This window comes from Microcoleus sp. T3_A4, from assembly GCF_036700465.1.
Taxonomy (GTDB): domain Bacteria; phylum Cyanobacteriota; class Cyanobacteriia; order Cyanobacteriales; family Microcoleaceae; genus Microcoleus.
Window position 1 is genome coordinate 1 of record NZ_JAUBOY010000054.1, and the last position, 42,973, is coordinate 42,973.

General features: G+C 45.8%; 35 protein-coding genes and 2 pseudogenes. 17 read left to right on the top strand and 20 right to left on the bottom strand.

Going from position 1 to position 42,973, the window contains the following annotated elements; translation table 11 throughout:
* Window positions 1–480: 480 nt before the first annotated feature.
* Both QUA07_RS24830 and QUA07_RS24835 read right to left on the bottom strand, forming a co-directional pair.
* Entirely contained in the window at window positions 481–621 is a 141-nt protein-coding gene (locus QUA07_RS24830; protein WP_333330484.1) for a hypothetical protein, read from the bottom strand.
* A 25-nt stretch (window positions 622–646) separates the two neighbouring features.
* Complete coding sequence (locus tag QUA07_RS24835) at window positions 647–1,366, bottom strand: hypothetical protein (protein WP_333081497.1); 720 nt, start codon at window positions 1,364–1,366, stop codon at window positions 647–649.
* A 568-nt stretch (window positions 1,367–1,934) separates the two neighbouring features.
* Between QUA07_RS24835 and QUA07_RS24840 the strand changes: the two genes are divergently transcribed.
* From QUA07_RS24840 to QUA07_RS24850, 3 genes are all read left to right on the top strand, one after another.
* The gene (locus QUA07_RS24840) at window positions 1,935–2,144 is read left to right on the top strand and encodes a hypothetical protein (RefSeq protein ID WP_333330487.1); all 210 of its coding nucleotides are present in this window, start codon (window positions 1,935–1,937) and stop codon (window positions 2,142–2,144) included.
* A gap of 96 nt (window positions 2,145–2,240) precedes the next feature.
* Window positions 2,241–2,408, top strand: coding sequence for a hypothetical protein (locus tag QUA07_RS24845; protein ID WP_333330490.1), 168 nt, complete (start codon window positions 2,241–2,243; stop codon window positions 2,406–2,408).
* Between the two features lie 29 nt (window positions 2,409–2,437).
* Window positions 2,438–2,662 carry a response regulator transcription factor gene (locus tag QUA07_RS24850; protein ID WP_083888111.1) on the top strand — a complete coding sequence of 75 codons (225 nt, stop codon included), beginning with the start codon at window positions 2,438–2,440 and terminating at the stop codon, window positions 2,660–2,662.
* A gap of 117 nt (window positions 2,663–2,779) precedes the next feature.
* Here QUA07_RS24850 and QUA07_RS24855 read toward each other — a convergent pair whose 3' ends face one another.
* The 3 genes from QUA07_RS24855 to QUA07_RS24865 all read right to left on the bottom strand — a co-directional run bounded on the left by QUA07_RS24855 (window position 2,780) and on the right by QUA07_RS24865 (window position 5,755).
* Complete coding sequence (locus QUA07_RS24855; RefSeq protein WP_333330493.1) at window positions 2,780–3,676, bottom strand: alpha/beta hydrolase; 897 nt, start codon at window positions 3,674–3,676, stop codon at window positions 2,780–2,782.
* A 228-nt stretch (window positions 3,677–3,904) separates the two neighbouring features.
* Complete coding sequence (gene dacB / locus QUA07_RS24860) at window positions 3,905–5,347, bottom strand: D-alanyl-D-alanine carboxypeptidase/D-alanyl-D-alanine endopeptidase (RefSeq protein WP_445305912.1); 1,443 nt, start codon at window positions 5,345–5,347, stop codon at window positions 3,905–3,907.
* Between the two features lie 81 nt (window positions 5,348–5,428).
* Entirely contained in the window at window positions 5,429–5,755 is a 327-nt protein-coding gene (locus QUA07_RS24865) for a (2Fe-2S) ferredoxin domain-containing protein (RefSeq protein ID WP_333330500.1), read from the bottom strand.
* Window positions 5,756–5,999: 244 nt separating this feature from the next.
* Here QUA07_RS24865 and QUA07_RS24870 point away from each other — a divergent pair, with 244 nt between their 5' ends.
* A complete protein-coding gene (locus QUA07_RS24870) occupies window positions 6,000–6,461 on the top strand; it encodes a CBS domain-containing protein (protein WP_172191735.1) in 462 nt (153 codons plus the stop codon).
* A 145-nt stretch (window positions 6,462–6,606) separates the two neighbouring features.
* A complete protein-coding gene (gene nblB / locus QUA07_RS24875) occupies window positions 6,607–7,281 on the top strand; it encodes a phycobilisome degradation protein NblB (RefSeq protein ID WP_333217864.1) in 675 nt (224 codons plus the stop codon).
* 231 nt (window positions 7,282–7,512) lie between these two features.
* Here the strand turns inward: nblB and QUA07_RS24880 are convergent, their stop codons facing one another.
* Window positions 7,513–7,686 carry a hypothetical protein gene (locus QUA07_RS24880; protein ID WP_333330503.1) on the bottom strand — a complete coding sequence of 58 codons (174 nt, stop codon included), beginning with the start codon at window positions 7,684–7,686 and terminating at the stop codon, window positions 7,513–7,515.
* Between the two features lie 103 nt (window positions 7,687–7,789).
* Here QUA07_RS24880 and QUA07_RS24885 point away from each other — a divergent pair, with 103 nt between their 5' ends.
* From QUA07_RS24885 to QUA07_RS24900, 4 genes are all read left to right on the top strand, one after another.
* Window positions 7,790–9,070 (top strand): CAP domain-containing protein, encoded by a 1,281-nt coding sequence (locus tag QUA07_RS24885; RefSeq protein ID WP_333330506.1) that lies wholly within the window; start codon window positions 7,790–7,792, stop codon window positions 9,068–9,070.
* Between the two features lie 171 nt (window positions 9,071–9,241).
* Complete coding sequence (locus tag QUA07_RS24890) at window positions 9,242–9,772, top strand: adenylate kinase (protein ID WP_333330509.1); 531 nt, start codon at window positions 9,242–9,244, stop codon at window positions 9,770–9,772.
* Window positions 9,773–10,194: 422 nt separating this feature from the next.
* Window positions 10,195–11,007, top strand: coding sequence for a thiamine pyrophosphate-binding protein (locus QUA07_RS24895; protein ID WP_333330512.1), 813 nt, complete (start codon window positions 10,195–10,197; stop codon window positions 11,005–11,007).
* A gap of 332 nt (window positions 11,008–11,339) precedes the next feature.
* Window positions 11,340–12,041 carry a thiamine pyrophosphate-dependent enzyme gene (locus QUA07_RS24900; RefSeq protein ID WP_333330515.1) on the top strand — a complete coding sequence of 234 codons (702 nt, stop codon included), beginning with the start codon at window positions 11,340–11,342 and terminating at the stop codon, window positions 12,039–12,041.
* A gap of 497 nt (window positions 12,042–12,538) precedes the next feature.
* Here the strand turns inward: QUA07_RS24900 and QUA07_RS24905 are convergent, their stop codons facing one another.
* The 6 genes from QUA07_RS24905 to QUA07_RS24930 form a co-directional block, all read right to left on the bottom strand.
* Window positions 12,539–13,546, bottom strand: coding sequence for a 3-oxoacyl-[acyl-carrier-protein] synthase III C-terminal domain-containing protein (locus QUA07_RS24905; protein WP_333330518.1), 1,008 nt, complete (start codon window positions 13,544–13,546; stop codon window positions 12,539–12,541).
* A 3-nt stretch (window positions 13,547–13,549) separates the two neighbouring features.
* Window positions 13,550–14,524, bottom strand: coding sequence for an FAD-dependent oxidoreductase (locus QUA07_RS24910; RefSeq protein WP_333330566.1), 975 nt, complete (start codon window positions 14,522–14,524; stop codon window positions 13,550–13,552).
* Between the two features lie 57 nt (window positions 14,525–14,581).
* Window positions 14,582–15,187: an NAD(P)-binding protein gene (locus tag QUA07_RS24915; protein ID WP_333330521.1), complete on the bottom strand. Its 606-nt coding sequence runs from the start codon at window positions 15,185–15,187 to the stop codon at window positions 14,582–14,584.
* Window positions 15,188–15,302: 115 nt separating this feature from the next.
* Window positions 15,303–20,657, bottom strand: a complete 5,355-nt coding sequence (locus tag QUA07_RS24920) for an AAA family ATPase (RefSeq protein WP_333330524.1) — start codon at window positions 20,655–20,657, stop codon at window positions 15,303–15,305.
* A gap of 67 nt (window positions 20,658–20,724) precedes the next feature.
* Complete coding sequence (murQ, locus tag QUA07_RS24925) at window positions 20,725–21,639, bottom strand: N-acetylmuramic acid 6-phosphate etherase (protein WP_333330527.1); 915 nt, start codon at window positions 21,637–21,639, stop codon at window positions 20,725–20,727.
* Window positions 21,640–21,828: 189 nt separating this feature from the next.
* On the bottom strand, window positions 21,829–22,203 hold the full coding sequence (locus QUA07_RS24930; RefSeq protein WP_333330530.1) for a DUF3110 domain-containing protein: 375 nt from the start codon (window positions 22,201–22,203) through the stop codon (window positions 21,829–21,831).
* 458 nt (window positions 22,204–22,661) lie between these two features.
* Between QUA07_RS24930 and QUA07_RS24935 the strand changes: the two genes are divergently transcribed.
* The 3 genes and pseudogenes from QUA07_RS24935 to QUA07_RS24945 all read left to right on the top strand — a co-directional run bounded on the left by QUA07_RS24935 (window position 22,662) and on the right by QUA07_RS24945 (window position 30,944).
* The gene (locus QUA07_RS24935) at window positions 22,662–29,315 is read left to right on the top strand and encodes a translocation/assembly module TamB domain-containing protein (protein WP_333330533.1); all 6,654 of its coding nucleotides are present in this window, start codon (window positions 22,662–22,664) and stop codon (window positions 29,313–29,315) included.
* A gap of 173 nt (window positions 29,316–29,488) precedes the next feature.
* Complete coding sequence (locus tag QUA07_RS24940; RefSeq protein ID WP_333330536.1) at window positions 29,489–29,854, top strand: hypothetical protein; 366 nt, start codon at window positions 29,489–29,491, stop codon at window positions 29,852–29,854.
* A gap of 142 nt (window positions 29,855–29,996) precedes the next feature.
* Window positions 29,997–30,944, top strand: a pseudogene (locus QUA07_RS24945) (Rpn family recombination-promoting nuclease/putative transposase).
* Window positions 30,945–31,015: 71 nt separating this feature from the next.
* Here the strand turns inward: QUA07_RS24945 and QUA07_RS24950 are convergent.
* The 5 genes and pseudogenes from QUA07_RS24950 to QUA07_RS24970 all read right to left on the bottom strand — a co-directional run bounded on the left by QUA07_RS24950 (window position 31,016) and on the right by QUA07_RS24970 (window position 33,457).
* Window positions 31,016–31,519, bottom strand: coding sequence for a DUF2243 domain-containing protein (locus tag QUA07_RS24950; RefSeq protein WP_333330539.1), 504 nt, complete (start codon window positions 31,517–31,519; stop codon window positions 31,016–31,018).
* Between the two features lie 221 nt (window positions 31,520–31,740).
* Complete coding sequence (locus tag QUA07_RS24955; RefSeq protein ID WP_333330542.1) at window positions 31,741–31,983, bottom strand: YgiT-type zinc finger protein; 243 nt, start codon at window positions 31,981–31,983, stop codon at window positions 31,741–31,743.
* Between the two features lie 12 nt (window positions 31,984–31,995).
* Window positions 31,996–32,220 carry a hypothetical protein gene (locus tag QUA07_RS24960; RefSeq protein WP_293157603.1) on the bottom strand — a complete coding sequence of 75 codons (225 nt, stop codon included), beginning with the start codon at window positions 32,218–32,220 and terminating at the stop codon, window positions 31,996–31,998.
* Between the two features lie 8 nt (window positions 32,221–32,228).
* A complete protein-coding gene (locus QUA07_RS24965) occupies window positions 32,229–32,459 on the bottom strand; it encodes a hypothetical protein (protein WP_333330545.1) in 231 nt (76 codons plus the stop codon).
* A gap of 158 nt (window positions 32,460–32,617) precedes the next feature.
* Window positions 32,618–33,457 (bottom strand): annotated as a pseudogene (locus tag QUA07_RS24970) (GUN4 domain-containing protein).
* Between the two features lie 197 nt (window positions 33,458–33,654).
* On the opposite strand from QUA07_RS24970, the gene QUA07_RS24975 reads away from it, so the two are divergent.
* Entirely contained in the window at window positions 33,655–34,491 is an 837-nt protein-coding gene (locus QUA07_RS24975) for an IS5 family transposase (RefSeq protein ID WP_445305910.1), read from the top strand.
* Here the strand turns inward: QUA07_RS24975 and QUA07_RS24980 are convergent.
* Complete coding sequence (locus tag QUA07_RS24980) at window positions 34,388–35,008, bottom strand: serine/threonine protein kinase (protein ID WP_445305911.1); 621 nt, start codon at window positions 35,006–35,008, stop codon at window positions 34,388–34,390. The genes QUA07_RS24975 and QUA07_RS24980 overlap by 104 nt on opposite strands.
* Before the next feature lie 74 nt (window positions 35,009–35,082).
* Window positions 35,083–35,262 (bottom strand): hypothetical protein, encoded by a 180-nt coding sequence (locus tag QUA07_RS24985; RefSeq protein WP_333330547.1) that lies wholly within the window; start codon window positions 35,260–35,262, stop codon window positions 35,083–35,085.
* 40 nt (window positions 35,263–35,302) lie between these two features.
* Here QUA07_RS24985 and ispG point away from each other — a divergent pair, with 40 nt between their 5' ends.
* Together ispG and ctpC are read left to right on the top strand one after the other, a co-directional pair.
* Window positions 35,303–36,523: a (E)-4-hydroxy-3-methylbut-2-enyl-diphosphate synthase gene (gene ispG / locus QUA07_RS24990; RefSeq protein WP_333330550.1), complete on the top strand. Its 1,221-nt coding sequence runs from the start codon at window positions 35,303–35,305 to the stop codon at window positions 36,521–36,523.
* 336 nt (window positions 36,524–36,859) lie between these two features.
* Window positions 36,860–38,215, top strand: coding sequence for a carboxyl-terminal processing protease CtpC (gene ctpC, locus QUA07_RS24995; protein ID WP_333330553.1), 1,356 nt, complete (start codon window positions 36,860–36,862; stop codon window positions 38,213–38,215).
* A gap of 230 nt (window positions 38,216–38,445) precedes the next feature.
* Here the strand turns inward: ctpC and QUA07_RS25000 are convergent, their stop codons facing one another.
* Window positions 38,446–38,652, bottom strand: a complete 207-nt coding sequence (locus tag QUA07_RS25000) for a DDE transposase family protein (RefSeq protein ID WP_190741122.1) — start codon at window positions 38,650–38,652, stop codon at window positions 38,446–38,448.
* Between the two features lie 196 nt (window positions 38,653–38,848).
* Here QUA07_RS25000 and QUA07_RS25005 point away from each other — a divergent pair, with 196 nt between their 5' ends.
* Together QUA07_RS25005 and QUA07_RS25010 are read left to right on the top strand one after the other, a co-directional pair.
* Window positions 38,849–41,365 carry a TIGR03032 family protein gene (locus tag QUA07_RS25005; protein ID WP_333330557.1) on the top strand — a complete coding sequence of 839 codons (2,517 nt, stop codon included), beginning with the start codon at window positions 38,849–38,851 and terminating at the stop codon, window positions 41,363–41,365.
* Between the two features lie 77 nt (window positions 41,366–41,442).
* On the top strand, window positions 41,443–42,973 hold a 1,531-nt coding region (locus tag QUA07_RS25010), incomplete at its 3' end, for an FG-GAP-like repeat-containing protein (protein WP_333330560.1).

The window sequence follows — 42,973 nt, forward strand, 5'->3', positions numbered from 1 at the left end:
AAACTTATATTTAACTCTGCTTGAATATATCGTGAGCTCCTGTTCTTAGTTTGCGATCGATTATTCAGCAAACCCTAATTAAGACATGATTATTTTCGCCGATTTTGCCCAACAATAGCTCAAAACCTCTGCCCTAGTATTTCTGAGTATTTATACTCATCGCAAAAGTGACACGCTCCCTAGCGAGTTTCTATTTAACGGGCGAGCGTAACTTTTGCCACGCTATGTAACTTTTGCAGGATAAACAGGGATGAGAGGGTACTCCTTTGCATGGCAATTGTTATGCAGTGATCGATTGTTTAGCAGTGAAGCCACAAAATAACGCGGACTTTTTATTTAAATTGCATATTCGAGGCGGGCGGGACGCCCACCCCACTCATTGTTTTATTGTTTTTTGACATACAATTTAAATCCACAACAGCTTATCCCAACAGAATTGTTTTCAAAATACTCCTTCTAAACTGGATTCATGTCTTTTGGTCAGCCGCGTGGCTCTGACAGCGGAACTGGGAGCCTCTCATATTTGTAAAAATACTTCTTCTGGCTCCTTCCTTCTGCCTTCTGCCTTCTGCCTTCTGCCTCTGGCCTCAAAACTCCAATTTTGGGCTTGGCTGCTTTCATTGAGATGCTCCCTACTTACGATCACTTATTCAGGCATAGAAACTGGCTGAATGTATTGAGAATTAGCGCGCACATAACAGCCTTGTCTTGTGAGCAACCAGGGTTGACCGTTCGCCATCGTAATAGCATTTGCTCCCCTGAGTTCAGCAGCAACTGTATCTTTATCCGCGCGGTAAACTTGTTGAATTGCTCCGTTTGCGGTCTTGCGACAGTTGAGTTGTCCATCTCGCGAGGTGACTCGCCAAGCAGGCCAAGTTACAAAACCATTTGTTGGACTCGACCAAGTATTAGCATTGCTAGAAGTATAGTCGCCACTTGCATTAGGACGCGGTAAAGCTTCAACTAAATTTACTTTAAATGTCTGGCCAATAGAAGGACAATTTTCTCCTGCTTTCACCTTCCAAGTAACTTCGGCTCCCAATTGGCTGCTTCTTCCAACTTGACGCCTGACAATGGCAATATCTCCAGAACAAACAATTTTTCGGCCAGGGCCGGTCGCACTGTCTTTGAAAGTCCCATTGTAATAGTAAGAGCCTGCTGCTCCTTCGGAACGGGTAATTTGAATATTGCCCAAAAATTCCCGATTGCCTACTTTGGTCAAGTAAAAACCGCTGCGATTGTTTCCTTTTTCTGACAAGTTTAAAGTAGTTTTACCGTTAGGATTAACATAAGTGGTAGCGCTAGCAGCAGCGCACCAAATTAATGACACAACTCCTGTGGATAACAAAATGGAAAGTTTTTTCACCGCAACACCTTGTATGATATGAATCTCTACTTTATTTATAGCTGTTGGTGAAAATACTTGACCAGTCGCTCAAATGAGTGACACTCATTTGAGCGACAGCGCACTCGTCTGACCCTGCGTGCCGACTATCCCCGGCATCAACTCTGCATAACTTCACCTTGCTTCAGCTCTCTTCCACTCTCTTCACTTGTATGCACTTGCATCACGATGCCTACAAGCTTCAACTTCTGACTCATTGCAGGTTCCAATAATTAGCAGCAGAATAAATTTATATACGTAAGTAAGGGGGTTCCAATCACCGCTAAATACTGTGGATTTTACGGCTACTCCCCGGTGGGTCAAGTTGCGATTACAAACACTAGGGCGATTTTTACAGGTAGCAGATTTCCAATCTAAGAATACTTGTAAAGAAATGTAAAAGCTCCTGATCGCCGATTGGTTTGACAGAAAGTACGATTTTTAAGCGGAGTCGGTAAAAAAAGTAGTCTTGATTCAGCGCAAAAATGAACTTGACCAACACAAATTAATTTGCTCGAAACTTAAATCATTGTTGAATGGATAATAAATTATGGCTGACGGTCAATTAGGAGTTATATTAAAGATGGCTCAAACCATTAATCCTCAAATTGAGAGCGCTCGACACTTTGAAATAGACTTGGCAAAATTGCGCCAACTGCCAGCAGGAACATTAGGGTGCGAAGTGGCGCGATTTCTAGACGAACAAGGCTTTGAGCCGATCGCATCGGGAGACTGGATTCAGCGAAACCACGACGTTTAACGGGTTCTGACTGGTCTTTCAGCTTCAACAGAAGATGAATTTATACTTCAAGCGTTTACTCGTGATCAAGTATTTCTTCCTTCTTGTGCGATTTTAGTGTTAGTTGGACTGATCAGCGGCAAATGCGTGATCGGACAAATTATCAAAGGCTTAAAACACGGAAAATTAGCCACTCGGTTAATTAATTGGGACGTTGCATCTGATTGGGAAACTCCTTTATATGAAGTTCGAGAAAAACTCGGAATTCTACCCTTAATTGATTAGATTTTCACTCATTACCTCATTACAAAAGTATGCAAAGCACAAGTTACAAACCGGAAATTAGCCTGAGTCCGCGGGAAAGAGCGATCGCGCAATTAGTAGCCCAAGGCCTGCCCAACAAATGTATTGCCAAAAATTTAAATATCAGTCACTGGACGGTTGCTACTTACGTGAGGAGGATTTTTATCAAACTCGGTGTTTGTTCCAGAACTGCGATGATTGCACTGCTGATCCAAGAAAATTTGCTCTGGGACTAATAAATAAGTAGGGTGCGTCAGATATTAAGAACGGGCAAGATACCCGTTCCACAAAAATTCAATCTTCTTGTGGAACGGGCAAGATGCCCGTTCTTATGTGCAAGCGTTAATTTTTTTCTATGCCGAAGCCACAGAAGGAGAAGAATTTCTCAGAAAACTCAGCAATTCTCGATTCACCGTTTGCGGCGCTTCCTGCTGAATCCAGTGACCACAGTGAGGAACTAATTTTAACTTAAACGGAGCCGTAATTAATCTGTCTAAACCTTCTACAAGTTTGTGGCTCAAAAACGCATCTTCTTCTCCCCAAAGTACCAAAGTAGGCACTGTCACAGGTTCTAATTTCTGCCCCAAATTCCAAAGCCTCTGCGGGTGAAACATCTGCCGATAATAATTGATAGCGGCGGCTAATACTCCCGGCTTTTCTAAAGCAGTCTGATAAATCTTAGTTTCCTCAGCGCTAAAAGATCCTTTGCGAACAGCTTGTCCTTGAAAAACATTGTGAACAAAATCTTTCAAGTTTTGCCGGATCAACAATTCGGGAAGGCCGGGAACCTGAAATGCCAAAACGTACCAACTGCGGCGGATTTGATCTAAATTGCTCGCCATTTCCTGCACGAATCGCTGCGGGTGCGGAGCGTTTAAAATTGCCAAGCGGTTGAGTTGTTCAGGGAATTTTTGAGCTAAGTGCCACGCAATCGCCCCTCCCCAATCATGACCTACAACGTGAGCTTTTGTATAACCGAGGCTCGAAATCAAACCGCGAATATCCGCGCTCAGCGTATCTAAATCATAGCCGCTTTCCGGCTTGTCGGAATCGTTGTAGCCCCGCAAATCCGGCACCACAACCTTGAAATGACGCGCTAAAGCAGGGATTTGATGACGCCAAGAGTACCAAAACTCTGGAAACCCATGCAGGAGGAGAACGAGCTCGCCTTCTCCTTGAGAAACGCAGTGCAGGCGGATGTTATTGGTTTCGACAAAGATGTGTTGCTGTTCGGAATCTAAAGAATTCATAGTTGGAAAGTTAGACTTATTTTCGGGAAGTACAGAACCCGCCGACTGGTAGCAGGCTAAAACTTCCCAATGGTGTTAATTTTTCTACTTTTATTGTAGCTGCTTTTCGGTTCCCGTCGGTGCAATCTAATGAAACTTAAAACTTGTAGGGTTTTTGGGTGCCCTGTATTTTAGGTGTAACTTAGGTGTAACTACTGAGGTTAACTTTCTCACCTTAAATCTGTTGTTTTAACAGCGGCGCAAGCGATTCAATAATAGCACAATTTCGTCCGTTGCCGATCGCATTTTTGCAGTCGATAGGTCAGATTGATTGACGATAATGCTAAACACCAGCGGCTCGTAATTCGGAACTTCGATATATCCCGATAGCGCCGAAACTCCGCTCATAGTTCCTGTTTTAGCTTGCAAAATTACGCGGTTTGGTGTAATATTAAAGCGATTTTTCAAAGTGCCGCTCTCGCCAGCGATCGACAGTGACTGGCGGTAAATCGATGCAGCAGGTGAATTAGCCATCAATCTCAAAGTTTCCACCAAGGCTTCTGGAGTAATTAAATTGTGCCGAGACAAGCCGGAACCGTCGGCCAATATGTAGCTGTTTGGATTTACTCCTAATTGAGTTAAAACTGTCTTTAGCTCTTTCAAACCGCTTTCACCTGTATTCTCTTGTGGCACAGGCATCTTGCCTGTAACTTTTCCCAGCAATCTCAATAAAACTTCTGCATAAAGATTGTTGCTTTCGCGATTAGTTTCTCTCACCAATTCAGCCAGCGGCGGCGATTTAACGGTTGCTAATTCTTGATTTAAATTGCGAGCAGCCGATGCAACTAAAGCCTGTTTAACAGGAATTCCCTCAGTCGCCAGGGCTTGTTGAAAATACTGCAAAAAATTATTAGCGGGGTTGACAACGGCGACATAAGCTGATTCAGGTTCGCCACCAACTTTCAACTGTCCACTAACTCGAATTATAGGTCGATCGAACTCCCGGCCAACTTCAATAAACTCGGGTTCGTTTTGGGCGACAGTTACTGAATTGTTCTGAAGTTGCCACTGATTTGCCAGCTTTGCTTCGGCAAAAGTAACTTTCAGAGGTTGCCCAAGAGCCTGCGGGGACAATAGAAGGTTGATCGCATTTTGATTGAAAATTAAACTGTTAATTGGCGCTCCGTAGCCTGCTTGCGCGTCTTCCCATTCCCAATTTGGATTAACTGCACTGCCTTGAAAATAGCTGTCATCGCCAATCAACTGGTTAACTTGACTGATTCCTCGCTGCTTCAACTGCTGCGCCAAGGATTTCAACTGAGCCTCAGCAATGCTCGGATCTCCCCTGCCGGCAACGTACAAACTGCCATTTTCGCCGCTGTAAACTGATGTCTTAATCCGAAAATCTGCACCGAGTTTCTGCAAAGCAGCGGCTGTAGTTAGCAGCTTGGCATTTGATGCCGGAATAAAATATTTTTGGCTGTCGCGGCTGTAAAGAGTAGTAGTAGAAGATAGAGGTTGAATCAAAATGCCCCAGCGCGATCGACTAAATTCGGGACGGTTGGCGATCGCATCTACTTGCGCTCCCAATTCCCCAGGACAAATATCCCCAGCAACCGCCGACGTTTGAGCAGCAACCGCCGACGGTCGCCCCAGAATTAGGACTAACAAACTAAGCGCAATTCCTTGGATTTTCAAAGTGCCAGTTCCTTAACAATAACTATTCAAATTAGATGCGCCAGAGCTTGGAAGTTTCACCGAATCCAGTCAATATTAATAATAATAACGCGCATGAATTCTCGGATTGAATAGCGCCTCTACAGGTTTTCCCCCTTTGAGGTGTTCTTCCACAATTAACGGTACATCACTCGGTTTAACTCGACAATACCAAATTTCGTCCGGGGTAACTCGCACCGTCGGGCCAGTCGTGCACTGTCCCTGACAGCTAGTAGCCTCAACTTTCACCCCGGCCACTTGTTGAGCTTCAAAAGCAGCTAGCACTGCTGCTGAACCATTTTTCAGGCAAGATTGATACTGGCAAACCAATACACAGTGCGCTTCTGGTTGGGAGTCTGGTTCTGGGGCTGGAGATTCTGGCATTGGTAAGGATTTATCCGGTCTTTAATATATCTTAACAATCTTGTCAGGTCGATCGCCCGCTGGAGTCCGGCAAACGACAGAATTTTATAGTGCGATCGACAAAAACAGCAAAATTCTGGCATTCAAACTTTTTCCTTCCTTCTACCTTCTAACGAATCCCTTCAGCAGAGCTGCCTTTCTTCAGTCTGTGTCACGCTTTGCCTATATGATCGATTTAGAGCAACAACTCAATCAACCGCTAATCATGCCAAAAACAGTAGCCGATGTAATGAGCCGCGAGCCGATTTTGGCGCGACCCGAAATGCCCTTGAACGAAGCGATTAAAATTTTAGCCGATCGACGCATTAGCGGTCTTCCCGTCGTAGATGAGAATGACTTGTTGGTAGGAGTCATCTCCGAAACCGATTTGATGTGGCGGGAAACCGGCGTAACTCCCCCCGCTTATATCATGGTGCTTGACAGCGTGATTTATTTGGAAAATCCATCTCGTTACGAGCGAGAACTCCACAAGGCTTTAGGACAAACAGTAGGAGAAGCGATGAGTACAGAGCCAGTTACCATCGAACCCGACAAATCTCTGCAAGAAGCTGCCAAACTGATGCACGATCGCAGCATCCACCGATTGCCAGTGCTTGATACTGCGGGCAAAGTAATCGGCATCCTCACTAGGGGAGATATTATCCGAGCGATGGCTGCCGAATCTTAAATTAACTGTTGCAGTTCCAGGACTGTATCAGAAAATAAGTCGTGAAGCGAAGCTATCCCGTAGGGAATCGCTCCTTAAATCTCGCTCGCTTTTGGCAATTACCAATTACCAAATCTAAAATCTAAAATCTAAAATCTCAAATCCGATGAGCATTACCCCTGAGTCTGTCGAACAATTGCTGAATTCCGAGGATTTTGGCGAAAGACTGCGAGCAGTCAACCAACTGCGGCAACTAGAACCCGCGATCGCCTATAAACTGATTCAAATTGCGATCGGCGACAAAAACGTCCGGGTTCGCTACGCAGCAGTCAGCCAATTATCAACCCTCGGCACGCAGAATCTGGCGAACGCTTTAGAGGTACTGCGAAACAGCTTGAACAACGACCCCGAACCCGACGTGCAAGCAGCAGCAGCCGATGCTTTGGGCGCATTGAAATTAACCGATGCTTTAGAAGATTTGCAGCAAGTTTATAGCAGTACCTCTGAATGGCTGGTGCAACTGAGCATCGTCGCGGCTTTGGGAGAAATGGGAGATCCGAAAGCCTTTCCGATGTTAGAAAATGCCCTGAATTCTGAAAACGAATTGATCCAAACCATTGCCATCAGCGCATTAGGTGAATTGGGAGATAAACGGGCGCTGCCGCTGCTGCTTCCCTACGCTTCCAATGCAGATTGGCAGATCCGTTACAGAGTCGCCCAAGCTTTGGGGCGGTTGGGCGGTGCAGAAGCACAGACAGCTTTGGAAATTCTCGCCAAAGATGAGGTTGAACAAGTTGCTCAGGAGGCTAAAGCCGGACAAGAAAATAGTTTGAAATCTTGAGATTGCTTTGGCGATCGCGAACAACCCTGCACGCTTGTGAATTTTGAATTAATTTAGAATTTTTTGTGAAGATTCTACTAAAAAGTCTGTTCGCGATCGCACACATATTTCAGAAACCCGGTTTCTTCCTATATTTCTTGTTCCTATCTGCAAAACTCGTAGAAACCGGGTTTCTAGCCAGCCAGCCAGCGGGCTGGTTGCGTAGCGTAAACCTTACTAATCAGGAAAAATCTAAAATCTAAAATCTAAAATTGTATTGATGCCACGGGCGATCGCACATTCCTTGAAAACTCTCCTCAAAGTCGATCGCACTCTTCCCAATCCAAACCAGAGTCTGCCTCTTGACATCCCCACTTTGACAAAAGCTATAATTAAAATAAATACAGTAGCGGCAGGGATTAACACAATTCTTAAATTGTGTCCAGCCAGCTAGCGATCGGGGAAACTATCGTTAAGACGGTAAGCCATCTACCAGCAAAGCCAAGTCTTAAAACTCTTGATCATCCCCATGCTTGAACAACTACAAAATTCAGGTTCTCAGTCCTCGGACATTTTACCAGGAGAGCGATCTGCCTCTCAAGTCGCACCAACTCCAACCAATCAAAACTTTATTTATAGAGTTTTAGAACTTACAAACATCGAACGCAGCAAATTGAGTTTATCACCGCTAACCTTAAATACTCAGTTACTAAATGCGGCGGAAAATCACAGCCAAAACATGGCACTGCAAGACTTCTTTTCGCATACCGGAAAAGATGGTTCGTCATTCACCAGTCGCATTACTACAACGGGCTATAAGTTCTCAGCGGCAGCAGAAAATATTGCTGCTGGATCTTCTACACCCGAACAAGTTGTATCATCGTGGATGAACAGCAGCGGCCATCGCACTAACATTCTAAACCCGAATCTCAAAGAAATTGGGATTGGTTACTATTTCTTAGCCGACGATACTGGCACAGAAAATTTCAATCACTATTGGACGCAAGTTTTTGCGACTTCTCTTGACGGTAGTGTCAATCCCGCACCGACACCCACACCTACTCCCACACCTACTCCCAACACATTGGTATCGATTACTTCGCCAATACCCAATGCTATAGGGGACGGCAGCCCGACGACAGCACCCAAAAATACAGCCAGCGACGGCAATTATTTCCTCTCAGATAGTGCCGATAGTCAAATACCGACAAATGCTGCGGGATTGCCAATTTTTGCCCTTTCCGGCAAAGACAATATCACGGGGGGAGAAGGTGCTGATAGCATTAATGGAATGCAAGGTGCGGATACAATTAATGGCGCAGGCGGCAATGACAGCTTATCGGGTGGCAAAGAATCGGATTCAATTGATGGCGGTGTTGGCAATGATTTTATCAGCGGCAACAACGATAACGATCGACTAATCGGATCTGACGGTAACGATACTATTCGCGGCGGCAAAGAAGATGATATCTTAATTGGCGGTAACGGATCCGATTTGTTAGCGGGCGATCGCGGTCAAGATATGCTGACCGGCGGTGCTGGAAATGATACGTTTATCTTGGCAGGAGGTTTGTCTGCGGCGGCTACTTTAATAAGTGCAGATGTAATCGTCGATTTTGGGGCTGGGGATAACATTGGTTTGACGGACGGTATCGGGTTTGCCAACTTGACTTTTGAAGCTGTGAGTTTGCAGTTGGATGGAGGTGCAAGTGTCGCTTCTACGGCGATTAAGTCTGGCAGTAATTATTTGGGCATCGTGCAGGGTGTAAGTCAAAGTCAGCTTACATCGAGCGTTTTTGTGAATGGGTAACGGGGAATCGGTAGTGTAAAATTTCACTTAGGCAGCTTGTAAGGTGCGTCAGTTCGTAGGGATTGGATGGGTAGCCCAGATTGTCGAAGCTGACGCACCCTACTACTTCAGTTGTTATAGCAATTCTCCACAGTGTTGCTACAATTTGCATCATTACTAAGAGGGGTAACTATGAAAAAAGTAGCCGTGTTTGGCAACGCTGGAGGCGGTAAATCAACTCTCAGCAAGAGATTATCAGAAATCACTGGTTTGCCACTTTACCCTTTGGATAAGATTAAATATCAATCTGGGGGCGCTGAGGTTCCCAATGAAGAATATAAGCAGATCCATGAGAAAATTTTGGCTACTGACCGATGGATTATAGACGGTTTTGGTTGTATGGAAACCGTCTGGCTTCGACTCAACGAGGCAGATAGTCTGGTTTTTGTCGATCTGCCCTTATACGTGCATTTCTGGTGGGTGACTAAACGGCTGATTACAGGTAAGTTTATACCGCCAGAAGGCTGGCCGGAAAAGAGTCCTATCTTGAAGGGTTCAATTAATAGTTACCGCGTTCTTTGGTTGTGTCACAAGTATTTGACTCCCAGATATCGCGAGTATGTCGATCGCGCTCAAAAAACCAAAAGTGTTTATCACATCAGATCCACTGAAGAGATTTCACAATTTTTTGAATCGATATTGCAAAGGACTAATGACTGTTGACTGTTGACAGCCAGGGGAGATGCCCCAAGGATGAGTATAGGTTAAGGTTAGGCTTTAGTTTCATAGGACTCGGTTTGAAAATTCAAAGTTGGTAGGCTATCCAGCAGTCTGGTACTAGGTGCGTTGGCTTCTGAAACGGCTTTCCTAACTAATGAGCGATCGCCAAACAACAAATCTATATACTGACTCTAATCGCCTTTCTCAAAAACGTCAACGAGCGCGCCAAAAATCACCGAAATTTACTTTTTTGAAAGCTACAAATTCGCTCTGTCTTCAGCTTTTAGTCCGCTACTGATTTAATAACCATTTCTTCTTCGAGAAATAATCTATGTAGCAAGGCCGAAGCAGTGATGTAAAATATATTTTACTGTATGTATAATTTATACGCAGTTAGGTATATCGCATCGGGAGAGGACACGCTTGTGATTCAAAATCAGACTACATACTACACAACTGTACAAGACAAAACTGTTGCCCAGCTTCTGCTCAAGTACCTCGAACTTGAGCAAGTAAATAAACTATTCGGTCTTCCAGGCGGCGCACTCACGCACCTATTAGACGAACTAAGCGAGCAACAAGATAAATTTGAGTATATCATTTGTCGCCACGAAACTGGGGCGGCTTTTATCGCTGATGGTTATGCACGGGTAACGGGAAACTTAGGGGTGGTTTTGGTAACTTCTGGCCCTGGTGCCACCAATGCTTTGACGGGAACGGTGAACGCTCACAATAGTAACTCGGCGCTGTTGACTATTACTGGGGAAGTGCCAGAAGTTTATTTTGGTAAAGGTTATCTTCAAGAAGGAATTGATGCCAATCTAGACATTGATAATATTTATCGCAGCGCCTCGCAGTACAGTGCTGTAATTACTAATGCGACCAATTTCCAAACGCTGTTTTCCCAAGCTTTACGGGATGCGCTTTCAATTCCTAACCGCGCCGCTCACATTAGCCTTCCCGACGATGTTGCTGGGAGTACGGTTAGCAATGTCCAAATTCCCAATAGCCCTGATAATTATCGCGCCATTCCCGATGCTTTTAGCCCAGGGAAAATAGAGCAAGCTTTTAAGTTGCTGTTGTCAGCGCAACTGCCGTTATTTTTCTTGGGAAATGGCTGTCGCCGCGCTTTGCAAGATGGCGATCGCCTGCGAAAATTTGTAGAGTTTGTTAACAAATTTGCCATTCCGGTGAGGACAACTCCCGACGCAAAGAGCATTTTTCCAGAAAATATTTAGTTATCGCTGCGAAATTACGGTTTGGCGGGTTGCGAGTGGCCTAAGTATTATTTAAACCCACAACTTCTTAACCCTCTTTTGTCACTTTCGGGAAAAAATAATCAGGAACGCTTAGAGCATAAGACTTTTACCAAAAATCCTGATTTCAGCTATTCTGTTAGAAAATAAACGCTCAAATGCTCGCTATATCTACAGTTAAAAATTTGGCTCTTATTTTTATTTTCCCAGAGTTACCGAAGAGGGTTAATCCTAAATTACCATCACACTACGATGCACTGATGGTTTGGGGATCGAGTTTGGGTCAACTGGCTACTTCCAAATAGGACTCGATTTTGATTCCCAACGGGCCTTTTATTCAAGTTGACTTGAATCAAAATGCGATCGCCCGTTCTTTTCCGATTGAATTGGGAATTGTGTCGGAAGTTGGCCGCGCGATCGACTACTTGTGCGAGTTAGGTCAGCAAGTAAAAGCTGATGAAAAAGGAATTGATTTCCGCAGGCGGTTGATCGACGAAATTAAAAGTACAAAATCTCCGTTCCGCAACCCCGAAAAACGAGACTCGGAAGCTTCCCCTATTTTTCCTCAAGCGTTGATGAAGTGCATCAATGAGATGATGCCAGAAGACGGACATTTGTTTATAGATTGTGCTAACTGCGTTGGTTGGTCGGTGCATTATATTGTTGCCAATCCGCCTTTGCAAATGCACAATTCGCTGGCAATGGGGTCGATGGGTTTTGGTACTGCTGCGGTAATCGGCGGTAAAATGGGAGCGCCGTATAAAACCTGCGTTGCGATTGTTGGCGATGGTGCGTTTATGATGCACGGAAACGAAATTTCAACAGCCGCGCAATACGGCGTTGGCGCAATTTGGGTGGTCATGGACAATAACGACTTGGGGATGATTAGCCAGTACATGAACCAGTTTTGTCCTAAACCTGGAAATCCGGGATTTTGGAAAGATTATTATAAAAATGGTAATCCCAATTTGGCGCAGTTTGCCGCAGCTTTGGGTGCTGATGCTTTTGATATTTAGAGTCCTACTGAGCTGAGAGAAGTATTTCCCAGAGCCATGAAAAATGCACTAGAAAATAAAAAACCGCAGGTAATAGTTGCTCACATTAATAACTATGAGGTGCCACATTATTATCCACCTTCACAAAGCTGAGTGATAGGAAGATCTGGTTGTAAGTTCCCCAATTTACAGCAGATTCCACGTTTATGAAGTACACTGCGATCGCTCGCGATCCTAGTAGTAGGGACACTCCCATTGGTGTCAACTTAAGACTAAAACCCTTGAAAAATCTCGCTCATACCCGAGTTTAGATCCCCCTAAATCCCCCTTAAGAAGGGGGACTTTGAGAAGGCTCTTGTCCCCCCCTTCTTAAGGGGGGCTAGGGGGGATCTAAGTTTAATGGTCAAACAGCATTCTGTGACTGGGCTTGAAGTTAAGTTGGCACCTATGGGCTCTTGGAGTGTCCTTACCTCTGCTTTAATTATGTGTAGTAAAAATTCAAAAACCCGCCCCGTCTACTACTTGCGCTTCAGCAATAGTGCGGCTGTCTTGAGTTCAGTTCCTAAACCCAGCAATACTAGGTACTCCGTTTTAATCTCGCGATAGAAATAGGCAAGATTTACTGGAATGCTTGCCAGTGTCATGTTGGCAAAAGTTTCTAAGGTTTGCAAATATTGAGCAGGCGCGATCGCACTCGCCCAAGCATCCATGAGTACAGTGGAAGCTTGATGGGTAATTAAAGCAATGTCAGCACCCCGAAGGCCGTGACGTTCTAACAGCCGATGAGTCAATATCGGCGGTTCTTTTTCTATAAATTCTACAAACGCTTGCTGACCCTGCGGTGTAATGTGAAAGTATGGTCTGGTGTAAATTTGTTCGAGGTTGTTTTGAAAATCCAAAGCATCAGGCGCGATCGCATCTGGTTGCATATACATACAGCCATATACTTTTGTATACACCGAGTTTTCAGCGTCCACTAAAGTAAATTGCGATGGATCTCTGAGCTCACCCACCACTGCCGCCCCCGCTCCATCTGAGGCACTAATACTTTGGGGGGTATGATAGCTCACATAGCGAGTCCAGTTGCAGCCACATACAACCAGTGCGTTTCTCACTTGCCTCGCCCGTACTAGGGCATTTGCCATCAACAGCCCTGTATTAAAATTCGTGTATTCATCGTTAATCGGAAATATCCAAGTTGTGGGCGACAAACCCAGTTGTTGGTGAACTTTAGCTAGTCCATTGGGTGTGAGATACTCAGAAACCGAATCATAGCCTAGTAGCGCGTCAATCTCGCCGATGTTCAATCTTGCATCCTTTATAGCTACCAAGGCAGCCTTTACCATAAGATCCGTCACACTTTCCCCTGAGGACAAGACACGGCGCTCCTTGTAGCCTTTAAACAAATCCTGATCCAGTACAGGATGTTGTTTGAGCCAGTCAAATATCGGGTCATCATTAGTCCGAATCTGTGACGGTACCGCATAGCCTGTGCCGATGATAGCAATGCCATCATAGTTAGCCATAGTTCAACCCTCCTCTGTCACCCAATCGGGCGGTTGCAGGCCGAAGTGGTCTTGCAGTAAAATTTCGGCTGTAGATAGCGCTCCTTCCACCCACCCCTGACCATCTGAATAAGCTTCACCGCAAATATACACCGGGACATTCTCTTGCGGGTGGACGATTTGGGGGATAACTTCCCAACTTTTGGCGTGGATATTCCAGAAATTAACTGCACCGCCATAGGGATCGTCGCCCCAGTCCATATAGACAGCGCTGTAAGGTTCTGGAACCCCACTTAATCCGTGCATTTCTTGTAGCTGGCGCTGGATCTCTCTCACCATTGCGGCTGGTGCTTTGTAATGATGCCAGTCGGGGGAACCGGAGTAGTCTGAGCCATAGTAACCTGCTTTCGTCTCAAAGGGCGGTTCTTCTTTTTTGTCCCGCAGTCCTTCCCAAAAAGTGACATTGAGGGTATCGTCGTAACTTGCCAACAGCACTGAATTCTGGTTTTGTCGATCGGCTTTGAGCTGTTCTCCTTCTGTGCCCGAATAGTAACATTGCCGCACTGGTAGGTCGGTAACAGATCGCCCTTTCGTGACTTCAACCTTTTCCCACCAAGGTGTGTGGTAGGAGACAAACATTTTAAACATAGGCACTGGTGTCACCGTGCGGATCAGTGTTTGAACTTTACGGTTTCGTGGATCTAAAACCTCGCCTGTCGGATCTAGTAGTTCCAGGGAGCGTCGTGGCATCGCTAAGATTAAGGCGCGAGCGAAGATTTCTATGGTTTCACCTGGTTGATTTTGCGAGATGAGACTCATTTTGACACCGCTGCTACCATCGGGCAACTCTGCTGCTGCAAAGGATTTGAGTCGGTGTTCCAGATAAACTTCTCCGCCTGATTGGACGAATTGTTGGCAGATTTCTAAAGGTATTTGTTCGTAACCTTTAACTATCGCTTTGTAAGTTACATCCGGTGTGAAGTCGCAGTTTAATAAGATGGTGTCGGCGGCGTTCCAGTTTAAGACGGTGGTATCGTAGCCGCCTGCTTGGTAGGCTCAGGTGTAAGCTTCGTGGGAGAGCGATCGTGCCAACAAATTCCAGAAGCCCCAATTGTAGAGATGTTTGCCCTCAAATTTATGAGTTCTCACAAAATGCCGCAATTCTTCCCCATGTAGTTTGCTAATTCCGGGCATAAGCTGTTCGAGGGCAAAACCAATAAAATTGCTGGGATCTATCCCTTGTTCGGCACTTTTGAGGGCATAGGGCACCAATTTCGGATCGGTAAGTTGAGAAAGGCGTAGGTGTTGGCCTCGCAAATAAGCGATGTTTTCAGGTTCGCTGACGTATAAAGGGCGGGTTTCTAGTTTAAGTTTATTTTCAACTAGCGATCTCACCAGTTTTTGCGATGACATATAACGCATCCCGCCCAATTCGCAGCGGGTGTTTGGTATTCCCGGCGGAGTTACCGATAGCAATCGCCCACCGATGCGGTGGCTACCTTCAAACACAGCAATTTTCAGCCGATCTTCTCCTCGCTTTGAGAGCATTTGTTCGAGTCGTTCGGATTTTTGAGTTTGGCTAGTCATTAGTCGCCAAGCGCTGTAAACTCCTGATACACCGCCGCCAACGATCGCCACGTCGAGTATTTCGTCTTTCAACATTACATTTACTCTTTTTCTTCCTGGATATTTATAGTTTGTAGGGCAGAGGCTCAAAAATTTCCAAAGATTATTTTTTATTTATAATTAACCCTAAACGTAAACAACTTACCGATCGCTACTTCTGTTTAATCACGACTATGGTGATATCATCGTAAACCTTTTGCTTGCCAATATGTCGCCGCACATCTGCGATCGCAGCTTCTTTAATAGCTTCCGCCGATTCTTCCCTACACTCGCAGACAACTTCAATAAGTCGTTCTAAACCGTATTGTTCGCGATCCATATCAAACGCTTCTGTAATCCCATCGGTATAGAGAACCACAACATCTCCTGAATGCAACTCAATATCTGTCGAACTCACAAAATCAGCTATATCCGGTTCTAACGCAATTATAAATCCCAAATCCATTGTATCAATTTGCTCCACTTCGCCATCAGCGCGCACGATAATTACTTCCTCATGCTGTCCACTCAAACGCAGGATATTATCTTGATAATCCAGCAAAGCTAGCGTCATATTTTTCTCACAATTCATCCGAGTTGCGTTGTCAAAAAGCGTCCGATTCACAATATTTAAAAAAATCACAGGATCGGCTTCATTATTAGTTAATAAAGTACGGATAGCCGTTTGTGCCATAATCATTAACACGCCACTTTCTAAGCCGTGTCCCGTTACGTCACCAATGCCAATTTTGACGCTACCATTGTGTTGCAGCACGTCATAATAATCGCCTCCTACTTCATCGGCTGGTTCCATAAAACCAGCAATTTCTAACCCTTCAACTTGGCTGAGTTCCTGTTCCCTTGGCAACAGCATTTTCTGTAGGCGGCGCGTCACGTCTAGTTCTGCACTCATGCGAATATTATCTGCTTTCAGTCGTTCGTTGAGTACAGTAATTTCCTGATTGGCTTCCGCAAGGTGAGAGTTAGCTTCAGCTAATTGAGCCGTGCGTTCCTCTACTTTTTGTTCCAAAGTTTGATAAAGTAGTGCATTTTCCAGAGAAATAGCAGCTTGGGAAGAAATGATCTTCAAAACTTCTAACCTGTCTGTAGTAAAAGCACTTGTTGCTAGATTATTTTCTAAATATAGAATGCCGATTAATTTACCTTGATTGAGGATCGCATTGCACGAAATTGACTTGGGGCTATTTTCTAATACATAAGAATCTTTCGTAAATAATCCCTCATTAACAGCATCATTTAAAACCACATCTAACTGAGTTCTAGTCACATAGTTGACTACAGTTATTGGCAACAAATTACTATGGCTAATTGGCACAGATTGCAGGACGCTAACTTCATTGTTTGCAATTTCTAAAGCCGCTTCTATTTTTAATTCACCGCGATCGAACAATAAAAGAAAACCTTTTTGCGCGCCGGCATTTTCAATGGCAAGTTTAATCAGCTTTGATAGCAACTTTTCCAGGACAATTTCACCAGAAATGGCTTGAGCAGCCCTCATTACTGTGGCAAAATCTAATACCTGAGAACTGTTGCTGCCACTGGTAGTGCGGCTAGATAAAGTAGTTCTCGTTGTTGATTCAGAGGTTCTTGGCTGCAAGTACGGGTAAGCTTTCTCTAAATGTTGAAGCTTGTGTTTAGCGCCCCATAGTTGATAGCAATAATGAGCTTTTTTCATATAAATTTCACCAATATCTTCTCTTCCTAAAGCCAGATAAAATTCTGCGGCTCGTTCGTAAGAGATTGCTTCTTCCTGGGTGTATAATCCTTTTCTAGCTCCTTTAATAGCGCAGTCATAATCTGCCATCGCTTTAGAAATATCTCCTGTAACTCGCGCTTGTTCTGCTGCTACTAGATCGTATTTATGCTGAAAATTCATCGGGGCATTATCTGCCCATACTTTCATTTTTTCTTGATTCCTAACTACTTTTTCGAGGTACTGCTCTTTTTCTGCATTAGCGGCGACAGGATAAAGTGATAGGCGGTTTAAAGAGTCGTAAAAATAAAAAATTGGTACGGAAAAAATTCCCGTTAAACCATCTAAATAAGGTTCACCTTTGATCGCATTCTCTAAAGCTTGCGGGTAATCTTTAAATATATAGCATAGAATAAGTTGCATAATATAGACATAAGCAGTACCAGCGCGGTCGCCCATTTCTAAACATTCAGCAAGAAATGCTTCCTCGTTGCAAACTTCACCATCTAACCTACAGGGATTGTCACAGGGAGAAAGCAAGTTAAGCACCGCTTGCCAAGTCATGCGATTATATTTAATAGATGTTTTTTGCTTGATGTCTGCCATTGCTTTGTCATAGATAGCTATCTCCCTTTCTACAGATACTAATTCCATGCCACTCAAATATAAGTATTGACATCTAACATTAGCAGCTTCACCTGCAAAAGAAAAATCTCCCATGACAATCCCGCTTTGATATCCCGCTAAGAAAATATCAAAACATTCCCTGATGTGAGCTTTTACGTGAATGGTGAATCCTGCTACCAAATGAAATGTTTTAGCTTTAACTTCCACAAAATTTAACTGCTGTAATACACGCATAGCCAGTTGACCATATTGATAGGAACTCTCCATATCTTGGAACCCACCGTTTAAGATTACGCCTAAGCCAGCGTAGCCAAAAGGAGAGTTAGTTGTGTTGCCATACTTAATAGATAAATTTACCATTTCGCAGGCTATTAAGGGCAGCAGCGCCGGAGCAACTTGATAAGAAGGGGCGAAGAGAGATGATAATATCCGCATGGCTGCTTGCGGAGCAGGTTCTACCATCAAAGGTAGGTCAATTAAATCTTCTATTTTTCGTCCGCTTAAGGCAGCATTTGTAGTCGCCATTGCTTGCTGAATGTCGGATAAATTAGGAGCTTCTGGTAAATCAACTCCTAAAAGTTTCAGGACATCAATACCGAGTTTAACTAATTCTACTCGTCTTGATTGTGTCGTGAGTGCCGCAATTTGTGTTTCATAGATTCCGGCACTATCTAGGAGGGTTTTAGCTTGTTGCAAGGCCACCGCAGCTAAGTTTTCCATGCGGTCAAATTCGCCAACTAGCTGTGCAGCTTTTGCCGCTTCTGCATACAATTTTACTGTCAGATTATAGTCGGTTTGCCAACTTGCTTCGGCTAACAGTTCAATGCCAAAGGTTAAATATTTGAAAGCTGATTCGTAGGCGGCTGATGCTAAGGCTTTTTGACCTGCGATCGCATTTAACTCGGCTAGTTCATTTTTTTCTGATTGGTTATCAATTAATTGAGGATCGAAGTTGAGTTGATTGACGATATCAAAAATTTTTTCTTCTCTTTGAGAAAAAGGGGTATTTTGTAATAAACTTCGTCCTACTTGTTGGTGAACGAGGGATTTTTGCCGATCGGGAATTAAGGAATAAGCTGCTTGTTGAACTCGGTCGTGAATAAATTTGTATTCCACAATTAACTCTGCGTTTAAATCTAAAGGTGTCACCTCTAATTCTACTGACTTGTAGGTATCGCTCAGAGGTACAATTAGCCCTTCGACCGTGGCATTCCGCAAAGATAAGGCCACTTCTGTTAGGGAATTTTCAATGCTGTTAGCTAAAATCTTGAGGTCAAATTGGTTGCCAATGCAAGCAGCTACTTTCAAAACTTCTTGGGTTGCTTCCGGTAATTTTGTAATTTTTCCTGCCATCAATTCAACAACGTTATCGGTAAAACCTCGCTCTTTAATTTGTTCTAAGTTCCATTGCGAACTAACTTGTTGGATATTAAATGTCAATAATTTTTCAGCATACATAGACTTCAAAAATTCATTAACAAAAAAGGGATTTCCCTGGGTTTTGGCAATCACTAATTCAGTCAGGGGTAGGCTGCGCTCGCGCTCGCATTTAAGAGTATCAACAATTAATTGATTGATATGAACTTCTTTCAATGCCGAGATCCTGATAGAATTAACTGTCGTACCGCTTTTCCTAATTTCATCAATAGTTATCATTAATGGGTGACTCGGACTAACTTCATTATCCCGATAAGCTCCTAAAAAAAATAGATATTCGCTTTCTGCTGCTGTCATTAAAAGCTGCATAAGTTTTAGGGAAGCCCCATCAGCCCACTGCAAATCATCAATGAACATTACTAGGGGATGCTCTTTTTGAGCAAACACTCGGATGAATTTTTGAAAGACAAAATTGAAGCGATTTTGGGCTTCAGCAGGGGGCAAGGATACTACTTCAGGTTGCTTGCCTGCAATCAATTCTACTTCGGGAATAACTTCGACAATAATGCCGCCATTTTCCCCTAAAGCTGCGTTGATTTTTTCTCTCCACTGTTCCAGTTGAGATTCCGTTTCAGTTAATAGTTGCCGCACTAATTCCTGAAAGGCTTTGATCGGAGCCCAGTAGGGAATATTGCGCTGGTATTGATCGAATTTACCAGAAATAAAATAACCCTTTTGTCTAGTAATTGGTTTATAAATTTCTTGCACTAGAGATGACTTGCCGATACCGGAATAACCCGCTACGAGCATCATTTCCACCGCCCCTTTTCCTGAAGTCGCGACCTCAATATTTTCTCCGGCTACGCGCTCAAAAGCTGCTAGTAAGGTTTCAATTTCTCGTTCTCTGCCGTAGAGTTTTTGGGGAATTTGAAATTTATCTAAAATATCTTGACAAGCTAAAGGAAATTCTGATATCCTACTAAAAGATTGTAATTGCCTGAGACATTCTTCTAAATCGGCTTTAATTCCCCAAGCACTTTGGTATCTTTGCTCCGCAGTTTTGGCTAACAATTTCATTACGAGCTCTGAGACAAGTTTAGGTATTTCTGGATTAATTTGATGGGGTGGAGTTGGCTGTTTGGCAATGTGGTAGTGAACTAATTCTAGTGCATCTGTGCTCTCAAATGGCAGTTGATGGGTAAGGAGTTCGTAGAAGGTTGCACCGAGGGAATAAAAGTCTGTCCGGTAATCTAAACTGCGGTTCATTCTGCCAGTTTGTTCTGGTGACATATAGGCAAGAGTGCCTTCTAAGACATTGGGATTTTTCAGGGTGGTGCTTTCGCGGGTTAAAACTGTTGATAGACCAAAATCTATGATTTTGACTTGCCCCGTTTCTGGGTTAAGAACAATATTAGAGGGGTTGATGTCTTTATGAATAATATTGGTCGCATGGATTTCACCTAAAATAGCGGTGATATTGACTGCCATTTTCAAAAATTGAAGCAGGGAAAATTTATGTTCATTGATTAATATACTGAGTGACGATCCGCCAAAATCTTCTAAACTCATTACCCGGGTATTCTGATAATTTTCTAAACTGTAAACTTTGGCGACTCCATCAATATTTAAGCTGCGGTTGATTTCATATTCTTGTTTGTAACGAGTGAGTTGGGCTGGGGTGGGATAGTCAGCTTTGAGAACCTTAAGGATAACTGGTGTCTCACCCTCAAGCTGAATTCCCCGATAAACAAGGGAGTTAAAGCTTTCATGGATTTGGGCGGTGATTTTGTAGTTTGTTAGGGTAATCATAGGGGGAATGGGGAATGGGGAATGGGGAATAACCAATAACCAATAACCAATAACAACTGACTAATGACTACTGACGAATTGATGCTACAGCCGATCGCAAATTCCCTTGAAACTCGCCCAAAATTCGATCGCACTCTTCCTTCTCCAAATTAGTCCAGTGCATCATCAAAGCTAATTTAACCGACTTGCCGCTTTTTTCGAGCAAAAAACCCGCCTCATCCCGGTTTAAATCAGTCAAATCCTGCAACATCCGCACAGCCCGATCGCGCAATTTCTTATTAGTTACTGCCACATCAACCATCCGATTGCCGTAAACCTTCCCCAGCTTCACCATTACCCCAGTCGAAATGATATTTAAAGCCATTTTTGTGACTGTACCGGCTTTCAAGCGCGTCGAACCCGCCACTACCTCCGGGCCAACCAACAACCGAATATCAACATCAGCCTCAAAATTCACTTGTTCGACGGGTACGCAGGCCATAAACACAGTCTTCGCCCCCCGCTGGCGCGCCCCCTGCAAAGCGCCCGCGACAAACGGCGTCGTACCTCCAGCCGTAATCCCGACAACCACGTCTAAGTTGGTAATGTGACGGTGGGCGATCGCCTCAGCCCCATCCTCAGCCCGATCCTCCAAATCCTCCGAACTCCGCACCAGAGCCCCCGCACCCCCGGCAATTATGCCCTGTACGAGTTCTGGTGGCGTGCAGAAGGTGGGGGGACACTCGGCGGCATCGAGCACCCCCAAACGCCCGGAAGTACCCGCACCGACGTAAAACAGGCGACCTCCTTGACGTAGAGACTCGGCTGCAATGTCGATCGCTTGGGCTAACTGTTCGCGGGCACGGGCGATCGCGCTTAAGGTTTGGGCGTCTTCCCGGTTGAACAAGTCCACTAATTCGATCGAACTGAGTTGGTCTAAATTCTCGCTGTTGGCATTCACCTGTTCAGTCAGCAGATGGCCCCGTTCTTCCAAATTCTTCATTTTTTGTTAGTTGTTAATTGTCAGTTGTCGGCTAGTCCGTGGAGGGGGTAGGCACGGGGACACTACCCCTACAAAACGATGATTTCCCTGAGAATGAAACTGCCCTGCCTTCTTCCCTTTTCCGTCTTCACCTCGAATCTCAATATCAATCCGTTAAATCCCGTACACTACTCGTTGCCGAACTTCCTATTACAAAAGTCCTTCGAGTCGGCGGCGAATAGAATCCAGTTCGTTTTGGGAAACCTCAGAATCAGGTTCGGGTTCGGGATCGGACTCCGGCTGCCACTGAGTCTGTGTTACATTATCTTCTGGCGGAATAGCCAGCGCGCCCGCGGGCACAAGTTCCCAATCATAATCAACACTGTCACAGAACTCCTTAATTTCCTCCTCGTCGATCGCCTCGACAGTGGGCTCGGGGAAATCCTGAGCTTCCAACATCACGCCAAAGCGGGTGGCGTCGTCTTCTGACTCAAACATCAGAACTTTATTGCGATCGCCGAGTTGAATGGTATGAATTCCCTCATTCTCGGTGCGGGCATTGAAGAGTAAGACGAACACTCGCATAAGTTTTAAAGACCTTCTTAACCACCGTTTTTTTATCTTAGAAGCGATCGGGCAACCGATTTTAAATTTTATATTTTAGATTTTAGATTGACCACCGATCCTGCACCGGCGGGATCGAAAGGAGTTGGGGCATTTGGACTACTTGGTTTGATATTTTAGATTTTAGCTTGACCACCGATCCTGCACTGCGGGGGGAATCTAGAGGATTTCGAGGAGTTGGAGGACTTGGTTTTAGGTGGTGTTGCGTGTTTTGATTAAGTTCGGTAAAGGTTTCTGGAGTCTACTCTGGAGTGGGGGCGTGCCTTTTGCCTGCGATCGATCCGGGGATCGGCACTTCCGACCTCACTTTTGAGTCTACCAAAGGCAGAAGGCACCCTGGCGAATCACAGAGATTATACCTGTCTAAAATCGGCTGATTTCCTATAATTCCTGAATTCTCTGATTTTTGAGAAACACCCATGACTAACTCGGACGATAACAAAAATCAACTCGCACCCCGCCCCCACCGCCGCTGGTGGCGTCTGCTGCTGCTTAGCGGTACGGGATTAAGTATTCTCGCCTTGGTGGGGGCGGCGGTAGGATACCAGTGGGTGCGGGAAAAGTTAGCTCCTTTGGTGGAAACGGAAGTCAGTCAGTTGCTGAAGCGACCTGTGCAACTCGGACGTTTGGAGGGATTTTCTCTGACAGGTTTGCGGTTTGGCCGATCGACTTTACCTGCAACTCCTACCGATCCCGATTACGCTTCTACAGAAGCAGTGGAAGTGCAATTTTCAATCTGGCCACTGCTGTTCAACCGCACTCTCAAATTAGATATTACCTTAGTTAAACCCAACGCTTATATCGAACAGGAGGCTGAGGGCCGCTGGGTTAATATTCCAACTAGGGAGCAAAAATCTCCGGGTTTATTTAAAACTGAAGTTGAGGCAATTCGAGCTGAAAATGCCGCCGCAGTTTTGGTGCCGAATCCTGCTGTCGGGCAGAAAACTTCGGCTCCGATTTCTGTAAATTTGAAAAATGGCAGTGCTCTATTTCGCGATCAAAATCAGCGCGTTCTCTACGAACTAAACGGTCAGTTTACTAACAGCGATAATTTTATACTTAAAGCTGATTCTATTTTACCTGCCGCTCAAACTAACGTGCAGTTGCAAGGTCAAAATTTGCCTTTGCCCGACCTCGCTCGCTTGCTAAAACTTCCCGGCATTTATTTACAAAAAGGTCTGGCTAATGGCAATTTAACCGTGCAATTGCGAGATAATAAAGTATCGGGAATTACCGGAGTGGCTAGTTTTGGGGGAGTGCAAGCGAGTATTTCCCCCCTGAAACAAATCATACAAAATAGCAGCGGTCAGTTGCGGTTTCAGGGAACTAATGTGATTGTCGATAGTCTGGCGGCTAATTACGGTTTAATTCCGCTTAGAATAGCAGGAACAGTTGCCACTGGAACCAATTTTAATTTGGAGAACGCTAGCTTCAATCTGACAACGAACGTGCAACCAGTCGCTTTGGCAAGTGTTGTCAGTGCGGTGGAGACAGAGTTAGGGAAGAAAGTAGTATTACCCGTGGCTGTGGCGGGGGAAGTGAAGGCGGATGCCAAGCTGACTGGAACAGTTGCAATGCCGGTGCTGACAGGTACGATCGCCTCGACAAAACCTACTACGGTCGATCGACTGCAATTAAACAATATTAGCACTAATTTCAAATTGGAACGCGGGAGAATGGCTCAAACCCCAACTCCCAATTCTCAATCTTCTATTCCCCCGTTTTCCTCTTTAGCTTTGACTGTGAGCGATATTTTGGTAGTGCCGGCGGCGGGTGGTAAAATTGGCGGCAAAGGTGAAGTCGATCTAGCTTTATCAAAGGAGAATTCGCGATCGGGTTTAGTGTTTGACTTGCAAGCTGAAAATGTACCCGGAGACGCGATCGCCCAAATTTACGATCTCCCAATTCCTGCTAGTGTTAATATTGGCACGGTGTCCGCAAAAGCTCAAATTTTCGGCCCGTTAGACAACATTCAAGCGAGAGTTCAATGGCAAGCACCGCAAGGAACTTTCCCTGCAGCGGGCGAAATTCGAGCCGGAGGAAATTCGGCGGATTTGCAAAATACGGTTGTGAAAATTGGCGACGCTTCTGTGAACGTGGATGCTGCGTTAAAAGACCGTCAGTGGCAAGCTTTGATCGAGGGCAATGGTGTGGATCTCAACAGTTTGCAGCAAGTCCTGCCCGACCTTAATTTGCCTCCTGAACTAGCAGGTTTGTTCAGCGGAACCGCCGAAGCTGCGGGAACTCTGGACAATTTGAGTTTAAATGCGATCGCTGCGACGGGCAAAGGAACGCTGAATATTGCTGACAGTATTGTTGATGTTAATGGCGAACTAGAATCGGGTAACTGGCAAGTTATTGGCAACACTGATAAAGTAGCTGTTAATCAATTAATTGATATTGGATTGCCGTTTTTAACAGGGGAAACGACCGCAAATGTAGACAATTTAAAATCCAAAATCCAAAATCTAAAATCGATTGGCGGGCAGCTAGCAGGTGAATTTCGAGTGGGGGGCAATGTTGATAATTTGACTGCTAGCGGAATCAATGTTAGTGGCAACGGTAGGCTCAATTTTGCCGACAGCAATGTGAATTTAAACGGAGAATTGGTAGCGGGAAACTGGCAAGTAACAGCACAAACAGATCGCACTTCCATCGACCGCTTAGTAGATTTGACACTGCCGATTTTAGATGTGGCTTCAGCATTTAGTCCCGAAAATCAGCAATCTGCCAATCTCAACAATCTAAAATCCAAAATCCAAAATCTAAAATCGATTGACGGACTGCTATCGAGTCAATTTACAGCATCGGGAAGTCTTGACAATTTGACGGCTAGCAGCATCAATGCCAGCGGCAACGGCAGACTCAATCTTGCCGGCAGTGATGTTAATTTAAAAGGAGAATTGGTAGCCGGAAACTGGCAGGGAACCGCAGAAACCGATCGCACTTCCATCAAACGCTTAGGAGATTTAGGATTGCCCCTGTTAGATGTTGGCTTAGCTTTCGCTGCTGACAATCCCCAAACAGTCGCCAATATCAACAATCTAAAATCCCAAATCCAAAATCTCCAATCGCTTGACGGACAAATATCCAATCAAATTCAAGCCAGCGGTAGTCTTGATAATTCAACCGCCGCCGACATAGGCGTCAGCAGCAGCGGGAAACTCAATATAGGGGACGGTACTCTTGCTTTTAGAGGTAAATTAGAAGACAGACGCTGGCAAGCTTTCGCCGATGCCGATCGAGTTATTCTCAGTCGCTTAGAACAAACTGTTCGCAATCTCCAACTGTTTCCACTAACGGCGACTTTGCCTAAAGGATTTGACGGCAGAGTTAACGGCGAATTCCAAGCAGCGGGTAGTTTGGATAACTTGACAGCGAAGGGAATTAATGCTAGCGGAGAAGGAGTGATTGTGGTCGATCGACTCGGGGCGATCGATACTACGGCCAAATTAGAAAACGGCAACTTGCAAGCATTGCTAGAAACCAACGGAATTGCCGTCAGTAATTTAGAACAAACCCTCAAACAAACAGGTTTGCTGACAGCGGATTTACCGCCAGAAATAAACGGAACCCTCAACGGCCAAGTCCGCATTTTGGGAACAGTAGATAATCTAACCGCCAACAACATCACCGCCAACGGCGACGGACAAATTCGACTCGCCAACGGCGGAGGAATTGTCAATGCTAAAGGCAGCGCAGAATCCGGGAATTGGCGCGCGTCTATTGAGGGCGAGCAAATTGCTCTAAGTCGCTTCCAGCAAGCCTTTGAAGCCCAGCGCCAAAGCTTGCAAACCGGAGGTGTAGTCTCCAGTACCCAAAATCTCCCCCAGCTTGCAGGACTGTTTAACGGCAATATCAATTTATCCGGCCCGATTGCCGGTTCCCCACAAACAGTTCGCGCCGGCGGCAGTTTCCGCATCTCGGAATTGCCGTTTTTGAAACAACCTTTCGAGGCAGTATTTAATTGGGACGGCAAACGAGTGGAAATTGAGAACGCCACAACTCCCGGTTTGACAGCAAACGGCTTTGTTAACGTCGAACTCGAAGGTAAAGGAGGGCCCTCAATTTCCAACTTAGATTTGGATGTCAGACTCGCCAACTTTAATCTGGCAGCCTTACCAGCAGAACAACTAGGATTTTTGTCTACAATTGCGGACAAAAATTCCTCACAGCAAAACCAGCCCCTGCGCGGCAATGTCGATTTTACCGGCAGCCTCACCGGAACCCTCGCCGCCCTCAGCTTAGTTGGCGACGTGGAAGTGCGGGATTTAGCAGTAAATCAAATCGCTTTTGACCCGGTACTGGCGGGGAGTGTGAATGCGGATGCTGGGAAAAGTGTAGATTTGCGTTTGGCCGGCGCCAGCGACAAAATCGAAGTAGCTTTAAATCAATCTTTTTTGCCGACATCTTTCTTAATTCAACGCGGGGAATCCGTGGCTAGGGGCCAAACCCAGGGAGAAACTTTGCGAGTTAATTTAAGCGATTTTCCCCTCGCTGCTTTGAATCTATCACCTGGGAAAGAGGCAGGTTTGGGGCCGATAACTGGTACGGTTTCGGGACAAGTAAATGTCCCCGGTTGGAAGATGCCGTTAAATCCGGCGACTTTGCAAGCAAGCGGACAAATTGCGATCGCCCAACCGGCGATCGGCTACATTAAAGGTGACAGTTTCCAAGCCGAATTCAGCTACGCTAACGGCAGCGCCACTCTCACAAATGGCATATTCCGCCAAGGCAGCGGTCAATACTTAATTTCCGGTAATGTTCAAACAGGCAAAAACCCGCAATTTGCCGGGAAAGTTAACGTCCAGCAAGGCAATTTGCAGCAGGTTTTAACCGCTTTGCAATATTTCAATTTAGGCGACTTGGCGAGAGGCTTAAAACCTCCTGTTTACGGTGACAGTGGCGACGTGCAAACTGTAGCAGTCGGAGAACCAGAAGCCCCGCTAATCGAACAGTTGCGCCGTTTGGCAGAAATTGAAATACTTTTGCAGCAGCAGCAAGCAGTGGAAACATCAGAAAAATTGCCTCCCTTATCCCAATTGCAAGGCACTTTTGGCGCGGAAATTGCTGTCGCCGGTTCTTTGCAAACGGGTGTGGAAGCTCAATTTAATGTGAAAGGTGATAACTGGCAGTGGGGAGAATATGTCGCTGAAACGTTCAGCCTTGAAGGCAGTTTTCAGGACGGGATCTTAACTGTTTTGCCTTTGGAAATTAGATCGGGCAAAAGTGCGATCGGCTTTTCGGGACAACTGGGGCAAAAAGCTCAATCCGGGCAGTTGCGGGTAGAAAATGTGCCTGTGGAAGAGTTGGCAAAACTGGTGGAATTGCCTTTGGTTGATGTCACGGGAAATTTGAATTTGCGGGCGAATTTGGCCGGCAGTTTGGAAAACCCGCAAGCCACCGGAGAATTGAGTTTGCTTGAGGGTACGCTAAACGGAGAACCGATTAAACAAGCCGACGGCAGTTTCAGTTACAGCAATGCCCGCCTGAATTTTGGCGGCAGCGCTTTGGTAACTCAAACCGAACCGATTGAAGTCGCCGGAAGTTTGCCTTTTGAGTTGCCGTTTGCAGCCGTGAAAGCTGACAGCAATCAAATCGATTTGAGGGCGAATTTGCAAAATGAAGGTTTGGCAATTATTAATGTATTGACTCCGCAAGTTGCGTGGGTCAGCGGCAAGGGACAGGTGCAAATTCGCGTGGGAGGAACGCTGCAAGACCCTGTAGCGCAAGGAATTGCGAATTTTGAAAATGCAACCGTCCGCGCGCAAGCCTTCCCAGAACCGCTGACAGGGCTAACTGGGACGGTGCGCTTTGAGGGCGATCGTATTCGGGTAGAGGGAATTCGGGGACAGTTGAGTCAGGGACAAGTTGTGGCCCAGGGTGTAATTCCGCTGTCTGTGCCCTTCGCGGAGGGCGATGTCGATGCGGATAATCCCCTGGCTGTGAATCTCGACAAGTTGGCAGTGAACCTGAGAGGATTGTACAGCGGCGGCGTTGTTGGTCAAGTGCAGGCAAGGGGCACGGCTAGGCGCCCGCAGTTGAGCGGTAATATTGAACTGTATGACGGTGAAGTATTTCTCCGGAGTCCCGGCGGCACAACTCAGTTAGCTTCTTCCTCTTCTGCTTCTGATTCTGATTCTCCTTCCGCTGCGACTGAGGTTTCTGCTTCCCCTGCGACTGATGTTTCTCCTTCCCCTGCGACTCCGACTTCCCCTTCCTTTGAAGTTGGATTGAACGATTTGCGGCTGAATTTGGGCCGGGGAATTCGGGTAACGAGTGCGCCGATATTAAGTTTTCAGGCGACTGGGGGCTTGACGGTGAATGGAACTTTAGATGACCTTCGCCCGGAGGGTACGATTCGGTTGACTTCCGGGTCGGTGAATTTGTTTACGACGCAGTTTAGACTCGATCGAGGATACCCCCAGACTGCGACCTTTGTACCAACACAAGGACTCGATCCGACCCTGGATGTGAGATTAGCAACTTCGGTGCAGGAAGTAACGCGGTTCCGCATTCCCGGCACATCTGTAGCTTCTGAAATAGCAGACGAACCCACAACTTTCGGCAATGTGCGGAGTGTCCGAGTTCAAGCGTTAGTGCAGGGAAGGGCTTCTCAGTTGGGGGAAAATCTGGAGTTGAGGAGTTCTCCGAGTCGATCGGAAATAGAGATTGTAGCGCTGTTAGGCGGCAGTTTCGTGGAGACTTTGGGACAGGGAGACAGTACACTGGCGATCGCAAATTTAGCCGGTGCAGGTTTATTGAACAACCTTCAATCTGCGGTTACAAACGCCACAGGATTGAGCGAATTTCGCTTATTTCCCACTCGGATTAGAGGCAACGAAGCACAAACTGCTAGTTCCAGTTCAGGTGCGGGTTCTCTCGGTTTAGGTTTAGAAGTTGGGTTTGACATCACACGCAATATTTCAGCATCAATCATTCGAGTTTTGTCAGCAAATCAACCGACAGAATTTACTGTGCGTTATCGATTGAGCGATAAACTTTTACTCAGGAGTTCCAGTAATTTTCAAGGAGACAACCGCGTCACTGCTGAATATGAATTGAGGTTTTAGTCAGTTGGCAGTTGACAGTTGACAGTTGGCTGTTGGCTGTTGTCATCAGCCAAAAGTTAACAGTCATCAATTCCTAATTTCCAATTCCCCTTTATTGAATAATTTGCTATAATAGTAACAGCAGCAAATTGGTACTACCAACCCCGCACACAAGGTTATAGGAGTTAAGTCAAATGGCAAACAAACTCCAAGTAAAAACAGAGTCGATCGGCTACAGCGACTTTTACTGGAACCGCTTTAGTCCGAGAGTTGCGACTATCAGCAGCGTCCGCAACGCCAATCACTGGGACGGCGGATTTATCACTTATATTGCATTTCCCACGAAAGTCGAAGCTACAGCAGCAATGAAATATTTGCTCTTGCATCAAAAAGCTGCTGATGTCGATATGCGGAAAGCCAAGCGAATGAAAGCAAAAGGCATTCGGTGGGAACTCAAAATTCGGGGTTTAGCTTTTAATGAAGTGCTGAAACTGGCAACAATGGATATAACTGGAAAGCTAGTTATGTCACCTGCAACTACTACTGAAGCCACAGGCTGATAAAAGCATTCAGATAACAGGTTGGGTTGAGACAACAAAACCCAACCCTTCCAATATTGGCCAATATCCATCTTCCTCTCTTTTCTCCTCCTCTGCGTCCTCTGCGCCCTCTGCGGTTAATAAAAAAAATCCTATAAAATATATGCGTTTCATCAGTCCCAAAACAGACTTTGCTTTCAAAAGAATATTCGGTTCTTCCGAACACCCATAAATTTTAATCAGCTTCCTAAATGCAATGCTGTATAACGGAGAACCAACAATCCAAGAATTAGAAATAATTGATCCTTATTCGGCCGGAAGCGTTACAGGATTGAAAGACACTTACCTAGATGTCAAAGCCAAGATTACCGGGAACAAAACCGTGATTGTGGAAATGCAGGTACTCAACGTCGCCGCCTTTGAAACACGGGTAGTGTACAATGCAGCCAAAACCTATTCTACTCAACTCAAAGCCGGAGAAGGTTATTTAAAGTTAAATCCAGTCATTGCTTTAACCATCACCGACTTTATCTTATTTGAAAACACCGAAAAACTAATCTCTAACTTTGAATTCACAGAAACCGAAGAGAAATTCGTTTATCCCAACTGCGAGTTAAAATTAGTGTTTGTCGAGTTACCGAAATTCAAAAAAGAATTGAATGAACTCGAAACTCTGCCGGAAAAATGGATTTATTTTATGAAAAATGCGCCCTCTTTGGAAGCAGTACCAGAGACATTGGGGTCTATTGAAGAGATTAATACCGCGCTGGGAATTGCCAACCGAGCAAATTTGACCCTAGACGAATTGAACGATGTAGACAAGCGAGAAATGTTTATCCAAGACCAAATCGGGTCTGTGATGAAAGGGATAGAAATTGGTCTACAACAGGGGATTGAACAGGGAATACAACAAGGAATCGAAAGGGGTAAAATTGAGGGGGAAATAGGATTAATTATGCGTCAGATAGTGCGGCGGGTGGGTGATGTTACAGTGGAAGTTCAAACTCGCATCCAGGGGTTATCTGCGGAACAGTTAGAGGATTTGGGAGAAGCTTTGTTGGATTTTAGGAGTCAAGAGGATTTGATTGCGTGGTTGGATGCGGCGGGATGAACTGATGAGTTAAAAAGAGGGTGGGGGATTTGTAACACGGATTTGGTATAATTCTCAATCTCTGCATTCATTTAAACTTTACTATCTGCGGGAACTTCCCTCTGTACCAGTATCCAACCTAACAGCGCTAAACTAACTCCAAGGGCGAGAAATCCTAAATCCCAAGCTAACTCGTTGATACCGGGTTTGACGTGGTGGATTCCCAAAATTTGATGGTCAACAATGCCTTCAACAAAGTCAAACAATCCAGCACCAATTAATATTGAACCGAAAAAAGTTTGAGTTGACAAAGGAACATCTTTGCGCTTAACCGCACGCCACAAACAGAAGATTCCCGCTACTGTTACCAACCAATCTGCTGCGTGAAACAATCCATCTCCGAGGGTATTTAATTCTAAACCGGCAACGGTAGCATCGGTTTTAACGCTGCTAAACATATGGTGCCACTGGAGGAGTTGGTGCAGTACAATGCCGTCAAAAAAGCCGGATTGACCGATACCGAGGAGAATTCCTGCGATAATTAGAGGTTGGCGGTTGTTAGCTGCGGTGGTTGGTGCGTTTGTACGATCGTCCAATGGAAAACCTCCGATGCTTTAAATGCTGAGCCTGGGTCTGTGAAGGGATTTGCCAGTACATTTTTTAGTTTTGCTGGGGAGGAGGGGCGATCGCATCATCCGCGAGATAGATTTCTGGAGTGAAGTGCGATCCTCTTCGAGGGCTTCGCTAACGCGGGTTGATTTTTGATGGATGATGGGAAGTGCGATCGATCTTTTTAAACAAATTATCCCCCTCTAACTTACCCAACGCGAAAAGATTGCCCCATCGCTTGAAATTCTTGAGTCTCTTCCCGCTGCAATTGCTGTCTAATTTTGGCAAATTTCCTAACTGTTTCCACACAGTAGAACCGTTCTCCACAGCTTAGGCAAACTTCAGCGGATACTTTTAAGATAGCAGTATGCTTGCCGCCCCGTAAAAGTTTATCAACTTCTTTGATAACTATTTCACCGCCGCAAATTGGGCATTTTTCTACAGATAGCATTGTTAATTTCTCCTATGCAAACACTGCTTCTACGGCTTTCGGCAATGCTATCGGCACGAAATATGCGACTGGATACAAATAATCTTCGCCGGATTCATCAATAACTCGGATAAATTGATGTTCCGCAGCGCGATTATCGGGTATGATTCGATAAATTTTTCGCACTTCCAAGGATGCTTGATAGTCTTGATTATTAATGCAAACTACAAATTGTGTTTCTAAGTTATGGGGATTCATGACTCCTCCTATAAAATATATTTGATTTTGATTTCTTTTTTTCCAATGCCGTGTGCTTCGTACCAATGTAGCTCAGCTTCGCAGGCTGTACCATCAGTCAGGCTAATTGTGGCTATGCCTTTGAGTTTTCTCCAACGTCCATTACCATAATTTTTCTGCAAACGTTCCACTTCCCGAATTGATTTATCTACTGCTATTGTTTCAATATTAGTAATGTTTCCTATAATTTGAAAGTTCATTCGACATCAAACATTATGTTAACAATTAGTATCACTGGTAGCCTTTTAGCCCAGTCCGGTCAGTGCCAGGTATCGGAAACGTAGAACTGGCGTGGCTTCGTGGTTTTTGCCTTTGTAATAAATCTTTATGAAAACCTGAAACGCTTAGATGTTACAGTCTACAAGTCTCGACGCGAGAGAAGAGAACGCCCCACAACAAGCCCCCCACCAACCACCCCATCAGTTAACTTTCCCTTCACACACGGGAGGTGTCCTATAGGTGCTTTGGTGTTGAATTTTAGATCATTATAGTGCAACCATTTACTACTATTCACACGCCAACCTACCCGATCGCCAAAAGCTGCCCAAATTTTCCGATCATATTCTCTGCTTCCCCCCAGACTTTCATAGATGCGTTTCTGCACCGAAAAGCCGAAACGTCCGTTACTGTATTTTACCTAAAGTTGGTCAATAGTTCGTAAGTCTTCACAGGGGAATCGATCGATATCTTCACCCCTCAGCCAGTTATCTTTTGTTCTCCCCGCTACTTCCAGCATTTTTATTGCCGTTTCCCCATCCGCCTCTTGCCATTTTCCGCTAGCCAACAGCCGATCGAGTTGACGATAATCAACTCCTTTTGCTGAAATCAATTTTACAGGTTGTGGCGCTGGCTGCGGGCTAGGAATCGTTGGCGAAACACCCCCTCTTTGCCCCCGATTGCCGGGGGATTGGGGAAGCATAGCCAACCATTTTTCCACCGACTGAGGACGCTTTGTCTCATCCATTTCCATCCCTTTCATAATTGCTCGATGCACCGCATCGCTAATATTAGGATTAATCTGAAACGGCGGCTTTAAAGGATGATTTAAAGGCCTCAAGAATGCAGCAGTTGGTTGTGTTCTCGTTAGCAGATAGTATAGAGTTGCCGCCAGAGCATAAACATCTGTGTACTCAGCAAATCTGCCCATTTCCCCGTACTGTTCGGGAGGCGCAAAACCATGTGTTAATCCAACAGTCATTTGCTGAGTGCGATCGGGAATAAAACCCCGTGCCAAACCAAAGTCAATAGATCTCTTGCAAAATAATTTTATGATATAATGAAAAGTTTTGCTGAGATTTAATTGAATCCCAACTCCTAACTTATTTTCACTCTGGTCTTGCTATAAACAGGATAAAATGCTAGAAAGTTCTGTTGTCGTTACACAATAAGTAAATCATGAAAAATCAATCTTATCTAAATTTGAAACCCGCTCAATTTCAACGTAGATTTGGTATCAAGATTGAAACCCTAAAAGCAATGGTTAACGCCTTAGAAAGCTTCCGGCTAGAAAATCCTAAAGACAGAAGAGGACGTCCCACCATTCTAACTCTCGAAGAACAGGTCTTAGTAGCCTTGGAATATTGGCGAGAATATCGAACATATTTTCATATTGGGACAAGTTGGGGAGTATCTGAATCAACTATTTGCCGAATTGTAACTGATATCGAATCAACTTTAATGAAAACGGGAAAGTTCCGTATTCCGGGCAAAAAGGCATTACTCAAAGACTCTGATTATCCAGAATTCGTGGTGATGGATGTCACAGAAACAGCTATTGAACGACCTAAAAAAAAACAGAAGAGATATTACTCAGGCAAGAAGAAATGTCATACTCTAAAAACTCAATTGGTAATTAATCAAGAGACAAGAGAAATTATTTGCACTGCTTTTAGACCAGGGCATTGCCACGATTTTAACTTGTTCAAAAAAAGTAAAATTTATTTTCATCCCGAAAGAAATAGCTTACAAGACAGTGGCTATCAAGGGATAAAGGATTATCACCCTAATAGTTATATCCCTAGAAAAAAACCAAAAAAGGGGAAACTTTCTCGTCTAGAAAAAGACTACAATCGAGTTCTAGCACAGGAGCGAATTATGATTGAACACGTTAATCGGAGTCTCAAAATTTTTAAAATATTGTCGAGTCGTTATCGGAATCGCCGTCGCCGTTATGGTCTGCGTTGTAATTTGTTGTCAGCAATTTACAATTATGAGTTAGCTCTAGGGGGCTAAATTTAAAACTTCTGATTATAACATATATCTTTTTTGCAAGAGGTCTAATCAAAACTGCATCAAAATTGTCGCGTACCATAATGTTTTGTGGCTTGATATCCCGATGTAGCAAACCTTTTTCGTGAACTACTATTACCGCTTCTGCCACTTGGCGGATGTAGTTTAAAGCTTCGGTTTCCCACAGGAAACCTCGCTTTTCTACCAAATTCCACAAATCTTTCCCTGCCACATATTCCATCGCAATACAAGGCAAATCACCATGAATGAAATAGTTGTCTATTTGCACAATATTGGGATGTTTGCACAAAGATAGCAGTAGCGCCTCATCCCGGAATTTGTCCCGAAACCAGGCAAAATTTGGATCTCTCAATAAGTCGTCTTTCAGCGTTTTGATGACAACCCGCTGCCTGTTTTGCGCCTTCTGTGCTAGGTAGGTGATGCCAAAGCCGCCCTCACCTAACTTGCCTTCAATGATATACCGATCGCCATTTAACCGCTGCCCCGGTGTCCAAACCATTCCCCTCACCGCCAACCAATATTAATTTTTATCTCGGCCTAGCCTGTATTTTAACTGTATTTTTTAAGTTGGGTTTAGTTCCACGGGCCCAACTTAAGTTCGCCTTCCCGGTGATGGTTGGCTTTTAGTTCGATCGCCCTTTTGCGACATAATTCGATCGACAAATTCGCAGCAATCTCATTAAGAATCCTAAATCCCAAAACCTCTTTGTCCAAACAGACCCTTTCTATGGCAACCTGAAAAACAGCAGACACATTTTTATAGACCTTAGTAACAGAACACTAGCAACCAGTTATGCAAACTCTGCCGAACCCCACTAAAACCCCCACCACCGAACCAACCTTCGACACCACCATCAAACGCCGCAAAACCCGGCCAGTCAAAGTCGGTAGCGTCACCATCGGCGGCGGCAACCCCGTCGTCGTACAGTCGATGATTAACGAAGACACCCTCGACATCGACGGTTCAGTCGCCGGAATTCGGCGCTTGCACGAGATAGGCTGCGAAATCGTCCGCGTCACCGTGCCCAGCATGGCCCACGCCAAAGCCTTAGCCGAAATCAAGCAAAAACTGCACGCCACCTACCAACCCGTGCCCCTCGTCGCCGATGTCCACCACAACGGCATGAAAATTGCCCTCGAAGTCGCCAAACACGTAGACAAAGTGAGAATCAATCCCGGACTTTACGTGTTCGAGAAGCCGAAAGCAGACAGAAGCGAATACACCGACAGCGAATTCGCGGAAATTGGCGAAAAAATCCGCGAAACCCTGGAACCTCTGGTGATTTCCCTGCGCGACCAAGGCAAAGCTTTGCGAATCGGCGTTAATCACGGTTCCCTCGCCGAACGGATGCTTTTTACCTACGGCGACACGCCCGAAGGCATGGTAGAATCGGCCCTGGAATTCATCAAAATTTGCGAATCCCTCGACTTCCGCAACATCGTGATTTCTCTCAAAGCCTCCCGCGCACCGGTGATGGTTGCTGCTTACCGCTTGATGGTGCACCGGATGGACGAACTCGGCATGGATTACCCGCTGCATTTGGGCGTCACGGAAGCAGGAGACGGCGAATACGGCCGCATCAAATCCACCGCAGGCCTCGCACCTTTGTTAGCTGACGGTATCGGTGACACCATCCGCGTCTCGCTGACAGAGGCCCCAGAAAAGGAGATTCCCGTTTGCTACAGCATTCTGCAAGCCTTGGGACTGCGGAAAACGATGGTTGAGTATGTCGCTTGTCCTTCCTGCGGTCGCACTTTGTTTAATTTAGAGGAAGTGTTACACAAAGTGAGAGAGGCGACGAAGCATCTCACGGGTTTGGATATAGCAGTAATGGGCTGTATTGTCAATGGGCCAGGAGAAATGGCTGATGCTGACTACGGCTACGTCGGGAAGCAACCGGGTTATATCTCGCTGTACCGGGGCCGGGAAGAAATTAAGAAAGTGCCAGAAGACCGAGGTGTGGCAGAATTGATTGACTTGATTAAATCGGACGATCGCTGGGTCGATCCTTAATTGCTGTCGTTAGCGCAGCCCTCGGAGAGGATCGCCCCTAATGCGTGTTTTAAACCCGGAGATCCCCCCTAACCCCCCTTAGTAAGGGGGGGACAAGAGCGATCTAAGTCCTTGTTAAGGGGGGGACAATAACGCTCAAAGTCCCCCTTCTTAAGGGGGATTTAGGGGGATCTAGGCTTCGATACAAACGAGAAAGACAGAGGGTTTCACTCTTAAGTTGATACCGCAGAACTCGGCAAAGTTAAATAATATATGTACGCCAACTACGACCGAGCCTTGCCTGTGTTAGATTGAGCGTAATTATTCTGAACTCTTTTCCTCCCGCGCGTCAGACAAATGGTTATAACAAAACGAGGGCTTGTTCTAAGTGCAGCAGCAGTGGTACTCACTGCTGTAACTCTTGCGAACACTGGTTGCAGTTCTAAATCTCTGGCTTCTTTTCGGGGAAGCCCTAAAGAGTTGGTTGATGAAGTTTGGCAGATTATTGACAAAAGTTATGTAGATGGCACTTTTAACCAGGTTGACTGGAAAGCGGTGCGGAATGATTATTTGAACCGGACTTATACCAGCGACGACGAAGCTTACAAAGCAATTCGGGAAATGCTGAAGAAGCTGGATGATCCTTATACGCGGTTTATGGACCCTCAAGAGTTCAGAAATATGCAGGTTGAAACTTCTGGGGAACTGACAGGAGTTGGGATTCAGTTGACTCAAGATGAGGAAACCAAAAAGTTGGTGGTGATTTCGCCGATCGAAGATACCCCTGCTTTTAGTGCTGGTATTCTGGCAAAAGATATCATTACTAAGATTGACGGCAAGAGCACAGAAGGCATGGATACGAATCAAGCAGTAAGTTTGATTCGCGGTCAGGTGAATACTGAGGTGACGCTGACTATTTTGCGGGGAAGCAAGGAATTAGAATTTAAGCTGAAGCGCGCTAAAATTGAAATTCATCCTGTGCGGAAGTCGGTGCAGAAAACTCCCATCGGAGAAGTCGGCTATATTCGCTTAAATCAGTTCAGTGCGAATGCTGCATCGGAAATGCGATCGGCAATTAAGGATTTGGAACAGAAAAAGGTAACGGGCTATATTTTAGACTTGCGTTCCAATCCCGGCGGGTTGCTGTACGGAAGTATTGAAATTGCTCGGATGTGGCTCAAAGAAGGTACGATCGTCTCAACGGTCGATCGAGTCGGTGAAGCCGATAAACAAACGGCAAACAAGGCAGCGATCTCAGACAAACCGTTAGTTGTACTGGTAGACGGCGGTTCAGCAAGTGCTAGCGAGATTCTATCCGGTGCTTTGCAAGACAACAAACGCGCGGTTTTAGTGGGAACAAAGACGTTTGGTAAAGGTTTAGTTCAGTCAGTACGCGGCGTGGGAAATGGTGCGGGTTTGGCGGTGACAATTGCCAAGTATTTTACTCCCAACGGCACTGATATCAACCACGCCGGGATTGAACCGGATTTTAAGGTAGAACTCACCGACGCTCAAAAACAGGAATTGAGGCGCGATCGCGATAAAATCGCTACAACGGCAGATCCGCAGTACGCGAAAGCTATGGAAGTTTTGACACAGCAAGTTACTGGTAAAACAGGGAACAATAAGGCGGAGTCGAAACCGAATGCAGCGCCACCTAAACCGAATGCGGCGCAAGCAAAACCGAGTGCGGCACCTTCTAAATCTAAGTAGAAAACCTGTTTCAGTTGACAGTTGACAGTTGACAGTTGACAGCGACCTATACCTGGAAGGAAGAGGATGGGAGTAATGAATAGTCGGATTTTAATTTCTCCCGCTTATGGGTTCCGGCTTTAAACCAATTCTTTCGGGTAAGGTTTCAGTTAAAAAAAGCATTCGGGGGAAGATTTACGGCTAAAAGCCAAGATTTTACACTCGAATGCTTCGCTATTTTTGGCAATCGGTCATTGCGGCTGGCATTTGCCGGCGCGAATTAATCCGATGCGGCGGGCGATGGCATCTTCTGGCGAATCGTAAGGGCCCCACTTTTCAATAATACTGGGGTTTTGTTCTTCGAGTTGGGCGATCCTCTGCGAGGGCTCCGCCAACGGCAAAATATCGCAATTACCCGCAGGACGTTTGACAATATAAAATTTTGGTGTTTCTGTCATAGCTAAATTCGTCACATAAAAGCTGGATACTAACTAGGCAATGGGATAATTATATCGGCGTTGCTGATTTACGGTATGAACGGCTAAATATGCAAATCATAAAAACCCTTGTCCACAAAGCTTCTGGATTTTTGCCTGGTTCTTTTTCATACCCTGATTAAGTAAGGCCAAAAATCTTTAACTATAAAGTCAATTTATGAGTTCTATGATTCAGATTACCCCCTTAACACACTTCAATCAATGGCTGGCTGCACAGAAAATCAGCCTCGCCTTCACCACCTATCAAACCAATCGGTTATTCTTGATTGGATTGAAACCCGATGGCAGGTTGTCAGTGTTTGATCGCGAATTCGATCGCCCGATGGGACTATTTGCCACCTCAGAAGGCCTCGTGATGAGTACCTGTTATCAAATCTGGCAATTTGACAATCTTTGCCGTGAGGAAGTGGGCGATTATTTAGGGTACGACAAACTCTACGTTCCCCGCATCGGCTACACCACTGGTGACATAAATACTCACGACCTAATCGTAGATAAATCGCAAAACTGGGTATTTGTCAACACCCAATTTAGTTGTCTGGCAACACGCGATCGCGACTACAGTTTTCGCCCCATCTGGCAACCGCCGTTTATCTCCTCCCTCGCCGCCGAAGATCGCTGTCACCTCAACGGTTTAGCAATGGTAGATGGCGAACCCGCTTACGTCACTGCTTGTTCCCAAACCGATATTCCCGCAGGTTGGCGATCGCATCGAGGCGGCGGCGGCTGCATTATCGATATCCGTTCTAACGAAATCATTTGTAGCGGCTTAACCATGCCCCACTCACCCCGATTTTACCAGAATAAACTGTGGGTACTCAACTCCGGTACTGGCGAATTAGGCTATGTAGAAAATGGACAATTTCAGGCGATCGCCTTCTGCCCCGGTTTCGTCAGAGGGTTGGCATTTCATAACAACTATGCGATCGTCGGACTCTCCAAACCCAGACATGAAAATTTTCAAGGATTGACATTAAGCGATCGCTTATCCGCCCAACAGCAACAACCTCAATGCGGATTGATGGTAGTGGATTTAAACACAGGCAATATCGTCCACTCGCTGATATTTGAAGAAGTCGTCAAAGAATTATTTGACATTGCTGTATTGCCCGGAGTGCGGCAGCCAATGGCATTAGGATTTCAAACCGACGAAATCGAACGATTAGTTACTTTCCCAGGTTCTAGCATTATATCAATCAGACCCGGCATTCATCAACCCCCTGAAACATCTGTCAAAGTCAGCGAATCCCTCGTGCCTGCCGTGATTGGCACAGAAAAATTAGAAACCGCAGCCGCAGCTTTTGATCGCGGCAGAGAGTTACAAAAACAACTAAAATTGGAAGAAGCAGCCGCTTATTTTCAAGAAGCCATTTCCCTCGATCGCAACTATATCCCTGCCTACAATAACTTAGGAAATCTCCTGCAATTACAGGGAAAAATCCCAGAAGCGATCGCCCTACTCCAACGCGCCATCGAGATTAATCCCAATCAAGCAGCCACCCGCTGCAATCTCGCCAGCGCTTACCTATTGCAAGGGAATATCGCAGCAGCAAAAGCTGGATATGAAGAAACACTACGCCTCGATCCGAATTTCTATCTCGCCTATCTTAACCTCGGAAAGTTGCACGCCTCGCGCCAAGAAACTGTCATAGCTGAAGGTTATTTGAGAGAAGCGCTGCGCCTCAAACCCGACAATACCGAAGTGAGAACAGCCCTTGAAAGCCTGACTTCTGGAAAACCAACCTTGCTAAACCCACCGCGTCAACCAGAAGAAACGCGCTATCCCGTCAAATACCAAGCTGTTTACAACCTCACAGCCGACAATATTTCCGCCTACGATGCCTTCACCTTCCCCAGCCTGCAAAAACGCTGGCAAACCCAAACTAAACGGGGCGAAATTGTAGGAATTTCTGCCACCATTTCCCATCAAATGGTAGGAATGGCGATCGCCGAAATCCTTCCCGAATCCCAGAACCCGCCATCCTTATCTGCCAGCATCATCTCCTGCTACGTCGTTCCCCACCATCGCCATCAAAGCATCGGCACAACCCTGATCGGGAATTTGGAAAAAGAACTGAAAAAAGTCGGTTGTCAGCGAGTCGAAATCTCCTACAAAAGCAGTGAATTAACAGCACTAGCCCTCGAACCCCTATTAAAAAACAAAGGCTGGCTCCCCCCTCAAACCACCTTTTTATTAGCCCAAACCACAACCCAAAAAATTGCCGAAGCCCCTTGGCTGCACAAATACCCCTTACCCGATTCATTTACCGTTTTTCCCGGGAGCGAAATCACCGCCCAGGAGCGCCAAGCCATTCTTCAACAAGGGGAATATCCAAACCCATTGAATCCCTTTAGCGACGAATCCAGAATCGAACCGCTCAATAGTTTAGGATTGTGCCATAATGGAGAAGTCATCGGCTGGATGATCACCCACCGCGTCGCCCCAAATACTATTCGCTACTCCAGCTTATTGGTGCGAAAAAAGTATCAAAAATTAGGTCGAGGAATATCCCTGTTAGCCGCATCAATTAAACTGCAAATCGACAGTGAGATAGAGAATGGCACTTTTTCAGTGGCGGCAGACAACGAGCCAATGCTCTCCTTCCTTAATCGGCATCTGCGCCCCTATTTAACCGGAATAGGCTCTTCGCGCATCGCCGTTAAACTGCTTTAAAAAGTCAGGACTAAAGCCAACTGGCACTCTTAGTGAGCGTTCCTCCCATCCAATTGCCAATTACCCATTAAAAAACTATGCCCGCCTTTGCCGCCCCCCAAACTAACCCCTTCAACCTCACCGATGTGGGGACTTCCGCCTCCCCCACCTTTGTCGATATTGACGGCGACGGCGATTTAGATGCCTTCGTTGGGGCAGGTGACGGCTTCACGCTCTACTACCGGAATACCGGCACCGCTAGCGCCCCAGTCTTTGCCGCCCCCCAAACAAACCCCTTCAACCTCACCAATGTGGGGTTTTTAGCCACCCCCACCTTTGTCGATATTGACAGCGACGGCGATTTAGATGCCTTCGTTGGGACAGGTGACGGCAACACTTACTACTACCAGAATACCGGCACCGCTAGCGCCCCAGTCTTTGCCGCCCCCCAAACTAACCCCTTCAACCTCACCGATGTGGGGAATTACGCCTCCCCCACCTTTGTCGATATTGACGGCGACGGCGATTTAGATGCCTTCGTTGGGGCAATTGACGGCACCACGCGCTACTACCGGAATATCGGCACCGCTAGCGCCCCAGTCTTTGCCGCCCCCCAAACAAACCCCTTCAACCTCACCAATGTGGGGTATTTAGCCGCCCCCACCTTAGTCGATATTGACGGCGACGGCGATTTAGATGCCTTCGTTGGGGCAGGTGACGGCAACACGCGCTACTACCGGAATACCGGCACCGCTAGCGCCCCAGTCTTTGCCGCCCCCCTAACTAACCCCTTCAACCTCACCAATGTGGGGAATTACGCCTCCCCCACCTTAGTCGATATTGACGGCGACGGCGATTTAGATGCCTTCGTTGGGGCACAGGACGGCAACACGCGCTACTACCAAGATTTGCTTCCCCGTGTCAGCATTGCCCCCGGCACCACACCCAGCGAAGCCGAACCCACCGCCCCCGTCAACGGCAACTTCGTCGTCACCCTCTCAGCCCCCGCCACCGCCAACACCACCATCAACTACACCGTCAGCGGTAAAGCCACACCGGGCAGCGACTACACCGCCTTATCGGGTAGCGTCACCATCCTCACAGGGCAAACCACAGCCACTATTAACGTCATTCCCGTCTTAGATAACGTCAGCGATCCCAGCGAAACCGTACAAATCACCCTCACTGCTGGCACAGGATACAACCTAACGAAGACTAAAACTGCCGTACTGCAAATCGCCGATAACATACCCAAAACTTTTACCGCCCCCCAAACAAACCCCTTCAACCTCACCGATGTGGGGAGTATCGCCTCCCCCACCTTAGTCGATATTGACGGCGACGGCGATTTAGATGCCTTTGTTGGGGCAAGTGACGGCAACACTTACTACTACCGGAATACCGGCACCGCTAGCGCCCCAGTCTTTGCCGCCCCCCAAACAAACCCCTTCAACCTCACCGATGTGGGGTCTGTCGCCTCCCCCACCTTTGTCGATATTGACGGCGACGGCGATTTAGATGCCTTTGTTGGGGTACGGGACGGCAACACGCGCTACTACCGGAATACCGGCACCGCTAGCGCCCCAGTCTTTGCCGCCCCCCAAACAAACCCCTTCAACCTCACCGATG

Bases quoted from the DNA above. Each gene is read 5' to 3' on its own strand.
- QUA07_RS24830 (WP_333330484.1), bottom strand. From the start codon at position 621: ATGAAAGCAGCCAAGCCCAAAATTGGAGTTTTGAGGCCAGAGGCAGAA.
- QUA07_RS24840 (WP_333330487.1), top strand. From the start codon at position 1,935: ATGGCTGACGGTCAATTAGGAGTTATATTAAAGATGGCTCAAACCATT.
- QUA07_RS24850 (WP_083888111.1), top strand. From the start codon at position 2,438: ATGCAAAGCACAAGTTACAAACCGGAAATTAGCCTGAGTCCGCGGGAA.
- QUA07_RS24855 (WP_333330493.1), bottom strand. From the start codon at position 3,676: ATGAATTCTTTAGATTCCGAACAGCAACACATCTTTGTCGAAACCAAT.
- QUA07_RS24865 (WP_333330500.1), bottom strand. From the start codon at position 5,755: ATGCCAGAATCTCCAGCCCCAGAACCAGACTCCCAACCAGAAGCGCAC.
- QUA07_RS24870 (WP_172191735.1), top strand. From the start codon at position 6,000: ATGCCAAAAACAGTAGCCGATGTAATGAGCCGCGAGCCGATTTTGGCG.
- nblB (WP_333217864.1), top strand. From the start codon at position 6,607: ATGAGCATTACCCCTGAGTCTGTCGAACAATTGCTGAATTCCGAGGAT.
- QUA07_RS24885 (WP_333330506.1), top strand. From the start codon at position 7,790: ATGCTTGAACAACTACAAAATTCAGGTTCTCAGTCCTCGGACATTTTA.
- QUA07_RS24890 (WP_333330509.1), top strand. From the start codon at position 9,242: ATGAAAAAAGTAGCCGTGTTTGGCAACGCTGGAGGCGGTAAATCAACT.
- QUA07_RS24905 (WP_333330518.1), bottom strand. From the start codon at position 13,546: ATGGCTAACTATGATGGCATTGCTATCATCGGCACAGGCTATGCGGTA.
- QUA07_RS24915 (WP_333330521.1), bottom strand. From the start codon at position 15,187: ATGTTGAAAGACGAAATACTCGACGTGGCGATCGTTGGCGGCGGTGTA.
- QUA07_RS24920 (WP_333330524.1), bottom strand. From the start codon at position 20,657: ATGATTACCCTAACAAACTACAAAATCACCGCCCAAATCCATGAAAGC.
- murQ (WP_333330527.1), bottom strand. From the start codon at position 21,639: ATGAAGAATTTGGAAGAACGGGGCCATCTGCTGACTGAACAGGTGAAT.
- QUA07_RS24930 (WP_333330530.1), bottom strand. From the start codon at position 22,203: ATGCGAGTGTTCGTCTTACTCTTCAATGCCCGCACCGAGAATGAGGGA.
- QUA07_RS24935 (WP_333330533.1), top strand. From the start codon at position 22,662: ATGACTAACTCGGACGATAACAAAAATCAACTCGCACCCCGCCCCCAC.
- QUA07_RS24940 (WP_333330536.1), top strand. From the start codon at position 29,489: ATGGCAAACAAACTCCAAGTAAAAACAGAGTCGATCGGCTACAGCGAC.
- QUA07_RS24955 (WP_333330542.1), bottom strand. From the start codon at position 31,983: ATGCTATCTGTAGAAAAATGCCCAATTTGCGGCGGTGAAATAGTTATC.
- QUA07_RS24960 (WP_293157603.1), bottom strand. From the start codon at position 32,220: ATGAATCCCCATAACTTAGAAACACAATTTGTAGTTTGCATTAATAAT.
- QUA07_RS24965 (WP_333330545.1), bottom strand. From the start codon at position 32,459: ATGAACTTTCAAATTATAGGAAACATTACTAATATTGAAACAATAGCA.
- QUA07_RS24975 (WP_445305910.1), top strand. From the start codon at position 33,655: ATGAAAAATCAATCTTATCTAAATTTGAAACCCGCTCAATTTCAACGT.
- QUA07_RS24980 (WP_445305911.1), bottom strand. From the start codon at position 35,008: ATGGTTTGGACACCGGGGCAGCGGTTAAATGGCGATCGGTATATCATT.
- ispG (WP_333330550.1), top strand. From the start codon at position 35,303: ATGCAAACTCTGCCGAACCCCACTAAAACCCCCACCACCGAACCAACC.
- ctpC (WP_333330553.1), top strand. From the start codon at position 36,860: ATGGTTATAACAAAACGAGGGCTTGTTCTAAGTGCAGCAGCAGTGGTA.
- QUA07_RS25000 (WP_190741122.1), bottom strand. From the start codon at position 38,652: ATGACAGAAACACCAAAATTTTATATTGTCAAACGTCCTGCGGGTAAT.
- QUA07_RS25005 (WP_333330557.1), top strand. From the start codon at position 38,849: ATGAGTTCTATGATTCAGATTACCCCCTTAACACACTTCAATCAATGG.